Origin of the sequence: Leptolyngbya sp. AN02str, assembly GCF_050565595.1 — a bacterium.
Classification (GTDB): Bacteria; Cyanobacteriota; Cyanobacteriia; order Elainellales; family Elainellaceae; genus Kaiparowitsia.
Genome location: NZ_JBNXVR010000002.1, coordinates 57,672 through 115,342 on the forward strand (window position 1 = coordinate 57,672; position 57,671 = coordinate 115,342).

General features: G+C 52.5%; 46 protein-coding genes (2 of these 46 cut by a window edge). 20 read left to right on the forward strand and 26 right to left on the reverse strand.

Annotated features, from left to right (window positions below; translation table 11 throughout):
* The 6 genes from fusA to ACQ4M4_RS02070 form a co-directional block, all read right to left on the reverse strand.
* Positions 1-44 carry the 5' end (the start) of an elongation factor G gene (fusA, locus tag ACQ4M4_RS02045; protein ID WP_430682781.1) on the reverse strand. Its footprint begins 2,077 nt before the window's first position, so only the first 44 of its 2,121 coding nucleotides appear in the window; its start codon is at positions 42-44; its stop codon lies beyond the left edge, outside the window.
* A 120-nt stretch (positions 45-164) separates the two neighbouring features.
* A complete protein-coding gene (gene rpsG / locus ACQ4M4_RS02050) occupies positions 165-635 on the reverse strand; it encodes a 30S ribosomal protein S7 (protein WP_430682782.1) in 471 nt (156 codons plus the stop codon).
* A 209-nt stretch (positions 636-844) separates the two neighbouring features.
* A complete protein-coding gene (rpsL, locus tag ACQ4M4_RS02055; protein ID WP_430682783.1) occupies positions 845-1,225 on the reverse strand; it encodes a 30S ribosomal protein S12 in 381 nt (126 codons plus the stop codon).
* A gap of 355 nt (positions 1,226-1,580) precedes the next feature.
* Entirely contained in the window at positions 1,581-1,946 is a 366-nt protein-coding gene (locus tag ACQ4M4_RS02060) for a HesB/IscA family protein (RefSeq protein ID WP_430682784.1), read from the reverse strand.
* A 625-nt stretch (positions 1,947-2,571) separates the two neighbouring features.
* On the reverse strand, positions 2,572-2,991 hold the full coding sequence (locus tag ACQ4M4_RS02065) for a cupin domain-containing protein (protein ID WP_430682785.1): 420 nt from the start codon (positions 2,989-2,991) through the stop codon (positions 2,572-2,574).
* Between the two features lie 377 nt (positions 2,992-3,368).
* Positions 3,369-5,204 (reverse strand): phosphodiester glycosidase family protein, encoded by a 1,836-nt coding sequence (locus ACQ4M4_RS02070; protein ID WP_430682786.1) that lies wholly within the window; start codon positions 5,202-5,204, stop codon positions 3,369-3,371.
* Between the two features lie 1,012 nt (positions 5,205-6,216).
* Here ACQ4M4_RS02070 and gltB point away from each other — a divergent pair.
* Both gltB and ACQ4M4_RS02080 read left to right on the forward strand, forming a co-directional pair.
* Positions 6,217-10,881 (forward strand): glutamate synthase large subunit, encoded by a 4,665-nt coding sequence (gltB, locus tag ACQ4M4_RS02075; protein ID WP_430682787.1) that lies wholly within the window; start codon positions 6,217-6,219, stop codon positions 10,879-10,881.
* 406 nt (positions 10,882-11,287) lie between these two features.
* Complete coding sequence (locus ACQ4M4_RS02080; RefSeq protein WP_430682788.1) at positions 11,288-11,866, forward strand: hypothetical protein; 579 nt, start codon at positions 11,288-11,290, stop codon at positions 11,864-11,866.
* A gap of 165 nt (positions 11,867-12,031) precedes the next feature.
* Here ACQ4M4_RS02080 and apcB read toward each other — a convergent pair whose 3' ends face one another.
* Positions 12,032-12,541, reverse strand: coding sequence for an allophycocyanin subunit beta (apcB, locus tag ACQ4M4_RS02085; RefSeq protein WP_430682789.1), 510 nt, complete (start codon positions 12,539-12,541; stop codon positions 12,032-12,034).
* A 658-nt stretch (positions 12,542-13,199) separates the two neighbouring features.
* Between apcB and glnA the strand changes: the two genes are divergently transcribed.
* Positions 13,200-14,621: a type I glutamate--ammonia ligase gene (gene glnA, locus ACQ4M4_RS02090; protein WP_430682790.1), complete on the forward strand. Its 1,422-nt coding sequence runs from the start codon at positions 13,200-13,202 to the stop codon at positions 14,619-14,621.
* A gap of 101 nt (positions 14,622-14,722) precedes the next feature.
* Here glnA and ACQ4M4_RS02095 read toward each other — a convergent pair whose 3' ends face one another.
* The 8 genes from ACQ4M4_RS02095 to ACQ4M4_RS02130 all read right to left on the reverse strand — a co-directional run bounded on the left by ACQ4M4_RS02095 (position 14,723) and on the right by ACQ4M4_RS02130 (position 26,999).
* Positions 14,723-17,356 (reverse strand): GAF domain-containing protein, encoded by a 2,634-nt coding sequence (locus tag ACQ4M4_RS02095; protein WP_430682791.1) that lies wholly within the window; start codon positions 17,354-17,356, stop codon positions 14,723-14,725.
* 80 nt (positions 17,357-17,436) lie between these two features.
* Positions 17,437-19,857: a glycosyltransferase gene (locus tag ACQ4M4_RS02100; RefSeq protein ID WP_430682792.1), complete on the reverse strand. Its 2,421-nt coding sequence runs from the start codon at positions 19,855-19,857 to the stop codon at positions 17,437-17,439.
* Between the two features lie 140 nt (positions 19,858-19,997).
* On the reverse strand, positions 19,998-21,167 hold the full coding sequence (locus ACQ4M4_RS02105; protein WP_430682793.1) for a glycosyltransferase family protein: 1,170 nt from the start codon (positions 21,165-21,167) through the stop codon (positions 19,998-20,000).
* Positions 21,168-21,206: 39 nt separating this feature from the next.
* Positions 21,207-22,106, reverse strand: a complete 900-nt coding sequence (locus ACQ4M4_RS02110) for a glycosyltransferase family 2 protein (protein WP_430682794.1) — start codon at positions 22,104-22,106, stop codon at positions 21,207-21,209.
* A 13-nt stretch (positions 22,107-22,119) separates the two neighbouring features.
* Positions 22,120-23,706: a glycosyltransferase gene (locus ACQ4M4_RS02115; RefSeq protein WP_430682795.1), complete on the reverse strand. Its 1,587-nt coding sequence runs from the start codon at positions 23,704-23,706 to the stop codon at positions 22,120-22,122.
* 224 nt (positions 23,707-23,930) lie between these two features.
* Positions 23,931-25,499: an alpha-amylase gene (locus ACQ4M4_RS02120; RefSeq protein ID WP_430682796.1), complete on the reverse strand. Its 1,569-nt coding sequence runs from the start codon at positions 25,497-25,499 to the stop codon at positions 23,931-23,933.
* Positions 25,500-25,523: 24 nt separating this feature from the next.
* Positions 25,524-26,540: an aldo/keto reductase gene (locus ACQ4M4_RS02125; RefSeq protein WP_430682797.1), complete on the reverse strand. Its 1,017-nt coding sequence runs from the start codon at positions 26,538-26,540 to the stop codon at positions 25,524-25,526.
* A gap of 258 nt (positions 26,541-26,798) precedes the next feature.
* Positions 26,799-26,999, reverse strand: coding sequence for a hypothetical protein (locus tag ACQ4M4_RS02130; RefSeq protein ID WP_430682798.1), 201 nt, complete (start codon positions 26,997-26,999; stop codon positions 26,799-26,801).
* Positions 27,000-27,396: 397 nt separating this feature from the next.
* Between ACQ4M4_RS02130 and ACQ4M4_RS02135 the strand changes: the two genes are divergently transcribed.
* Positions 27,397-28,266, forward strand: a complete 870-nt coding sequence (locus tag ACQ4M4_RS02135) for a M23 family metallopeptidase (protein WP_430682799.1) — start codon at positions 27,397-27,399, stop codon at positions 28,264-28,266.
* A 193-nt stretch (positions 28,267-28,459) separates the two neighbouring features.
* Here the strand turns inward: ACQ4M4_RS02135 and ACQ4M4_RS02140 are convergent, their stop codons facing one another.
* Positions 28,460-29,287, reverse strand: coding sequence for a PHP domain-containing protein (locus tag ACQ4M4_RS02140; protein ID WP_430682800.1), 828 nt, complete (start codon positions 29,285-29,287; stop codon positions 28,460-28,462).
* A gap of 104 nt (positions 29,288-29,391) precedes the next feature.
* Complete coding sequence (locus tag ACQ4M4_RS02145; protein WP_430682801.1) at positions 29,392-30,867, reverse strand: leucyl aminopeptidase; 1,476 nt, start codon at positions 30,865-30,867, stop codon at positions 29,392-29,394.
* 400 nt (positions 30,868-31,267) lie between these two features.
* On the opposite strand from ACQ4M4_RS02145, the gene ACQ4M4_RS02150 reads away from it, so the two are divergent.
* The 4 genes from ACQ4M4_RS02150 to ACQ4M4_RS02165 all read left to right on the forward strand — a co-directional run bounded on the left by ACQ4M4_RS02150 (position 31,268) and on the right by ACQ4M4_RS02165 (position 35,634).
* A complete protein-coding gene (locus tag ACQ4M4_RS02150) occupies positions 31,268-33,481 on the forward strand; it encodes a transglycosylase SLT domain-containing protein (RefSeq protein WP_430682802.1) in 2,214 nt (737 codons plus the stop codon).
* A 352-nt stretch (positions 33,482-33,833) separates the two neighbouring features.
* Positions 33,834-34,208, forward strand: coding sequence for a hypothetical protein (locus ACQ4M4_RS02155; protein WP_430682803.1), 375 nt, complete (start codon positions 33,834-33,836; stop codon positions 34,206-34,208).
* Positions 34,209-34,430: 222 nt separating this feature from the next.
* Positions 34,431-34,970 carry an urease accessory protein UreE gene (gene ureE, locus ACQ4M4_RS02160; RefSeq protein WP_430682804.1) on the forward strand — a complete coding sequence of 180 codons (540 nt, stop codon included), beginning with the start codon at positions 34,431-34,433 and terminating at the stop codon, positions 34,968-34,970.
* Positions 34,960-35,634 carry an urease accessory protein UreF gene (locus ACQ4M4_RS02165; protein ID WP_430682805.1) on the forward strand — a complete coding sequence of 225 codons (675 nt, stop codon included), beginning with the start codon at positions 34,960-34,962 and terminating at the stop codon, positions 35,632-35,634. The genes ureE and ACQ4M4_RS02165 overlap by 11 nt, the downstream gene beginning before the upstream one ends.
* 20 nt (positions 35,635-35,654) lie before the next feature.
* Here ACQ4M4_RS02165 and ACQ4M4_RS02170 read toward each other — a convergent pair whose 3' ends face one another.
* On the reverse strand, positions 35,655-35,876 hold the full coding sequence (locus ACQ4M4_RS02170; protein WP_430682806.1) for a hypothetical protein: 222 nt from the start codon (positions 35,874-35,876) through the stop codon (positions 35,655-35,657).
* A gap of 270 nt (positions 35,877-36,146) precedes the next feature.
* Between ACQ4M4_RS02170 and ureG the strand changes: the two genes are divergently transcribed.
* From ureG to urtE, 6 genes are all read left to right on the forward strand, one after another.
* A complete protein-coding gene (gene ureG, locus ACQ4M4_RS02175; RefSeq protein ID WP_430682807.1) occupies positions 36,147-36,797 on the forward strand; it encodes an urease accessory protein UreG in 651 nt (216 codons plus the stop codon).
* A 139-nt stretch (positions 36,798-36,936) separates the two neighbouring features.
* Entirely contained in the window at positions 36,937-38,265 is a 1,329-nt protein-coding gene (gene urtA, locus ACQ4M4_RS02180; RefSeq protein ID WP_430682808.1) for an urea ABC transporter substrate-binding protein, read from the forward strand.
* Positions 38,266-38,401: 136 nt separating this feature from the next.
* Positions 38,402-39,565, forward strand: coding sequence for an ABC transporter permease subunit (locus tag ACQ4M4_RS02185; protein WP_430682809.1), 1,164 nt, complete (start codon positions 38,402-38,404; stop codon positions 39,563-39,565).
* Between the two features lie 117 nt (positions 39,566-39,682).
* Positions 39,683-40,849 carry an urea ABC transporter permease subunit UrtC gene (urtC, locus tag ACQ4M4_RS02190; RefSeq protein WP_430682810.1) on the forward strand — a complete coding sequence of 389 codons (1,167 nt, stop codon included), beginning with the start codon at positions 39,683-39,685 and terminating at the stop codon, positions 40,847-40,849.
* Positions 40,824-41,639 carry an urea ABC transporter ATP-binding protein UrtD gene (urtD, locus tag ACQ4M4_RS02195; protein ID WP_430682811.1) on the forward strand — a complete coding sequence of 272 codons (816 nt, stop codon included), beginning with the start codon at positions 40,824-40,826 and terminating at the stop codon, positions 41,637-41,639. The genes urtC and urtD overlap by 26 nt, the downstream gene beginning before the upstream one ends.
* A 67-nt stretch (positions 41,640-41,706) precedes the next feature.
* Entirely contained in the window at positions 41,707-42,459 is a 753-nt protein-coding gene (gene urtE / locus ACQ4M4_RS02200) for an urea ABC transporter ATP-binding subunit UrtE (RefSeq protein WP_430682812.1), read from the forward strand.
* A 187-nt stretch (positions 42,460-42,646) separates the two neighbouring features.
* Here the strand turns inward: urtE and ACQ4M4_RS02205 are convergent, their stop codons facing one another.
* From ACQ4M4_RS02205 to ACQ4M4_RS02215, 3 genes are all read right to left on the reverse strand, one after another.
* The gene (locus tag ACQ4M4_RS02205; protein WP_430682813.1) at positions 42,647-46,027 is read right to left on the reverse strand and encodes a diguanylate cyclase domain-containing protein; all 3,381 of its coding nucleotides are present in this window, start codon (positions 46,025-46,027) and stop codon (positions 42,647-42,649) included.
* Between the two features lie 73 nt (positions 46,028-46,100).
* Positions 46,101-46,241, reverse strand: coding sequence for a hypothetical protein (locus ACQ4M4_RS02210; protein WP_430682814.1), 141 nt, complete (start codon positions 46,239-46,241; stop codon positions 46,101-46,103).
* 139 nt (positions 46,242-46,380) lie between these two features.
* Entirely contained in the window at positions 46,381-48,420 is a 2,040-nt protein-coding gene (locus ACQ4M4_RS02215; RefSeq protein ID WP_430682815.1) for an ABC1 kinase family protein, read from the reverse strand.
* 454 nt (positions 48,421-48,874) lie between these two features.
* Between ACQ4M4_RS02215 and ACQ4M4_RS02220 the strand changes: the two genes are divergently transcribed.
* The 3 genes from ACQ4M4_RS02220 to ACQ4M4_RS02230 are packed head-to-tail and all read left to right on the forward strand — an operon-like array spanning position 48,875 to position 52,719.
* Entirely contained in the window at positions 48,875-50,833 is a 1,959-nt protein-coding gene (locus ACQ4M4_RS02220; RefSeq protein WP_430682816.1) for a prolyl oligopeptidase family serine peptidase, read from the forward strand.
* Positions 50,834-50,854: 21 nt separating this feature from the next.
* Positions 50,855-52,105 (forward strand): URC4/urg3 family protein, encoded by a 1,251-nt coding sequence (locus ACQ4M4_RS02225; RefSeq protein ID WP_430682818.1) that lies wholly within the window; start codon positions 50,855-50,857, stop codon positions 52,103-52,105.
* A gap of 26 nt (positions 52,106-52,131) precedes the next feature.
* Positions 52,132-52,719, forward strand: a complete 588-nt coding sequence (locus ACQ4M4_RS02230) for a YdeI/OmpD-associated family protein (protein WP_430682819.1) — start codon at positions 52,132-52,134, stop codon at positions 52,717-52,719.
* Between the two features lie 78 nt (positions 52,720-52,797).
* Here the strand turns inward: ACQ4M4_RS02230 and ACQ4M4_RS02235 are convergent, their stop codons facing one another.
* The gene (locus ACQ4M4_RS02235) at positions 52,798-54,057 is read right to left on the reverse strand and encodes a GTP cyclohydrolase II (RefSeq protein ID WP_430682821.1); all 1,260 of its coding nucleotides are present in this window, start codon (positions 54,055-54,057) and stop codon (positions 52,798-52,800) included.
* A gap of 460 nt (positions 54,058-54,517) precedes the next feature.
* On the opposite strand from ACQ4M4_RS02235, the gene upp reads away from it, so the two are divergent.
* The 3 genes from upp to ACQ4M4_RS02250 all read left to right on the forward strand — a co-directional run bounded on the left by upp (position 54,518) and on the right by ACQ4M4_RS02250 (position 56,015).
* Positions 54,518-55,153 (forward strand): uracil phosphoribosyltransferase, encoded by a 636-nt coding sequence (upp, locus tag ACQ4M4_RS02240; RefSeq protein ID WP_430682822.1) that lies wholly within the window; start codon positions 54,518-54,520, stop codon positions 55,151-55,153.
* Positions 55,154-55,273: 120 nt separating this feature from the next.
* A complete protein-coding gene (locus ACQ4M4_RS02245) occupies positions 55,274-55,489 on the forward strand; it encodes a hypothetical protein (RefSeq protein WP_430682823.1) in 216 nt (71 codons plus the stop codon).
* A complete protein-coding gene (locus tag ACQ4M4_RS02250; protein ID WP_430682824.1) occupies positions 55,473-56,015 on the forward strand; it encodes a GNAT family N-acetyltransferase in 543 nt (180 codons plus the stop codon). The genes ACQ4M4_RS02245 and ACQ4M4_RS02250 overlap by 17 nt, the downstream gene beginning before the upstream one ends.
* 76 nt (positions 56,016-56,091) lie before the next feature.
* Here the strand turns inward: ACQ4M4_RS02250 and ACQ4M4_RS02255 are convergent, their stop codons facing one another.
* The 4 genes from ACQ4M4_RS02255 to aroC all read right to left on the reverse strand — a co-directional run.
* Positions 56,092-56,265, reverse strand: coding sequence for a hypothetical protein (locus ACQ4M4_RS02255; RefSeq protein ID WP_430682825.1), 174 nt, complete (start codon positions 56,263-56,265; stop codon positions 56,092-56,094).
* A gap of 46 nt (positions 56,266-56,311) precedes the next feature.
* Positions 56,312-56,875, reverse strand: a complete 564-nt coding sequence (locus tag ACQ4M4_RS02260; RefSeq protein WP_430682826.1) for an orange carotenoid protein N-terminal domain-containing protein — start codon at positions 56,873-56,875, stop codon at positions 56,312-56,314.
* A gap of 106 nt (positions 56,876-56,981) precedes the next feature.
* Positions 56,982-57,596, reverse strand: coding sequence for a hypothetical protein (locus tag ACQ4M4_RS02265; protein WP_430682827.1), 615 nt, complete (start codon positions 57,594-57,596; stop codon positions 56,982-56,984).
* A gap of 73 nt (positions 57,597-57,669) precedes the next feature.
* Positions 57,670-57,671: a 2-nt sliver of a chorismate synthase gene (aroC, locus tag ACQ4M4_RS02270; protein WP_430682828.1), read on the reverse strand. The gene runs 1,087 nt beyond the window's last position; just 2 of its 1,089 coding nucleotides fall inside the window; its start codon lies off the right edge, out of view; only part of the stop codon is in view: it crosses the right edge, with 2 bases visible at positions 57,670-57,671.

Sequence of the window (57,671 nt, forward strand, 5' to 3'; positions counted from 1 at the left end):
ATTCCAATATTTCTAACTAGCTCTAATGGAATACTACGCACCACGGCTACCTCCTTCAAGCACTGCCGCAATAACTTAACGCAACTGCGTCTGTTAAGATTCTATACTTTTGCTCTATGGCTCAGCAGAATCTAAAAATTCAACCCGCGATCGCCAGAAAAATTTTAGTAGCGATAGTGAGCAAAGGCCTTGTTAGCCTCAGCCATTTTGTGGGTTTCTTCGCGCTTACGGATAGAGCTACCAGTCTCATTTGCGGCATCCATCAGCTCGTTTGCCAACTTGCCAGCCATCGTGCGGCCCGACCGGCTACGAGAAAACTGAATCAACCAGCGGAGAGCCAAAGCAGTACCCCGATCGGCCCGAACTTCCATAGGAACCTGATACGTTGCACCGCCGACTCGGCGAGCCTTAACCTCAACCAAAGGCGTAGCATTGCGAACGGCTCTTTCGAATGTTTCCAACGGGTCGGAACCAGTACGCTCTTCAATCAATTTAAAGGCATCGTAAACAATTCGATAGGCCAGAGACTGCTTGCCGGAGTACATCAAGCGGCGCACCAACATACTCACCAAACGGCTCCCATAGGTGGGATCTGGAGGAACCGGACGCTTTTGAACAACTGTACGACGAGACATAGCTTGAATAAATGTAAACGGTTTGACGATAGTGGGCCGGGAGTGGCAGGAAGAGGTGGAAGACATAGGAAGAACCCAGCCGAACATTGCCACCGCTATTGCCACCAAGCTGACAAGCAGTCATCACGCTTAAAAGAATCAAGCTCTTAATCTAGAGCTCGATTCACCAAGCGCTTGACTCTGACGTGATACCAAAACTTGGATGCGCCTTAGGATGCTGCCTTAGGACGCTTTGCCCCATACTTGGAGCGACCTTGCTTACGGTCTTTCACTCCAGCAGTATCGAGGGTGCCACGAACAATATGGTAACGCACACCGGGCAGGTCTTTAACCCGGCCACCTCGAATCATCACCACAGAGTGTTCCTGCAAGTTATGACCGATACCTGGAATATATGCTGTAACCTCGAAGCCAGAGGTTAAGCGAACCCGCGCGACCTTACGTAGTGCGGAGTTGGGCTTTTTGGGCGTAGTGGTGTACACCCGGGTACACACACCGCGCCGCTGAGGACAACTTTTCAACGCAGGCGACTTGGTTTTCTTGCTGGCTTTCTGACGCTCGGTTCTAATTAGCTGTTGAATAGTAGGCATGGGCTCTGGTGTACTACGCCTCTCGACATTTGTCTAAAGTTTTCACAGTCTCCTACTATACTGATTTTTGTGGATTTGTGTCAATTCGCTGTCAAGAAAGTTGCCGGTATCATGGAGTTAGGGATGCGATCGCATTTCGGCTATTTTCGCTGAATCGGCAGGAGCAGAGTTTCTGACTGAAACTCATCGCCATCGCCATTGAAATTGAGGCAATCGCTCATCACCGATTCCCCCTACAGACACTGATCCCACCAGACGGCCTTCCACCGCTATCAACATTATCCGTTTCAAATTCAACCTAGTTTAACCGCATTCAGATGCATGAAGCCTGGAACGATCCAGCACTCGTGTGTATCTAGGGCAAGCATTGCTCATCAGACTCGATCGTTGCCGACGGGTTTGTTGTGAAAGAATTGCCACAACCGCAACTTGATGCCGCTTTGGGATTATGAAAGCGAAACCCCCCACCCATCAGATCTTGCGAGTAGTCAACAAACAGGCCCTCAATTAAGTCCAAACTCGCCGGGTCAACATAGATGGGTAAGCCTTCCTGCTCATACATATGGCTAGGATTTGCGATCGCATGATCAAAGCTTAGGGCATAGTAATAGTCGGCACACCCACCGGGCTGCACGCTCACTCGAAGCGCTGCATTGGGTTGAGCATAGCGACTCATTAAACGATTCACCTCTGCAAGAGCAGCTGGACTCAGTTGAATCATGGCAGGTGGATAGGTGTTTCTTTTACGTGAATGGGAATCAAAATGGCGATCGCTATTTTACCCTGCTTTGTTTGCAAACCATAAGCTTGCCTTGGCTCAGTTCCAACCATTGATTCCAAGCATTAGTCTGATTTCACTTAGTTTTCAACGCATTTGAATTGATCCCTAATTTGATTTCCCAATTAATACCAGCTTCGGATCACGCCAAGCATTTATTTTTGCCTGCGCAACGCACATACAAAAATAGGCTTTTGTGAGGTGTAGACAGCGCTCAACCCTCACAAAAGCCTTGAACCAAAACTAGCTTTCAATCAGCTGATTAAATCTAGTGTGTTGATGTTGTGGACAGCATACTTCACATCCTATCCACAATACCGATGCGTCAATCCTGAGTGTTCAATTCATTCAACCTGTAGCTCAACCTATAAAAAAGGCTTCAACTTGAAGCCTTTTGAAAAGCAGTAGTTAGGTATATCACTCAAGCAAAACCTGAAAGAATTGCAGCATCAGCCTTAATAAGCGACGCCTATGTGCAAGCCTTAAACACTTGAAACAAATTGAAGCCAGCTATTAGAGAGATGATCCGGATAGCAGCACAACTCTCACACAAGGATTGAGACCTGTGCTACTTATCGGTTCGTGCGTAGTCGTCTTGATAACGCACAATGTCATCTTCTCCCAAATATTCGCCATTCTGCACTTCAATCAGAATCAAAGGAATCACTCCAGGATTCTCGAGACGGTGAGATGTACAGGGAGGAACATAGGTTGACTGATTACTAAAGAGCAACATCTCGTTTTCGCCGCACACGACCTTCGCAGTACCAGATACCACAATCCAGTGTTCACTGCGGTGGTGGTGCATTTGCAGGCTCAACCGATGACCTGGCTTGACCTCAATCCTCTTAATTTTGTAGCCTTTGCCCTCTTCCAGGACGGTGAAAGCGCCCCACGGCCTTAGCTCAGTTGCAGCAATGCCTTTCAACGTTGGGGAAGAAGGTAAAGCAGATACGGAGGGTTGAGTTACTTCTTTCGCTTGAGCCACGATCTCTCTCCTTGTGAATGAGGGCAAAGCCTGTGCCGAAAAGCTTGCACAGCAACGGCGCGATTCAGGAATTCATGATGAATCACCCTAACCATAGCAAGAGGTACAGGATGGCTGTCATCCGCAAATTCCTATATCTCGACATTTAAACCAAAGCTTTATTGAGGGCAAAGACGGGTTCACTCCAACTTCAAAAACGCTAGTCACTTGGGCTAAAAGTTTTTTGCCCTTCGCAGATGCGTCTTCGATGAGCAAATTCAATGAGCAAAATGCATTCCCTGCGTCACCTTTGCAGCCTAGTGAGCCTTACAGCCTTGTTTGTAAATCTTGGTTTAAACCCCAAAAACAAGGCCTAACAGCGATCTACAGAACGGTTTTTAAGGAGAAGGCTGAAGAAAAACACCAATGCCGTTGTGAACTCGAGCTGCGGTTCTGGGAGAACGGTTAATGATCTGCCCGCCTAAAAGTAGCGCAGTTGAGCTGCCCCCGTCCAAATTCAAGGCATCAACAGCGCCCAACTGCTGCATAATTTGCGCCATTTCCTGCAAGGTGGGGCCACGACTATCGATTCGATTTTGCACGGTGACCAACATGACCTCGCCATTGGGGCGTTTACCAATCGCACTGCGCACAGCTGCTTGCTGAATGAATGCTTGAGAAAAACCCTCACTTTGAGCATTGAGAACGATTTGTCCGTTCTGCATCAGCAGCGGTCCTGCTCCCATAATTTGCGGAAAGGCATCGAAATCATTGGGCGATGTTGGCAACCGAAGTTGTACCGTGGCGCCAACCGGAAGGGCTGCCAAGAAGTTTTCTTCGGCTCGAACAACAAGCAGATAGCCGCTAGCAGGAATTGGGATGGTTGACTGGCCGACTGCGCCTCCAGTCCGCCGATCGGTAATGCGATCGCCCTCCACCACCAGCACAGTCTCTGCATCCAAAATTGGCGTGTAGACATTCCCCCAGGCTGGCGTATAGACCGACAGTCCAGCCCCAACATAGCCACTATTCAGGGAAAAAATTGGCAGTGTTGCATTTGTAGAAGTCACGACAGACCCTGGCAAGTTGAGGCGGCCAAATCGCGTATCACCTCTCTCGTTCCAGGCGATCGCCCCCCGATTCAGAATCGGCCCCGATAGCCACTGTCCGTCACGCCGAACCGCTCCCAACGGTAGTTGATTGTTGCGATTGAAGAACCCTGCATTGATGGCACCCGCAGCCTGCCACTGAGCCGCCATGGACACCAGGGGAGCTGTGCCAGGCATGCCATTCGGGTTCGCCCAAATCGGCTTGAGGCTTAGGCCCGGCTGGCGCAGATTGAGGTGAAACGCCACCACGGGAAATCGGCTACTGCCAAGCGTGACATAGCGCTGCTGCCACCGCATTCCCGGAGCCCAAGCGATATCGCGCTCCACCATAGCATCAGGTCGGATATCGATGACCAAACGATTGGGGTTGGGTAGCGTCGATACACGAAACGGGGCGTTGGCGGGAATGCCAACCTGGAGCACCGCTCGATTTTCTTGGGGGGCAATTCTTAAGCCGGTGATGCGGTTCCCGGCAATTGGTACAAAGCCTGATGCGATCGCCGGATTAATAGCAGCATCGATTGTCACGACCAACTGATCAGCTTGTTCCGTCACACGCCAACTGGCTCGTTGGTTCAGATCCACCACAATGCGATCGCCCCATACCTGTCGTCCTTGGCGAACTCCCACCACCTGCGCAGGCTGAGTCGCAATCCTCAAAGCATTACCCGCAAAATCAACCTGCCAACCCAACTGTCGAGCCAGATCGGTAATATCCAAAAAACGATACTGCTGAGTCAGCCAGGTGGAGACAACAAACGGTTCTGCTTGGGGATCAGAAAACCACTGAATCGTCTGACGGCTTGGGTCAGCACTATTCAACATCTCCACACCAAATGCCTGCATCAGGCTAGTATCCGCCAACCCAATTCGCTGCTGCCTGAGGCTCCACACCGCAGGCACGGTTACTCCATTCAAAATGATTTGAGTGCCTTGGCGAGCAGGGGCAATATCATCCAACGCTTGAGCCAGCGACGGCAACCAGGATTGTGTCATGGTTGTTTGTTGTTGCATGGCAGCCAGCTCTCGACCCGCCTTGACAGGATTACTCAAAACAAACCAGTGCCCTGCCAACACAATTGAAGACGCAACCGCCAATCGCTTATACCGCTGAAATTGAGACATAAGAGCAGTGAACTGTCGAGGCTGCAAAGAAGGAGGAATATTCACAAAGCCAAACAATTTCTTACAATTAAAAGAGGAAGCTCAAAACGAACGAACAGAAATAGCACGCTGAGCAATCAGCCCTCAAACGCTTCGACTATCAGCGAGCTAGAACTCAGTTAAGGCAGTAGAGTCAGCATTGGATTGATTAGTTCCGAATTCAACCCAGTTTCAAATTCCAATCATGCACCCCAATCTTAAGCCCCCTGTTCTGCAAGGTTGGTTTGCTGCATTTAGCCATGAGTCCTAAGTCAATGATCTTCAATCAATGATTTAGGGACGTTTGGTTATGTGCAGGCGATCGCCCGTTGTTTGCTTGCAGTGAGCACAATCATAGACTCGGCATTCCATAAATGGGAACAAAGCGATACGAAGCATTACAACTCTCTGAAACGGTTTCCGCTGCCTCCATTTATCCCGAAACCATGAGGGATTGCATAAGCTCTCCTCTTTCTATATGATCTTGACTCTGACTCTTCTTTGGAAGAAAGCTTCTTAACCTAAGCAGGATCCGGTTCAGCTCCTTTATTTGAGTGCAGTAAAGGTTTTGCTGATTGGTGCTAGCGCCAGCGATTCACCCCATTTCTGCTGAAGCGTGGAAGACACAGCATCGCCGTTGCGAACCACTGTACCACCATAAAAAGTCATGCATTTATTAATCTGGATCGTAAGCCCAATCCTAAAGTGAATGAGCATTCCAGGCGAATGTCCTTAGGTGGGTAGCGTCAGGCTTAGGCAATGCAGCAATTACCAGCAACCGCCAGCGTTCGTCGTCTCTAAGTTGTACAAGTTGTACGGTTCTTAGTCGGTATTCAACAAAGAAACCACAGCTGCTACCGGGCAATTTGCCATTGCTCAAACCGTCTTGTCAGGCCAGTCAGGGAAATCAAAGGAATCGGGAAACACAGTAGAGCGGTACAGCAGAGCGGTACAGCACACCATTAATCAGTAGACCAAAGTATAAAGTTGTCGTATGGGTGATACACGCGTGAATCAAAGCAAGCCAATGGAGCAAGCAGTGGATGCAGGATACGCTGGGCAGCGCTGGTTAGTCGAAGAGCGGGATGCCTGTGGAGTCGGATTTATTGCTGACCAGCAAGGACGGGCCAGCCACGACTTGGTGGCTAAGGCGCTTTCTGCGCTCGCGTGTTTGGAGCATCGAGGCGCGTGTAGTGCAGACCAAGATTCGGGCGATGGCGCTGGAATCATGACTGCCATTCCTTGGGGGCTTCTCACCGCTTGGTTGAACACCCAAAGTATTTCCCTCAGCGATACCAGCACGATTGGGGTTGGGATGCTGTTTTTGCCACAAACTGAGGCGGCGGCTGCGATCGCCCGTGAGACCGTCAACCGAGTGCTGGCCGAGTGCAACTTAAACGTGTTGGCTTGGCGAGATGTCCCTGTGAAGCCCGAACTGCTGGGAGTACTTGCCCGCGACAACCAGCCCACAATTGCCCAGGTTATTGTGCAGGCTACCGTCTCTGGCGATGAGCTAGAGCGGCAACTCTTCTTGGCTCGTAAGCGCATGTTGCGGGCTCTGGCCGCCGACGCATCGTTGTCGGCCAACCATGAGCTAGCTTCAAATGATTTCTACGTGTGCTCATTCTCGAACCGCACCATCGTCTACAAGGGCATGGTTCGCTCTGCCGTGTTGGGAGAGTTCTACCTGGATCTGCAACAGCCTACCTACGAAAGCGTCTTTGCGGTATACCATCGACGGTTCAGCACCAACACCATGCCTCGCTGGCCTTTGGCTCAGCCCATGCGCTTGCTAGGGCACAACGGTGAGATCAATACCCTTTTGGGCAACATTAACTGGATGCGGGCTCGGGAAGCCGATCTCTCTCATCCCTATTGGGGAGACAGTTTAGCCGACCTCAAGCCAACGGTTCGTTCCGAGAACAGCGACTCTGCCAACTTAGACAACGTGTTTGAACTGTTGGTTCGTTCTGGACGAGAGCCGTTGGAAGCGCTGATGCTGATGGTGCCAGAAGCGTATCGCAATCAGCCTGATCTGAAAGACCATCCTGAAATCGTGGATTTTTACGAATATTACAGCGGCATCCAGGAGCCGTGGGATGGCCCTGCTCTGCTCGTCTTTAGTGATGGCAATGTGGTTGGAGCTTCCCTGGATCGCAACGGTTTGCGCCCTGCCCGCTACGCGATTACCCGCGATGGGTACATCGTTGTAGCATCCGAGGCTGGAGTTATTGACATTGCAGAAAGTGAGGTTGTTGAAAAGGGACGCTTGGGTCCTGGTCAAGCGATCGCTTTTGATCTTAGAACTCGCACCGTTCTCAAAAATTGGGACATCAAGCAAAAAATTGCCAGCCGCAAGCCCTATGGCGTTTGGCTACAAGAGAATCGGCTTGAACTAGCCCAACAGCCCCTACAGCAAGAGGCTCAGCTCGACAGCGGCACACTTCTGAAGCATCAAGTGGCCTTTGGCTACACCTCTGAAGATGTGGAAATGATCATTGAGGATATGGCCTCGAAGGGAGCCGAACCCACCTTCTGTATGGGTGACGATATTCCCCTGGCTATCCTCTCCGAAAAGCCACATATCCTATACGACTACTTCAAGCAGCGCTTTGCCCAGGTGACCAACCCGGCGATTGACCCTCTGCGCGAAAAGCTGGTGATGTCGCTAACGATGCAGTTAGGTCGTCGGGGCAACCTGCTCGACGAAAAGCCGGAGTATGCTCGTCTGCTCAGCCTGAAGTCGCCTGTTCTCAGCGACACTGACTTGGAAGCAGTTCGTCAGTCGGACATTGCCACCGCTTCGTTATCGACGCTGTACGACATTTCCGCAGGGCCGGACGGTTTGCAAGCTGCTGTCAACCGTTTGTGCGATCGCGCTGTGGAAGCGGTTCGGAACGGGGCGGATATTCTAATCCTGAGCGATCGCCTCACCTCTGAAGGCGGCACCACACAGCTCACCCCCACTCAAAGCTACGTACCACCGCTGTTGGCCGTTGGAGCAGTGCACCACCACCTAATCCGCCAAGGGCTGCGGATGAACGCATCGCTGGTGATAGACACCGCCCAATGTTGGAGCACTCACCATTTTGCTTGCCTAATTGGCTATGGTGCCAGTGCCGTGTGTCCTTATCTGGCGCTAGAAACGGTCCGCCATTGGTACAACAGCCCCAAAACTCAAAAGCAAATTGAAACGGGCAAAATCGAAGCCATCGACATGGCTCAAGCGCAGCAAAACTATCGCAGCGCTCTAGAAAAAGGACTGCTCAAGATCCTGTCCAAGATGGGAATTTCGCTGTTGTCTAGCTACCACGGTGCCCAAATTTTTGAGGCGATTGGCATTGGCTCAGATCTACTGCAACTCGGCTTTTGGGGAACGGCATCTCGCTTGGGCGGGTTAACGGTCTCCGACCTGGCTCATGAAGTCATGTCTTTCCACAGCCGCGCCTTCCCAGAGCTATCGCTGAAGAAGTTGGAAAACTTTGGCTTTGTACAGTATCGGCCCGGTGGGGAATACCACATGAACAGCCCCGAAATGGCGAAGTATTTGCACAAAGCGGTAGATACCAAGAGCTATGACCACTACGAGTTGTACAAGAAGTATCTGTCGGAGCGACCGATTACCGCTCTGCGGGATTTGTTAGATATGGAGAGCGATCGCCCCTCCGTTCCCTTGGAAGAGGTGGAGTCGGTTGCCGATATTGTGCAGCGGTTCTGTACGGGCGGCATGTCGTTGGGGGCTCTATCCCGTGAGGCCCACGAAACCTTGGCGATCGCCATGAACCGGATCGGCGGCAAGTCCAACTCAGGTGAAGGTGGCGAAGATCCCATTCGTTTCAAGGTGTTAGATGATGTGGATGGTCAGGGATCATCTTCCCTGTTACCGCACCTTAAGGGCTTGAAGAATGGCGATACTGCTAGCTCCGCCATTAAGCAAATTGCCTCGGGTCGCTTTGGCGTCACCCCTGAGTATCTGATGAGCGCCAAGCAACTGGAAATTAAGATTGCTCAGGGAGCTAAGCCCGGTGAAGGCGGACAACTTCCCGGCAAGAAGGTCAGTCCCTACATTGCCATGCTGCGCCGCTCCAAGCCGGGAGTCACGCTCATTTCGCCGCCGCCTCACCACGACATTTACTCCATTGAAGATTTGTCGCAGCTGATCTTTGACCTGCACCAAATTAACCCCACGGCGCAGGTATCGGTGAAGCTCGTGGCGGAAGTGGGCATTGGCACCATCGCCGCTGGTGTGGCCAAGGCCAACGCCGACATCATTCAGATCTCAGGCCATGACGGCGGTACGGGCGCATCGCCCCTCAGCTCGATTAAGCATGCGGGTAGCCCCTGGGAGCTGGGCCTATCTGAGGTGCATCGCGTGCTGATGGAAAACCAACTGCGCGATCGCGTCCTGCTGCGAGTGGATGGCGGTATCAAAACCGGGTGGGATGTTCTGATGGGTGCCCTCATGGGTGCCGAGGAATTTGGCTTTGGCTCCATTGCCATGATTGCCGAAGGCTGCATCATGGCTCGGATCTGCCATACCAACAATTGCCCTGTCGGTGTCGCCAGCCAGCGCGAAGATTTGCGCAAGCGCTTTACGGGCATTCCCGAGCATGTGGTCAATTTCTTCTACTTTGTGGCGGAAGAAGTGCGATCGCTCTTGGCTCGTTTGGGCTACCGCTCTCTGCAAGAGGTTGTGGGACGCTCGGATCTCCTAAAAATGCGAGAAGGGGTCAGCTTAACCAAGACTCAGGCGTTGAATTTGGACTGCTTGACCAAACTGCCCAATACCCGCACCGATCGCTCTTGGCTAAGCCATGAAACCGTTCACAGCAACGGCCCAGTATTGGATGATGAACTGCTGGCCGATCCGGCCATTCAGGCTGCGATCGCCCAACAAAGCACTGTCACCAAACAGGTGAGCGTTTGCAATACCGACCGCACCGTTGGGGCACGTCTTGCTGGGGCGATCGCCAAGCAATACGGCGACAACGGATTTGCTGGGCACATCAACCTTCAGTTCGAAGGCAGCGTTGGCCAAAGCTTTGGTGCATTCAACCTCGCTGGCATCACCCTAGAGTTAACTGGCGAAGCCAACGACTACGTAGGTAAGGGCATGAATGGTGGCGAAATCATCATCAAGCCGTCCAAGGCGGTGACTTACGATCCGGCGCAAAATGTCATTATTGGCAACACCTGTTTGTACGGAGCAACAGGTGGTAGCCTCTTCGCCAATGGCCAAGCAGGCGAACGGTTTGCCGTTCGGAATTCCCTTGGTCGTGCAGTTGTAGAAGGCGTTGGCGATCACTGCTGCGAGTACATGACCGGCGGTGTCGTCGTTGTATTAGGCCGCACCGGGCGCAACGTAGGAGCGGGCATGACTGGCGGTTTGGGCTATTTCTTGGATGAAGAGGGGAACTTCTCAGACAAAGTGAATCCCGAAATCGTCAAGATTCAGCGCATTGTCAGTCCTGTGGGCGAGCGGCAGCTCAAAGATTTGCTGGCTGCCCATGCTGAAAAAACCGGCAGCCAGAAGGCTCAGCACATCTTGGCAAACTGGGCCGAATACCTGCCCAAGTTTTGGCAAGTTGTACCACCTTCCGAAGTTAGCAGCCCAGAAGTCACCATCGAAGAAGAAAAGGTGCTCACTCCCACTCCTTAACGCCGAATCCGTATCGAAAAGCAGTCAATCTTAGACTGCTTTTCTTAAGATGTGACGAATACAAAAGGGTCTGCCGCACTGTAGCAGACCTTTTTCTTGTGGTAGCGATCGCCATTTCGACGAAAACAGGTTTGAGGGCAGGCTTACCGTCCTCAAGCCCACCTTCACGCTTCACTCCGCTGGCAACAGCGAACAGGTGTTTTCCTGCTTTTTGTGAACCCAAATTCGTTACTTCTGAACCACTCGCATTCGCTGAAGCCAAGAGTAGAACAGAACTAGAAGACAGTCCGGCCTGTTATATCGTTTCTATAGTTAGGGAACTATGAAGTTAAGGCTTATTGGACTCATCCATTCTCAGCATTCCTGTTCCCAGTCGATATTTAACTTGTGATCAACCTTGCAGATTATGCCGTCTTCTCTTGTGAATTCGAACCATAACAATCCCGCTCTCAAGATTTTGGAATCTCGGCAAGTCTATACCCCTTGCCACATCTATATGCCCGAAACAGGGGAGCGATCGCCTGCGATCGCCTATCAGGGTGAATACTACAGCTTCTTTCGAGTCGAAGCAACGCGGCAACGGGCCATTGAAGTCGCCACCAAACTTCAGCGCAACTATCATCCCATCATTACTCAAATCCCAAAAGGCTACGCGATTTGGACATTGGAGGCTCAAGCCCAAGCAGCCCAAATGGCGTCGGGCACCATTGCCACCGAATTGGCCCAATTTGGCGAGCCTGCGTATCACTTGCTGATATCGCCGGGGCAATATACTCCCTGCTTAATTCGAGTGCCCGACTTAGACCAATCGCTTCAGGCGATCGCCTACAACAATCTCTTCTACAGCCTCTTCAAAAGCGTCTCGACGATTGAGGAAGCGATCGACATTACCAAGCGACTTCCGCCGGGTGATCGGGCCGTCATCACCAAACAAACGGGTCGCTACAGTTTGTGGATTCATGAACCCGAAGCTTACCGAGCTTAAATGGCCCAATCCCCATCCAACAGCAACACCTCAGTAGCTCAGCCCGTTTGCCATTTCCTGAGAGACATTCAATAAAAAAAGAGGCCCTTTTGGAGCCTCTTTTTTTAAGTTTTATCGATGAGCATTGTCACTCAACCATTTTGAAGTACTAGATGCGGATTAGTACTAGATGCTGATTTCAGCCAAATCGCGGCACATGTGGTCAAACGGAGCATCCACAAAGCTGGCATCAGGAATTCCAGCAGCCGTGATTCGTTCTTTCACAATGTCTTTCATGATTTGAATACCGCGCACCGTTGGGCCAACGGGCACTCCCAACGAATTGTAGGTTTCGCGCAGCCCTTGCAACACGCGCTCATCCAGCACATTCATATTTCCGGCCACAAGCGCATAGCTAGCGTAGCGCAGATAGTAATCCATATCGCGCAGGCAAGCTGCATATCGACGAGTGGTGTAAGCGTTGCCACCCGGACGAATTAACTCAGGTACCTCTTCAAACAGCGCCAAGCCTGCTTGCTTCACGATGGCGGCAGCATCGCTATTAATCACACCTGCGGCTTGCACTCTTGCCATGCCGGTATCGAAATAGGACTTCAGGGTGTCGATCGCATCCCGATCCAAATATTTGCCCTTTGTGTCGTAGCTACCAATCAAGCTGGTTACTGCGTCCCGCATGCATGAATCTCCCAAATCTCTACCAAAATTCAAATTCGCTAAGCAAGTAGACCGTTTTATAACGTCACCTGAATTCGCCCATCATGTGCTAGCTCAGCCAGGCGAGAATCTTGCCAAACCGACCAGGTTCATCGCTAACGTGTTACATCGGGAAGATCCCAACATGACTCGCTGATTCCACATTCAATTGGGCTTTTCTTAAAATCATTAAGGTCAAGTTTATCACGCAGGAATCGCTGGTTTTGGAACGGAAACCCCTGATATCACCTGTCTTCAGATTAAGTTTTATGTCGACCGCTGCACGAATTCAGCAACATCCAAAACCCAAATCCGCATTCTTGACCCACCCCAACCGTTGAGCGATCGAGTAGGGCACTACATTTCAGCGCCAGGGCAATCGCCCATTTACCCTTCCTGCCAGAGCAAACACCCTTGAAAGATCCAAATGGTTTGACGGAAGAAGTCATTTTGTGATTTCGTATACAAAATCTACCCATCTCACTCCATAGGATGATTCAGGTACAGCAGCTCCTAATTCGATTCAATTAGGACTCTTCTGCAGCTATCCATCTTGCTTGAGAGAGGATTTGTTCGATTTCCTCAGGGCAATGTAGGGCAGCACTTAGTATTGATTTTGCTCAGGACGAAGGAGTAATTCATGGCCATGACCCCCGATGACGTCTTGCGTCAGATTAAAGACCAAGACATTAAGATGATCGACCTTAAGTTCATCGATATGCCAGGTATTTGGCAGCACCTCACGGTGTATCAAGATCAGATTGATGAAAGCAGCTTTACAGACGGCGTACCCTTCGATGGGTCTAGCATTCGGGGTTGGAAGGCTATCAACGAGTCTGACATGTCCATGGTTCTCGATGCCAGCACCGCCTGGATCGACCCTTTCATGAAAGAGCCCACTCTGAGCGTCATCTGCCAGATTAAAGAGCCCCGCACCGGAGAGTGGTATTCTCGCTGCCCTCGCGTGATTGCAACCAAAGCCGTTGAGTATTTGAAGTCTACCGGCCTTGGTGACACCGCATTCTTTGGCCCTGAAGCCGAATTCTTCATCTTCGAAGACGTTCGTTTTGATCAAAACGAGCACGAAGGCTATTACCACGTTGATAGCATTGAAGGTCGCTGGAATACTGGTAAAGTAGAGCCCGGTGGAAACAAAGCCTACAAGCCTCGCTACAAAGAAGGCTATTTCCCCGTAGCCCCCACCGACACCTCGCAAGACATGCGCACCGAAATGCTGCTGACCATGGCTAAGTGCGGTGTGCCCATTGAAAAGCACCACCATGAAGTGGCTTCGGGCGGTCAGTGCGAACTCGGCTTCCGCTTTGGCACCTTGATTGAAGCAGCCGACTGGCTGATGACCTACAAGTACTGCATTAAGAACGTAGGGATGAAGTATGGCAAGACCATTACCTTCATGCCTAAGCCCGTCTTCAACGACAACGGTTCCGGCATGCACACCCACCAGTCTATTTGGAAGGATGGGCAGCCGTTGTTTGCCGGCGATCAGTACGCCGGCTTGAGCCAAATGGCGCTGTGGTACATCGGTGGTATTTTGAAGCATGCCCCTGCGCTGCTGGCTTTCACCAACCCCACTACCAACTCCTACAAGCGCTTGGTGCCTGGTTTCGAGGCTCCTGTAAACTTGGCTTACTCGCAGGGTAACCGCTCAGCTTCCGTGCGGATTCCCTTGTCGGGTAGCAACCCCAAGGCCAAGCGTCTTGAGTTCCGTTGTCCCGATGCAACCTCCAACCCTTACTTGGCGTTTGCAGCGATGCTGTGCGCAGGTATCGACGGGATCAAGAACCAAATTGATCCGGGTTCCCCGTTGGATGTGGACATCTACGACCTCAGCCCTGAAGAGTTGGCGAAGATTCCTTCGACCCCCGGCTCGCTGGAAGATGCGTTGAGCAGCCTGGAGAAGGATCATGAGTTCTTGACAACCACTGGCGTCTTCACTGAAGACTTTATTGCCAACTGGATCAATTACAAGCTCGACAACGAAGTAAACCCCATGCGTCTACGTCCGCATCCCTACGAGTTTGCGCTGTACTACGACTGCTAAGGGCATGACGTTGAGCCTAACTTTGGTAAACGATGCTTTAGGTCAGTAAAGGAAGGGGAGCTACCTGTTAGTTCCCTTTTTTTTAACAATTCGATCGCTCGTTATTTGGTCTGCATAATGTGGACACCATCCCAATTTGGCGGCGGTGGTGTAAGGAGGTAGGCATGCGCCCGTTCTAGATGCACCAACACGGCACGATCGCCCTCTTTGATTCGCCTTGCCTGCTCAAAGCAACGAATGGCATCCTGAAATCGTTGGTGTTTGTAGGCGTGGCGGCCTTGTTGGTACAGGTGCAAAAATTCTTGCATTGGGTCAGGTAGGGGATGGGTGCGATCGCCCAATAGTTCATAAATATCCACTGGCTGCGTTTTTCCTTTAACCTGAATGCGATCGAGTTCTCGTACCCATACCTGTTCGCGGCAAAGCCCGTAGGTAAACTCACTCAAAATAATGTCGCACCCGTATTCCTTCGTCACCCCCTCCAAACGAGAGCTAATATCGACCCCGTTGCCGATCACGGTGTAATCCATGCGCTTTTGAGAGCCAATATTGCCAGATACCACCTCGCCTGAGCTAATGCCAATACCAATCCGAATTGTCGGCTGATTTGAAATGCGACGATGCTCGTTAAATTCTGCCAATCGCCGCCGCATATCCAACGCCGACTGAACCGCCATGGCCGCATGGTTGTGCAAAGGTAAGGGAGCGCCAAATACCGCCATCAGCGCATCGCCAATAAACTTATCCAGCGTGCCTTCATAATTGAACACCGCCTCCACCATCGTCTCGAAGTAATTATTCAGCAGCGCCACCACATCTGCCGCTTCCATATGCTCTGTCAGGCTGGTGTAACCACGAATATCGGAAAACAGGATAGTCACGTCTTTACGCTCGCCCACCATGAGGGCATCTTCCCCTAGGGCCATCACTCGCTCCGCAACTCCCGGAGTCATGTAGCGGTACATGGTGGCTTTCATCCGCTTCTCTTGGCTAATGTCTTCCAGCACCACTAAGCCACCCTTGACCTTGCCTTCGGGATTGGTTAGAGGATTAATTGTGAGATTGATACTGCGCTCGATTTCGTGGATATCCGAGGCAGGAAGGGGACTGGGAAGCCCTATCTCGAATGGTGGGGCTGAGGCAGCAGGCAACAGAGGTTGGGATGAATCGGAGACGTGGGCAAGCACAGAAGAAGCGGGGTCTTGGTTCCAGGCCAAGTATTCGTTGGGATGAGTGGGCGATCGCACCGCTAATACATGGCTCAATCCAGCCTGACACTGTTCGTTTTCGACTAACGATTTCATTTCGTAAGTGCCGACAACCAGGCTTTGCTCCGGTACATAATGGCGTGCGCCCGTTTTTAAGCTATCCTCCAGCCGAAACTTGAGGTTTTCGATGGGAGCAATTTCCCAGACAAACCGCCCAATCAAATGCTTGAGCCACAGCTCCTGCTGAAAACCCTCTTCGCGCTTGGTTGGGCAGCCCAGCAGTGCGAGCGCCGCTTCGTTAATCGTGACGATGCGACCTTCCATATCTGTCGAAATGACCGCATCCGATAAGCTTTGCAAAATGTCCTTTTGATACTGGCGCTCCAGCAGCACCCGTTCAAAGAGCTGGGCATTTTCCAGCGCAATGCCCGCCTGAATATTGAACGCCTGCATGAATTCTTCGTCGGAAGTGTTGAAGGTACCCTGAAGCTTATTGATGAGCTGCGTCACGCCAATCAGTTTTCCCTCAGAATTGAACACGGGCATGCACAGAATGGTGTGAGTTTGATAGCCCGTCAGCTGATCAGCAGAGGGATCGAAGCGTGGATCTTCGTACGCATTGGCAATGTTGAGGCTTTGACCGGTGGACGCCACAAATCCAGCCACGCCGCGATTGGCAGGAATCCGGATCTCTACCAGCTTGGAGCCATCGGCAGTGGCAACCTTGGACCACAATTCATTGCGATCGCGATCGAGTAAAAAAATTGTGCTGCGATCGGCCTGCATCAGTTGTCGGGCCTCATCCATCACCGCTCGAAGGGTACGCTCCAGATCCAAACTTTTGGCCAATACGGTTGTGGCATTGAGCAAGGCCACTGCACCGCGCTGATGCCGCGCCGCCACGTAAAACGCATTACAGCTTTCGAGAATGACCCCCAGCGATGCGGCAAATTCCTCAAATTGGCATTCGTCGTGGTTGCTAAAAGGCACATTGCCCGACTTGTTGAGCAACTGCGCCACAGCCACCACGCGCCGCTGCGTATCGAAAATGGGCATACACAAAATCGTGTGGGTTTGGTAGCCCGTTTGCTGATCCACCTCAGGGTTGAACATGGGGTGATGGTAGGCATCGGCAATATTGAGGCCGGTGCCTGTGGTCGCCACATATCCAGCAATACCCGCACTCAGCGGAATTCGCAGATCCATGCGATGGTCGCTGTCGCCCTGAGCCACCTTAGACCACAGCTGTTCTTTGTCTTCATCTACTAAAAAAATTGTGGTGCGATCAGCCTGGAGCACTTGCCCAATTTTGAGGGTAAAGGCTTCTAAAATTTGCTCCAGCACAATTTCCAGCGACTGGTTATTGAGCAAATCGATCGCGCGACGGCTTTGCTCAAACTCGTGGGTAATTTGCACCAGCAAATCGCCAAATTGGCCAGAGGTTAGGGATTTGACCTGCTGAGTAAGATCGCCTTTGCGGTCTACCTGCGCCAGCATGGCCAACATAGAGCCAGGAGAGGAAGGCATGAAGTTACAGGCTAGTGACGACGGATAAGGAATGGAGCGATGCGACCCTTTGTGCTTATACTGTAGCCTGTTTGCCTGGATCAGCGAGAGAGCGCCTGGGTGTAGGCAGAGTATAGCCGCGCCTGGTATTGGGCCATCTGGTAACGTTGTGCTTGCTGCGTGCCCCGGTCGATGAGCTGCTGCCGTCGGGTGCGATCGCCCATCAGTTGCTCCATCTTGTTGCGAATATCATTAGCATCATAGGGATTCACATAGAGAGCTGCATCACCACAAATTTCTGGCAGGCACGATACCGCCGAGGTAATGACCGGACACCCCAAGGTCATGGCTTCCACAGGCGGCAGGCCAAATCCTTCGTACAGCGAGGGAAACACCAGCGCAAAAGCTCCCTGGTACAGTGCCTTCAAATCGTGACTGGGAATGTAATCCAACCATTTGGCCGAATGGTGGGGTGGCATGTCGTTTATGCGGCTGAGTTCCCGCTCCCAGTCCCAGGCTTTTTTACCGACCAGAACCAGAGGCATGTCGGTATCTAGGGCGGCATAGGCTTCTAGCAACCGACCCACATTTTTCTTGGGCTCGATCGCCCCGACAAATAGCCAATACTGCTGTTCTATCAGGCGATATCGGGCAAGCGTGTGGCGAAGGGCGATCGCATCGGTTTCCGCCGGCCCAAAAGCAATTGGTTGGTAGGTCACGTGAATGCGATCGGGATCGGCATCAAAGAAAGTGAGCAAGTCGCGCTTGGTATGCTCCGACACGGTGATGATGGCGTGAGAGTCACGCAGGGCATGGCGAACATTGCCGTAAAACACCTTTTTGTTATCTCGGGTGGTGTAAGGCAAGCGCAGCGGAATGAGATCGTGGATGGTCGTGATTTTGGGAACGTTGCGAATTCGCATTGGTAGCGGATGCGTGACATGCCACACATCCATGGGTTCCGACAAAGACACATCGGTAATGCGGTTAAACCAGCTAAAGGAAAGGTTCGCAATTTCGTAGCAGCGGGGCAGGTTAAAGGATTGAGCATAGCGGATGAAATCTGCCCCAAACACACCTTCTTTCAGCACCAACGCACCCAGGCGATCGCGCCGCCACGGTCGATTCAGCGGCCCTAAATAAGATTTCAGCAATCCCTTCAGCACGCCGATCGCCATTCCAGGACTCAATTCTTTGGAAAACTGCTTGTCGAAGAACATCACTTCATCGAGGAGGCGATCGCGCCGATTGCCATTGCGCCCCAACAGCACCTCCACCTGTGCCCCCATCAGCTGCAACGCGTGCACCAATGTCGCACTGTAGGTTTTGATGCCCGTTCCCTCGGGAAGTTGGAGGTTGTAGCCATCCACCAATACCCGCAGCCCCTGGAGCTTGGCCGCAAAGCTGGGAGGCGATGCCGCGATTTTTTCTAACGGGGTATGGGCGGACGGAGATGAGGAGAGAATCGTCAGGGGGCGATCGCCATTACCAGCCCCGACATTCTGCCAAGTCGAGGCCGCACCCGCCGCATCAAACGTCCGCACCAAATCGGGCACACACACCAAAAATTTGCCTTGCTTGGTAATGGACTGAGGCGACCAAGCCGTAATCCACCAGTCCTCATCGGCTCCTTGGCCATGCTTGCGACCAACCGCTTTGGGCGCACCCAGATACGGCGTAGGAATGGGCAACACCCCACGCCAATAGTCCCGATGCGCATGGAGATGCACCCCCGGCATGGAGCGCTTCAGCAACACAGAATACTCACCAATCGTCGCCCGCCTGTAGGTGCGATGCTCAGCCGCGTCGCGCCCGGTCAGAATGGGCCGCGCGATGGGATCTTGCACCTGAGCCAGCACCCGCAGCAACTCGGGATGCACATCCACATCATCTTGAAAGTAGGAAATCCACTCAATGCTGGGGTCGGCGAGCCAATAGCCAATGCCAGTATTGATGGCAGTTGGGAGACCTCGATTTTGAGGCAGTGCCAGCAACACGGCTTGATGCGCCTCGGCAATCTCGCGATTGTGCCGCCGATGGTCTGGTGAGGAGCCGTCGTCAATCACCACGACGGGTGCGCCCAAGGCAGCAATTTGCGGGAGCGATCGCGCCAAACTGTGGGGTCGGTTGTAGGTGGTGATGACGCAGGCTACGGTTGAAGCGAGCGGTTGGCACAAGGGGGCGATCGCCGCCACATGATCCAACACCGCTTGAAACAGATCTGGTTCTGGAGTGGGAATGACAGGCTCCTGCCACTGGGCATAGATGGCAAACACCGAGTTCGCAAATATCGGCTGAAACCGTTGCACAATCTGCCAAATGACTGTGGGCTCCACATCGTGCAGCATCCGCTTGTGCAGGATCGCGATCGCAAAATGCTGAGCGGGCAACACCGTTGTTACGTTGTAAGAATAAACCTGAGGAAACACCTCCAAAAATTCGTTGGGCGCAAGCATGGCATCCGATGGGCGAGCATAGCGCTGCACAACATCACGGGTCTCGATCCAAAATTCGTCATCCATTGGGAATGCCATAGGCCAATAGCAATTGATTAACGCAACGCAACTCATTCAAAACTGACGCATTTGTGTTGAGAATTGGGCACGAAGCATCCAATCTCCAACACAAATTCACTTGATTTAGTGAATTTGTGTTCGTCCTATCATCGTTTCGATTCAGGCTTGATCATTGCCCAATTCAAGCGTTGTTTAAAGCGTTGTTTAATTCGAATCCAGTGCGATCGCACTTTCCAAAACTTGCTGGATTCCATCGCCTGAATTTGTGTCAATCCCTCATCTCGTTGATGCGTGACTTGAGCAAGCTTCTGTTGACACAGCACGAGCTGTTCGACCAAGTATTGCACCTGTTGCCTATCATATTGATGCATGAAAGCTAATGGTTCTTTCAATCTTTGAAGCAACCCATGTTGGTGAGCATAACCAATAGTTTGCAACAAGTTTTCCAAACTATACTGCTCAACAAAAATTTGATGAGCCCGTTGTGAGAGCTGATGTGCTGCTTCGGGATGAGCTGCAATCCAGTTCATGTGATGCTGAATGTGTTGCACTTGTTCTGCCGGATGACTATCTGGATCGAGATAGAGAACCGTATCGCCAAACGTCCTGCGGATAAAAGGATGGTCTCCACAAATGGCGATCGCCCCCGCTGCAACAATCTCAAAAAGCCGCATGGATGGGACTTCGGCTTGTCGATGTTCGGGCCGATGCAAACATAACCCAACACCCGCCTGGTTCAGAACTTTCAAAACACTTACCCCATCAAATGGCAAACTGCCGCGATAATTTTTTTGCAGAAAATGCCAGCCAAGTTCACGTCCATAAATATCCACAAAATCGAGTCGATCTAGTAACTGAAATAGCGACAAAAAGCGATCGCCATCCCAATTGGAACCTAGATACACCAAGCGCGGATTTTCCAGACTGGGAGACTGATATGGAGTCCGAAAGCAACTGGGATAAAACGGAGCTTTCAAGGTTGGCAAATGAGACTGCAATTGATGATCTAACCAGGCTTCAATTGGCCGAGAAGCAATCAAATATCCGTCATAGTTCAATATTGTTTGAATCGCCACATCTACCCCATCAAAAAAGGCTGGTGGATTCCACATACACCCATAGGTGGGAAAGGGCCACAGCTTTTGGCTGTTGTGGTGTAGCGCCAGCACAAAGTCGGGGGCAAAGTGAAGGATTTCTACGGGCGAGCGCAACGCTAGCGCCTGCCATCCCAACCGCTGAGCCGCGATTTCGATGCGCTGAGCCAGCTCCGACTCAGCCCAATGTTCCACAAACGGGTAATGCAACGCAATTTTCATAGCACACGGGAGTGCATGCCAAACGCATGACTGGAACCATCATTTTATGAACAATTTCATCCATGGTTGGATGAATCGTTTGATCCATGGTTTGACAGGGGCAGGAATGTAATGAGCGATCGCCATCCATACAGGATTCTTCGCTGTTGGCGGTGGCATACCAACCTGTGCCTGAACCGCCGCTTGCCACTGCTCGTTCAGGGCGATGATGTAAGCCTGGAGACACTCAATCCGCTGTTGCTTCCAGAGTTCCTGTTGGTAAAACGGGGCCTGATTTTGCGCCGCAAACACCTCCTGAAGCGATCGCCTCTGGTCTTGGCTCGACACACCGCCTAATGAAAATGAAGCGATCGTTCGGGGAATATAATGAACCGCCAGGTCTTGATGCTCCAACAGCTTCAAAAACCAGGCATAGTCGGCAGCAATACGATAGTGTTCCTCAAAGCCGCCCAGTTGATGAAATAGATCGCGCTTAAAGAAACTGGCCGGATGTTGCGGCCCGTCCAAAAACAGCATTAACGCTTCTGCCAAAGCTTCGGGTGGCTTGGGTTTGCGGATTCTCAAACTGTTGCCCGACCGACAGATATGTAAATCGCCATAGACAAAATCGCAGCGGGTTTGCTGAGCAATAAACGCCATCACATCGGCAATCACCGTTGGGTCAAACAACGCATCATCTGCATTCAAAAAGTACACAAACTCACCAGTCGCATGGCGAATGCCTTTGTTCATGGCGGCGTAAATGCCATCGTCGGGTTCGTGAATGAGCGTGGTGATGCGATCGCGGTAGGGAGCCAAAATTTCGAGGGTGCGATCGCTCGATTGCCCATCCACCACGACATATTCAATATCGGGGTAGGTTTGAGACACCACACTTCGCACAGCTGTTGCAATCGATGGCGCGGCATTTTTGCACACTGTAATGATGGAAAGTTTCATCGCGCTGCCTCCGTTACTCTCGCCCCGCCCATCCCACGCTCCGGCGCATTGCAAACCACACACTGCGGAGCCTCCAAAATTTACTCGTTTCCATGGCGGCAAGGCGTTGTTGATACTCATCCCGCGCGGCTTCGGCTTGCTGCACCCGCTCAGCGATCGTGCGGTAATAGTCCACGGCTCTCGTCAGGGCGTGAACCACGATAGGGGTATGAATAGGCTCTACCGATGGCCCCAATGTGACATCTAGTGGAGCGGCGATCGCTCCCAATTGGGCCCAATCGTCTGCATTTGGAGCAGATCGAACCCACGGCTGTGCCAACAGCTCATGATACAAATCCACATAGCGCTGTGCTTCATCGGGCATTGCATAGCGCTGCTCAGCCATGAGGCGTGCTGGCCACTGCATCGCTCGGCACCGATCCGGATTGAGCACACACTCCACAATAGCCTGTCCAAATAGCTCAAAGTTGCCTAACGGAACCAGCCACCCTGTTTTTCCAGGAAGCACCGCATCGCGCATGCCACCCCCATCAAACGCAATGACGGGGGTCGCGCAACTCATCGCCTCCAGCATGACATTGGGCAAATTATCTTCAAACGAGGACAGCAGCAAAACATCTGCCGCCGCATAGGCCGACACCAAATCAACCGGCGCAGACTTCATCCCCAGGTGCAGGTAGGGCATCATCGGTTCCGCCGCATTCTCCCACCCTTGGGGCCAGTGGGTCAGCTCGCTACCAAATATCAGAAGCTGCACTCGCCCCGCTCGCACCAATGCCCGAAATTCTGAATGCTCCAGGCATTGCTGCAAAGTATTCATGAGTTGGACAAAGCCTTTGCGGGGTTCAGGCGTGCTCTGGGCAATTAGGGTAAACACCTGCGGATCGATACCTAATCGGGCTTTGGCCGTGGCTTTTTCCATCGGCCAAAACTGGTCAAGGTTCAGTGCATAGGGAATCGTTTCCACACGGCATTGGCGAAATAGCTGGCTGGCTTGGGCGCAGGCGGTCATCCAGGTACTCGGTGTGACAAGTGTGAGGCGATCGCGCACTGGGCTGAGCAGGGTTCGCTTGTCTTGTAGGCTGGCCGCCGGAAGATGGTAGGGATCATCCCGCAGTTGAGGGCAGTCCTCGCAGGTGTGCTGGTAGCCAACGCATCCCGCAGAGTAGTGGCACCCACCCGTAAACGGAGCCATGTCATGCAGAGTCCACACCACAGGCTTGTTCAACGACAGCAGCTTGTGCAGCGTTGCAGGCGACTGAAATGCCGAAACCCAATGCAAATGAATCACATCAGCCTGTTGGCACAGGTTCAGTGTGGCCAGATCAAACCCTGGATACCCGTAGGAAAAATAGCTTTGAGCCGCTTCAGTTTTGTTTTGGTTGCAATAAAGTTGCTGAATTGTGAGCCATTCTGAGGTTCGTAGCGTGACTTCGGTTTCCTGAGTGGAGACACACAGCACCGTTGGGTCATCCGTCACTTTGGAGCGCACGAGCAGGTACGACTGATGGCCCAGCTGTTGCAGGCTTTGATGCAGGCGATAGGTGGCGATCGCCGCCCCACCCGAAACATCGTAGGTGCTTATGTGAACCACTTTCATGAATGAGAGCCCAGCGTCGGTATGAAACCCGCCACAATTTACCGTGGATTCCGCTTTGAAGGCTAACCCGTTTTTCCCACAACCAGCCAATAATCAGTCCCACATCGGTTGAAAGAGCCTTGCGGGCAACGGTTTCCCCAAAATTCCTAGTAAACCCAAAAATATCTGCCCGAATCGGCAAAAGCCTCAACGAGTGAGCATTTGAGTTTGAAAATGATGCAGTTCTATTCGAATTCGCGAGCGACCTGGCTACCAAGATGAATCGCGATCGCATCCATGGCAGCAACCGTCATTTGGGCCTGTCGCCGTGAATTGACCACAATGGTGGCGCTTGGATCGGCACATTGGCCATTTGGCATCAAACTGGTATGGGCAATGTCGCAGTAGGTGCCGGGCGGCAACTCTGTTTGAAAGGTGTGAGTGAGCGGCTGATCTTCAAGATTAATTGCCACAAAGCCTTGGTCGCCCCGCCCAAAGGCAATTTGCTCGCGGCCATTGCTCCACCACTGAGTTAACGGGGCATCTTGCACGACTTTGCGAAACCCAACCATGTTGGCGATCGCGGCCCAGCGGTGTTCACACTGCCACTCCTCAAAACAGCGCGCCTCCTGATTCAAAAAGACCGGATGCGTCGCACCGTTGGTATCGGCAGGTGGGCCTTGATCGGGATGGTCAAATCGGTAGCTCGACATCACCTGAGGATAGCCGTAAGGATAGGCCAGCATAAATACATTGGCTAGCTCATACAGCTTGCCCGCCTTGTAGGTTAGGTACGTTCCTCCACCGCCATGGCCACGCTGCTTGTCGTGGTTGTCGATAAACACAACGGCTTTGTCAGATGGCATCAGGCCCCAACTTTCGCCTAACGTTTCTAGTTGAGCCAAGTGGCGATCGCCTTCGCCCAAAAAGGTTTCACTCACCAACCGACCGTACTCAAACTCGTGGACATCGCCATTGTCGTAGTATTCCGACTTTTTAATGGCTTCGTTGCCCGGGTCAATCACCTCTTGGTAAATGTAAGGATCGGTGTTCACCTGCTGGCGGAGTTGCCGCACAATTTCTCCCAACTCTGAAGCAGCAATATGTTTGGCGGCATCAATCCGAAAGCCATCCACACCAATGTCCACAAGTGACTTGAGATACTTCACCAGCTCGCGCTGGACGCGGGGTGACGAGGTTTTGAGGTCGGCCAATCCAACCAGCTCACAGGAAATAACTTGGTAGCGGTCTTGATAGCTTTCAATACCGCGACGGCAGGTGTGAAAATCTTCTGGGCTGTAGAGTTCGGGATGGTTGTACTTGGTATAGGGGGTGCCCGCGCTGCCTACGCCCCGGTCAATGGCGGCCATGTGGTTAATCACCGCATCGGCATAGACCTTCACTCCGGCTCGATGGCAACGGCGGATCATGTTTACGAGCTGGATGCGATCGCCACTGCGGCTTTGCAGCTTATAGCTTACGGGCTGGTAGCGCTGCCACCAGGGATAATTATCCTGAGGTAGCACCGCATGCTCATTGGGTGGAGAAATTTGCACCGCATCGTAGCCCATCGGCCCCAAAAAGGCTTCGCACTCTTGGGCTACATCATTCCACGTCCATTCAAATAAGTGCACAAATGCCGAGGGTGAGCTGTCGGTAGGGGGCTCTCCTACCGACACTGCGGCCGCCCCAACCGCCTGCGAAGGAACCATCACTTTGGCAGACATGCGAAACGTCGCGATCGCCAGAAACGCGAGGATCAGCCCACCCCAAACGAGTCGCCGCCGTATCCGTCGCTGTTGTATCCGCCTCATCTGATTTCACCTTTGCTATAGATGCTACCGTCGGTATTCATCGCCGCAGTCCCCAATCAGCTCAAACAAGTTGCGCGAACGATTGAGAATTGTTTCAATTTGTTCATAATTTTCCCGGCTCAGGGAGAAATTAAACACTCTGGCGTTGTCTTCCCGATGCTGAGCAATGCCTAACCGTGCCCCCACAATGACGCCAGCCACCGCTGGTTGTTCCAGCAGATAGCGCACCGCAACATTGGCAATACTGACCTGATGCTGCTGTGCGATCGCCTGTAGCGTCGTCAACAGCTCTTGAAATAGCGACCAACCGCCCCAGCCATCCACCATGTTCTTGTACTTGCGCAGGGAAACAGTATCGAGTTCCGTGCCGCGTGGCTCTGGCTGATTGACGTATCGCTCAGACAACAGGCCGCCGCACAGCGTGCCGTAGGTCAGCAGCTTAACCCCACGCTCCTCGCATAGTTTGGCCATCTGCACCTGAGGCCGTCGATCTACAAGAGAATATTGCACCTGGTTAGACACAACTTGAATTCCCGCATCCAAAATGATGGCCAAATGCTCGGTATCAAAGTTCGTTAAGGCCAAATGCTTGATTTTGCCCTCGGACTGCAAATCGGCCATGTGCTGGAGCGCAGTCAAATAATTGCGATCGCGATACTCCCACCAGTGAAACTGCAGTAAGTCCAGGCAGGGTGTATTCATGCGACGAAGCGATCGCTCAATATTTTCCTCCACAACTCGGCGGGTCATCGTTCCTGGGCGAGGCACCCATTTAGTCAGCGCTTGAAGCTGAGTCAGCGCCTCTGGCCCCTGTTGCGCGGCCAGCTGTTGCCGAAACTCGCCAATAAAATCTTCGGCAGGCCCGTAGTGATCGGCCAAGTCCCATGTTGTAAATCCTGCATTCAGGTAATCAAACATGCTGGGAATTGCCTTGCTGGGGTCGATGCGACCATGCGCCCCCGAAACCTGCCACATGCCGTTTAGGATGCGGCAAATCTCTAAATCTGGGGCAAGTTGATAGCGGCTAGAATCCGGCAGCATGGTGTAACGTTTTGTAAATCGAAGGTGTACACAGTGTATCGCAGCCCCGTTAGCAACGTGAGTTCTTTTCAGTTTTCAACATGGCTCAGGGGTCAGTTCATGGTCATGGAAAGCAAGGCTCGTTGAGGGCGTGTTGATGGAGGCCCCTGCGCTGTCACAGTTGAGTTTTCACAAAAGCACGGTGGTTTCCCAGTCCCTCGATTGATTGGCAATCGATTAGCATCCAATCTTGTTTATGCCAGTTACGACCAATGCCAATTACAACCGATGCCAGTTACGACCGTTATAGCGAGCGCCACTCCGTTCGGCAATCCGCCAATCGCCTGAGTTCACCGACAGACCACGAAGCCTGGGGCGCAACGCTGCCCCAAGCAACAGCCGCCTGCATGGTTGAGCAGCAGAATTGCTCAACCATGCAGGCTTCAACAAGCCATAGGTGCAGGAGGGCCAATCTTTCACTCACTGGACTTACGCATTGGTGTTGTGGGTAGGGTGCTTCGCACCCTACCCACAACACCAACACACCAGATTTAGTGGGCTTGCGTAAGCCCTGACTCAGTCTCCCAGTTCCGCAGTTGAGCAGTCGGCAAACGGGCAGGGAAACCGCAGCAAACGATGCTGGATTTCGCGATACAATAGAACACATGAACTATATTCAATCAACCTGTCGGAGTTTGGCGCGGCGATCGCTTCATCAAATCTTCATTGGGTTTAATCAAGCCGAAGAGGGCCAAGATCCAGCGTTCCGGTTTTAAAACTTAGTGTTACGCTTTGAGATCGGAAGTTTTGTTCTGATCCTCGATTTGGCTGAATGAAGGGTAAGAACGTTTACACCCCCCGTCTCAAAACTCAACACATGAAGAAGAGAGCTATTCGCTTAGGCAGACTATTGTTGGCGGCGGGCGCTAGCCTGTCCTGTTTGGTGGTCATTGAAGCCCATCAAATGATGGTAAATGCGCGATCGCTCAACAGTCAGGCGGCGGCTATTGTGCAACAGCGGTTAACTCGCCCCGCTCAACTCCCCGATATGACGCCATTGGTGGCTCCGGCGATCGCCCCGGCCGACGCTACAGATCAGCCCAATTTTGCACCCAAAGGTTCTACCCCTAGCTCGACGAAACCTGCACCCACCGAGGAGGCGAGCAGCTTAGCCAAAAACACTGGCGCTCCGGGCGATCGCGCAGAGGATGTATCGAACCTGAATGTGAATCAAATTGCCGCCACCCAAGACCAGTGGGTTTCGGCATCATTTCCGCTGGAGCAGTTTGAAGCCTACACGTCGCCCTTTGGCTATCGCCGCTCTGTTGATGGCTACAACTTCAACGAGTTTCATTACGGATTGGATATGGCAGCTCCTCGGGGCAGCTATATTCGCAACTGGTGGACGGGCACGGTTGTCGAGGTAACCGATAACTCGAATTGCGGCACTTCTGTGGTGGTGGAAGCTGGCGGATGGCTGTCAATTTATTGCCATATGGAAGGCTATGTGGAGTCTTCGGGAGGTCGCCGTTACATGATCGATCGCGCTGGTGGCATTCAAATCTTTGAAGGGCAGGAAATTGCAGCGGGTGCACGCGTAGGCCGAGTTGGCATGACGGGCCGCACCACAGGCCCACACTTGCACTGGGGCCTCAAGTACAACAACAACTGGGTTGACCCAGCCATGGTTCTGCGCGCCATGTACGACAGCCAGCAGCGTTACTCGGCTCAGCAGAGCATCAACTAGCTTCAGCCAGCAAAAAATTCACTGAAAAGCTCAATTGGGTTAGACCGAGATCAGGGCATTCTGCGAGGCAGGGTGTCCTATTTTTTTGCTTGATCCGCGGATGGCATTGTTTGATATCAAGTCTTGCATCTTGAGCGACCTCAACCCAGCGTCGCAAACGCTCCTGCTTTGCATGAACCTGGCGATCGCCGCATTAGCGCACCGTTGCAACCGCAGCTTTCAACCCATCTAGCAGCGATAGAGGAATCCGAAAACCATTGAGCTGGTTGGCGTGGTTGCCTTTCCCTGCGGGGCCGGGGCCGTGGTAGTCGCTACCACCTGTCATCACGAGCTGATGCTGTTCACACCAGGCTTTGAGCTGTTTTGTTTGGGTGGGGCTATGGGATGGATGGTACACCTCCAAGCCCATCAGCCCTGCATCAAGTAGTGCGTGAAAGGTGGTTTCCACCTTGCCGCCTTGAAACAGGTAGGGATGCGCCCATACGGGCACCGCACCACACTCCCGCAAGAGCTGAATTCCCTCGATGGCCGAAAATTTTTCGTACCCAACGTAGGCCGGTTTCCCTTCGCCCAAGAATCGATCAAAGGCCTCTTGCGAAGTTTTGACATAGCCTGCGGCAACCATGGCGCTGGCGATATGGGGGCGTCCCGGGGCCATGCCTTCTCCACGGTCGGCCAATTGCAGCGGATAACCCAGCTCAGCAAGGGCTTCTAGCATGCGCTGAGCGCGGCGCTTTCGGCCCTCTAACCGTTCGGTCAAGGGAGACATCAATTGCTCTCGTTGGGGATAGAAGCCCAGGATATGCAGAGAGCGATCGCCCCAAACGGTACTCAACTCAACTCCTGGCACAATTTCCAGGCCATAGGTTTTTCCCGCTGCGATCGCTTCATCCCAGCCAGAAAGAGTGTCATGGTCTGTAATGGCGATCGCCCGTACACCTGCCGCCGCCGCCGTTTCCACCAGCTCGGTCGGCGTTAGCGTTCCATCCGAAAACGTTGTGTGGCAGTGCAGTTCCAGCATGTCTCACCCAATTCCCAACCCAACCGTTCAATCTGCCCCGGCATAGGCAAATGAGGGAAGCCACAAGCTCTAGGCTCACCTGCTTCCCTCATCTGCTACTTGACCTAATGCGTCGCCCAATTCACCAGCGTTCGCACCGCAAACCCGGTGCCACCTGCATTGTTGTAGCCGCTTTCCTTGTCGTTCCACACCGGGCCAGCCACATCCATGTGCGCCCAAGGGGTATCCTTCACAAACTGCTTCAGGAACAGAGTGGCGGTAATGGCTCCACCAGCCCGCGGCCCAGTGTTCTTCATATCGGCCACGACCGACTTCAGGCCGTCGAAGTATTTCTGCTCCATGGGCATGCGCCAGAATTTTTCACCTGCCAGCTTCGCTGCATCTTGCACTTGCTCCGCCAGTTCGTCGCTGGTACTCCACAGGCCTGCAATGTCATCTCCCAGGGCAACGATGCAGGCTCCGGTCAGCGTCGCCAGGTCAACAATGGCATCCACCTCTAGCTTTTCGGCGTAGACCAACGCATCGGCCAGGGTTAGGCGACCTTCAGCATCGGTATTGTTGATTTCGATGGTTTTGCCATTAGAGGCGGTCAGAATATCGCCTGGACGCATCGCATGGCCGCTGATCATGTTCTCGGTGACAGCGCTGATGAAGTGCACTTCCACATCGGGCTTGAGCAGGCCGATCGCCTTGGCCGCGCCAAAGGTTGCTGCGGCTCCGCCCATGTCGGTCTTCATCATTTCGATGCTGCTAGCGCCTACCTTCAGGTTGAGACCGCCACTGTCGAAGGTGAGGCCCTTGCCCACGATCGCCAGTTTTTTGCGGGGCGTGCCTGCGGGGCGATAGGTCATGTGAATGAATTTGGGCGGAAGATCAGACGCTTGGGCAACCCCCAAGTACGCTCCCATCCCTAGTTTTTCGCAGTCTTCTTTTTCCAAAATTTGGATATCTAGGCCACATTCGTTGGCGATCGCCTGGGCAGCCTCGGCCATGGTAATGGGATTCACCACGTTGGCAGGAGCCGATACTAGCTCCCGCGCCAAAACGACTCCTAGGGCAATCTTGCGAGCAGTATCAAATGCGGCTTCTTGCCCTGCAAACCCAAGCACATCAATTTGTTCTAGAGCCGGAGCCTTTTTATCTTCTTCGCCCGACTTGAAGCGGCTATCTTGATGTAGGGTTAGCTCAACTCCTTCGGCGATCGCTTGAGCCGACAGCGCCGCATCTCCATTACACATGGGCAAGCTCAGCGCCAGGGTTTTGCACTTTTGCCGTTTGGCCGTGCGAACCGCCGTTGCCGCCGCCCGACGCAGTCCATCTAGGGTCAAGTTATCGGCCTTGCCTAACCCAACCAAGGCAACTTTGCGAATGGCGCTATTGCCACCTACCCGGGTTACGGCAGAGCTATCGGCCTTGCCCTTAAATTCAAACTCATCAATCAGTTCTTGCAAAGTGCCAGATAGCGTTTCATTCAATGTTGTCAGATCACCACTCAGGCTGACTTCATCTTCAAATAAGCCAAGCACTAGGCAATCGCCCGCCCATTCGTGGCGGGGCGTATCAATCCCTCGTAACTCCATGGGTTATGTCCTAACAAATCACGTTCTAAACTGTATCGCTCTCTTCTTACTAGTATTCATCAAGAATTTCATCTCGGTGGGCCGAAACCTCATCTCGACAGAGCAGATGGCCGCGAAGTTGTGGCGAAATTCGGATGATCTTGCATCATAGATGAAGGATAAAGATGCGGATGGCGATCGCACAATTTTAGGGGGCTTTAGGTAGTGTTCAATAGTTTTCAAGACTTGGCATCCCCCGTTCAGTACCTGTTTCGTAAGAATGCTGCGCGGCTCTATCCAACTTACAAATTCAAGTTTGCATAACGGCTCGATCGACTCCGCCGACTTGGTTTGATCGTGAATCTCGACTGCTCCCATCGACTCTCGTTGCCCACTCTTAGTTCTTTCTCTTGGTTCTTCCATGCTAAAGCGCCGTAAACGCGAAGTTGTGCTGGCTGTTGGGGCTGGCGTTACTGCACTCACGCTAGGGGCTGCGGCCTCCACCTTGGCCTCGCTAGGGATGCTGCCCCTGCCCTGGCTCATGAATGCTGTTGAACCCGCACTAGAACTGCAAGCCGATGAGTCGTCGCAAGTGCTGTCGCTGGCGACCCTTCCTGCTGCCGAACGTGCCGCCACCCTGCAAATGCTGGCCCAATCTGGTCAAGGGCGCGATCGCCACCAAGCCCGATTTTTGTTAGCCCATGACTTGATTCAGCAAGGCCAGGGTGGGTCGGCCCTGCCGCTCTTAGAAGGGCTAGAGCAAGATTATCCACTCCTGGCTGCCCAAATTTTGGCTCTGCGCGCCCAAGCGCAAACCGCCGCTAGCCAAACCGAGCAAGCCCAAGCAACCTGGCAAACGTTGCTCCAGCAGCATCCCGAAGATCCAGCGGCGGCAGAAGGCTTGTACGCTCTGGGACGCAGCGATCGCACCTATTGGCAACAGGCAATCGAGCAATTTCCAGCCCATCCCCGCACGCTAGAAATTGCCCAAACCCTGCTCACCGAAAATCCCAACCAGCCACAGCTTTTGCTAATTCTGGCCCGCTACGGCATCGACCTTCCCGGCATTGGGGGCGTGCTGGGCCGCCTCACCACCGAGTACGCGGCACAGCTCACCCCTCAAGATTGGGAAGCGATCGCCTTTGCTCATTGGGAAACCCTGGGCTATAACGACGCTGGCCGAGCCTATGCCAGGGCTCCCCGTACCGCTGTAAACGTGTATCGTGCCGGGCGTGGAGCCCATTTAGGCAATCGCCGTGCCGATGCCGTCCAGTTTTATCGACAGGTCGTGCAAGAGTTCCCCGATGCACCCGAAGCCGCCATTGCCTTGCTGCGCCTTGCCGACCTAGCTCGCCAACCCGAAGAAGCGCTGCCCTACCTGGAGACAGTCGTAAGCCGCTTTCCCCATAAGGCAGGCGATGCCATGCTCAAAAAATCCAAATGGCTAGATGACAGCAACAGCCCCCAAAGTGCCTCGCAAGCACGGCAAATGTTGCTGAGGGACTACAGCAAGTCCGAGGCGGCTGCCGAATTGCGCTGGTCTCTGACCGAAAAGTACATTGAAGCAGGCGATATCCAAGCCGCGTGGGGCTTAGCACGCCAAATTGCGACCGAAAATCCCGACAGCGAATATGCACCCCAAGCCTCGTTTTGGATTGGCAAATGGGCACAGCAAATGGGGCGTGAGGCCGAAGCCAAAACCGCGTACGAGTTTGTGTTGAGCCGCTACCCTGAGTCCTACTATGCATGGCGCTCGGCGGTCATGTTGGGGTGGGATGTGGGCGACTTTACCACCGTGCGCAACAAGTTACCCGAGATTCAAAAACCGAGCGATCGCCCTGTTCCCCCTGCTGGATCGGATGCACTCAAAGAACTCTACCAACTGGGACTCAATCGCGAAGCCTATGCCCGCTGGCAAGTCGAGTTCACCAACCTCATGCAGCCTACCGTGGCCGAGCAATTTACCGATGGACTCATGCGCCTGAGCATTGGTGACAATTTGGATGGCATTTTCATGGTGTCGAGCTTGCGCAACCGCGAACTGCCAGAGGAAATCGAGGCATACAACGAACTGAAGCGCCAACCCGCGTATTGGGAAGCGCTCTACCCCTTCCCCTATGAGCGCTTGATCGAGCAATGGTCAGCGCAGCGCCAGCTCAATCCCATGCTAGTCACCGCCCTGATTCGGCAAGAATCTCGCTTTGAGCCGCAGATTAAATCCGTAGTGGGGGCAACCGGGCTGATGCAGGTGATGCCCGAAACAGGGGCCTGGATTGCTAGCCAAACCGGAGACGTGGATTACGATCTGAGCGATCCCAACGACAACATCAGTTTTGGCACGTGGTACCTCAACTACACCCACGAAACCTACAGTAACCACTCGTTGCTCGCAGTCGCCAGCTACAATGCTGGCCCTGGAGCCGTGGCAGGCTGGGTTGAGCGCTTTAGCCTGAGCGATCCCGATCGGTTTGTTGATCAAATTCCCTACCCGGAAACACGGGGCTATGTGGAATCGGTGTTTGAAAACTACTGGAACTACCTACGCCTGTACAATCCCACCGTATCGAATCAGCTAGCGAAGTACGCTCCCGATCACATCCCCTCGCGCCGACTACCCAACACAGCCAAAGAATGATCAACTGCCACAAGATCTTACCCCTTGGCGATCGCTCAATCTCTCATGTCTGAGCCAACCCCGGTTTATTTTGGCCACCAAAAATTTCGAAATCTCTAGAACTCACCCAACGCGATGAGTTCGTAGAGCTTATGTCCAAAAATGGCCTAAAAACTTTATTAAAGCTCTAACAAGCGCAGTCTAACGGGCTCAGCCTTAAGAATAGAGCGTTAAAGGCCGCACATTTTTTGTATTTTTCCATCTGTCTTAGGTAATTTTACTGGACAGAAGCTTTTAAGTTTTGTGTACTTCTGGACAGAAGCGATGAAGTTGGGTCGCTATCGGGCATCTTTATTCTTAACCTTCTCTATCTATGGGTATAGCCTCGGTACGCAACCTTAGTGAGATGGATGACTCTAATTCACACGTTGTCTTAACCTACGTTATGGAACTCACGAACTACTCCTACCCGATGCGGGCTGCAATTCGCTACAAGGCCAAAACACAAATTCTTGCAGAACAAGCAAAGCTAACCGATTCCCCCACTATTGACGATGCTTTGCTGCGAGAGCTGGCATCGACGGTATTTCGCTCTGAGCGTGGCAAGGCTGTGTTTTGTGCTTACCCCACCCATGCCGAGGCCGAGGATATTGAAAACCGATTTGCCGCAGAGCTGGTAGTTGCCTATCAAATGATTCAGCGCAACCAAGCAGAGCCTTTGGTACAGCGTTTGAACCAGCTCCTGTAGCAGTGCTTTCGCTTTTCACAACTCACCATTTCACCGGGATATGGGCTGAACCTTGGCGCGATAACCAAGTTCAGCCCATTTTTTTAATGTCAGTTTTAGTTCAGGTGTAATTTAGAAGGTCTTAACGACATTGGCGGCAGGCTTTTTGCAGTTTCGGCAATGTGTGGTTTAGTAAGTGTGGGGTTTTGTGACGTGTTATGTGGCAGGTCAACCCATCCCAGCATGATGTTGAAGGTAACGCAGCGACTGGTAAACCCGACCGATATAGCCGATAGCGCAATTGATGCAATATTGGCACTCACCGCAGACGAACGCACCCGATCGCGCCATTGTTTTGAAACGAGCGATGGTCAGGCGATTTATGTGCAGTTGCCACGCGGCACAGTACTTCAGGATGGCGATGTGTTGCAAACGGAAATGGGCGATCGCGCCGTGCGCATTGTCGCCAAGCCCGAACCCGTGATGACCGTCACCGCAGACCATCCGCTGAATCTGCTCCGTGCAGCCTATCATTTGGGAAATCGCCACGTTGCGCTGGAAGTGACCGAAACGTATTTGCGGCTGCAACCCGATCCCGTCCTGCGGTCAATGCTGGAGCACTTAACCGTACAGGTTATCGATGAGGTGCAACCGTTTAATCCTGAACATGGGGCATATCGCCACGCCCATCCGCCTTCATCACCTTCATCTGCGCGGCATTCTCACCCGCATCCCCATTCCCACGCTCACACTCATTCTTCTTCCCATTCCCATGGGCATTAACACCCTTCCCTACTTGTTGCAGTTGGCCAGTCCAGCGCTGCCCATTGGAGCTTACACTTACTCCGAAGGGCTAGAAACGCTGGTGCAGCAAGGGCACATGCCTTCGGCGGCAGCGTTACAGGCATGGATAACGCAAGAGTTGACGGTGGGCGCCATGCGGCTTGAAGCCGTGGCGATGTGCCGAGCCTACACAGCGGCGATCGCCCATGATACCGCCCAAATTATCCATTGGAACCATTGGCTTTCGGCCCTGCGAGAGACAGAAGAGCTGCGAAACCAAAGCTGGCAAATGGGGCGATCGCTCGCCCGCCTGCTCACCGAACTAGAACCCGACATGAAGCCATTGCTGGAGGCGTGTAGCCCTCAGTGGAATGTGGCAATTGTGATGGCGATCGCCGCTGCCCACTGGCAGATTGATCTTGAGGCAACCGTTACAGCCTATTTACACAGCTGGATCAGCAACCTGATCAATTCAGGTGTCAAGCTCATTCCGCTTGGGCAAACCGCAGGTCAGCGCCTCCTAGTGCAGCTTTATCAGCCGCTAAAACATTTGGTGCAAACGATCCTTACCTTATCTGATGAGGAGCTATACGCCTGCAATTGGGGCTGGGCGATCGCCAGCATGAACCACGAAACCCTGTATACCCGACTGTTTCGCAGCTAAGGTTTTAAGCGTCTCGAACGTTACGGCATCATCCAAAACCGAGGCTGAGGCAACTCGTCCGCATCCACATCTTGCCAATCCGAAGCAGTGATATTTGCTGGCGCAACCGCGGCTTGCAGAATGGCTGGTTCAACATCAGGCAGCCAGGTCTCGTGGTAGATTGGGCAATCCTCAGGCTGGCTGGGGTTGGGAGCCGATTGAACATTGCGAGACAACACCTGTAAAAACGCAAAGCTTTCCATAATTCAACAACACCGTGGGGGGACTTTTGGGGGACTCTATAAAAATTCGCTTAAGAGCGGACTCTTCTTCTCAGTTAACTGCGACAGTTAGGAGAACTGACGGGTCAGGAACCACTTTTCTGCCTGTCCCACTCAAAATATCGCAATCAGAGAAAAGTAAACCAAAGATGTAGCCTTTTCAAGCTGCTCTCTCAAGGCGATCGCCTTTATTCCCGCCCAGTTCTCAAACTGTCCTCCACACCGCACACCCTTCGCGTTTGAATTACGGTTATGCAAACATTTCGAGTTGGCATTGCAGGCCCCGTTGGTTCTGGCAAAACAGCACTGGTTGATCGTCTGTGCAAAGCACTTCGCCACGAATTCAACATTGCCGTAGTCACCAACGACATTTACACCCAAGAAGACGCTCAGTTTCTTACCCGGAGTCAAGCTCTCACCGGCGATCGCATCATTGGGGTTGAAACAGGAGGCTGCCCCCATACCGCCATTCGAGAAGACGCCTCAATTAACCTGGTGGCGATCGAAGAATTAGAACAACGCTTCCATCCCCTTGACTTAATTTTTGTCGAAAGCGGCGGCGACAATCTAGCCTCTACCTTTAGCCCCGAGCTGGCCGATCTCACCCTTTATGTCATCGACGTTGCCGCTGGTGATAAAATTCCCCGCAAAGGTGGCCCCGGCATTACTAAATCCGACCTGCTCATCATCAACAAAATTGACCTAGCCCCGTTTGTCGGAGCCGATCTCAGCGTGATGGAGCGCGACGCGAAGCACATGCGTGGTACCCAGCCCTTTGTCTTTACCAATCTCAAAACTGAAGAGGGCCTCAGCGCCATTATCGAATTTGTGCGGCTCCACATGGGTCAGCCAGCCTCCTCATCTGCAGAACTCAACTCAACCGTAAGTGTTTCGAAACCTTAAGACGAGCCGATTTTGTATCCAGGAATACAAATCTCAAGTAAGCCCAGCCATAACATCTCAGCGTATGTATATTTCGTGTGGTTTCTGGTCAACCCTCGTTGGTCAGAGTTTTCCCTCGCGTTGAGGAGCTTAAAGCTAAATGACAAGCCAATTTGGTCGCCGTAAATTTTTGGTCTATGGTTCTGCAGCATTAGGAACCAGCATTTTATTGAAAGCCTGTGCCCCAGCACCCGACACTGCTGCTACTGACACAGGCAGTACAGATGGTGCTTCTCCTGCCGCTGCCAGTGGCGACACCATCAAAGTGGGAATTCTGCACTCTCTCAGTGGCACCATGGCCATTTCTGAAAAGAGTGTGGTTGACTCTACCATGCTAGCCATCAAGCAAATCAACGAAGCCGGTGGTGTGCTGGGCAAGCAAATTGAGCCCATCCTAGAAGATGGTGCCTCTGACTGGCCAACTTTTGCTGAAAAGGCTCGCAAGCTGATTGATCAAGATCAGGTTGTGACGATCTTTGGCTGTTGGACTTCGGCCAGCCGCAAAGCAGTATTGCCGGTGTTTGAGGAAAAAAATCACATGCTGTTCTACCCGGTGCAGTATGAAGGGCAAGAGTGTTCCAAGAACATCTTCTACACGGGTGCCGCCCCCAACCAGCAAATTGAGCCTTCGGTAGACTGGTTGCTAGAAAATAAGGGCAAAGAATTCTTCTTGGTCGGTTCGGACTATGTGTTCCCTCGTACTGCCAACACCATCATCAAGGCACAGGTAGAAGCTAAGGGTGGTAGCGTTGTGGGTGAAGACTACCTGCCACTGGGCAACACAGAAGTTGCACCCATCATTGCGAAGATTCGCTCTGCACTCCCCAATGGTGGCGTCATTTACAACACGCTCAATGGAGACAGCAATGTTGCCTTCTTTAAGGAAATGCAGGGCGCTGGTCTCACGCCTGAGCGCTATCCCACCATGTCGGTGAGCATCGCCGAAGAAGAAGTCCAGGCGATCGGTAAAGAGTATTTGCTCGGTCAGTATGCCGCATGGAACTACTTCATGACGGTGGAAACACCTGAGAACACTGCTTTCGTAGAAGCATTTAAAGCCGAATATGGCGATAGTCGTGTAACCAACGACCCCATGGAAGCAGGCTATATTTCGGTCAACCTGTGGAAGCAAGCTGTTGAGAAGGCTGGGGATGCCGGTACATCGACGAGCCTGGATGCCATTCGCACGGCTGTGATTGGCACGGAAATGGCCGCTCCCGAAGGCCCTGTGAAGATGTTCCCCAACCACCACATTTCCAAGACGGTGCGGATTGGTGAGGTGAGAGATGACGGTCTGTTTGAGGTGATCTACGCAACTGACGCACCCGTCGATCCCGTGCCCTGGAACCAGTATGTGGCCGAGACCAAGGGCTTCAGCTGCGACTGGACCCGGACCGATGTAGATAATCCTGGCAAGTTCCAGATTTAAGCGATCGCACACGGTCGGTTTGGTTAGGAGGCACAAGTTTGGGCTTCCTAACCGCTTTCATTTGAAGCGTGGCTCAAGTGTGTGAGCATCGTTGTGCATTGAAGGGTAATCTTGCTGCTGTTGCGAGGAAAAGTGCGTGTTTGCCAGCATATTAGACGGAGTGTTTAACGGGCTCAGCATTGGTTCTATCCTGCTGTTAGCTGCCCTAGGTCTGGCCATTGTGTTTGGCTTGATGGGAGTCATCAATATGGCTCACGGTGAGCTGATGATGCTGGGTGCTTACACGACCTGTGTGGTGCAGCGTGGGTTTCGCCAAATTGGGGGCGATAGTCCACTATTTGAGTTTTACATCTTTGCAGCGCTGATAGCGTCCTTTGCAGTGGCGGCGCTGGTAGGGCTGGCGCTTGAACGAGGAGTGATTCGCTTTTTGTATGGGCGCCCCCTCGAAACGCTGCTGGCAACGTGGGGTGTGAGCCTGATGTTGCAGCAGTTTGTGCGCAGTGTGAGCTGGAATATGGCGATCGCCATTGCGCTATTCAGTCTGCTGTTTTTTGGCGGCATGTGGTTGCTCAAACAGAAAACCGATTTTGAGCGCATTCGCGGCTGGGCGATCGCCGTGTTATTAGTGCTGTCGGGCCTCATTACTCGGGTGATTACTCAGCTGACGGCAGGTACCTATCAGCTTGCCGTTACCCAACCCTGGTTTGGAGCCCAAAACCAAGATGTCACAGCTCCAGGGTGGCTACGCGGTGGGATTCCTATTGGCAACTATCAGCTTTCCAATACCCGCATCTTCATCATGGTGCTCACCGTACTATGCGTCGTCGGCGTATATCTCTTCCTCAACAAAACGGTCTGGGGCATGCGTATTCGCTCCGTTACACAAAACCGCAATATGAGCGCCTGTTTGGGAATTCCAACCCGAACGGTAGATGCATTGACCTTTGCGCTGGGTTCAGGCTTGGCTGGCATTGCCGGATGTGCCGTTAGCCTTCTTGGTTCTGTTGGCCCAAATACCGGGCAAAACTACATCGTCAACACCTTCATGGTGGTGGTGGTCGGTGGTGTCGGCAAACTGGTTGGCACCGTGGTGGGTGCCTTGGCCATTGGCGTGACCGATTACATCATCGGCACAGGCATTCTTGGCAACCTGACCAATGTGCAGTTCCTCAAAGACTTTTTCGCTTTCTTTGCCACAACCAGCATGGCCAAGGTGATGGTGTTCTTCTTGATTGTGGTGTTCTTGCAGTTCCGGCCAGCAGGGTTGTTTCCGCAAAAAGGTCGCACTGTGGATGCTTAAGTCTGGCCTTGAAGGATCTTTGAACCTTCGCCTATTCCCCCTCATCGGCTGAACTTGAATTGAGCGATCGCCACTCAACACGCACAACTGACATCATCTCTACGGAGCATTAGACAAGTGACGGTTCAAGCAACATCGAACAGAGGCGCGATTGACTGGGAACGGTATCGACCGCTGTTGATTGAAGCAGCCATCGTGCTCGCAGTCGCCCTAGTATTCATTTTCCTGGTTCCCGCCGTGCTGTCGGGCTTTCGGCTCAACCTCATGGGTCGCTTTTTGGCATTGGCCATCGTGGCGCTTGGCATCGACTTAATTTGGGGCTTTACCGGATTGCTCAGTTTAGGGCATGGCATCTTTTTTACGCTGGGCGGCTACGCCTTGGGCATGCACCTCAAACTGCCCCAACCTGCGGGGAGCGGCCTGCCAGAATTTATGTCCCTTTATGGCGGCACCGAGCTCCCCTGGTTTTGGCAGCCTTTTTACTCGCTGCCATTCTCGCTCTTAGCGGTCATGCTGATTCCCGGCATCATGGCAGCCATTTTGGGCTATGTCATCTTCCGAAATCGCATTCGCGGCGTCTATTTCTCTATCCTGACGCAAGCGGCAACCATCATCTTTTTCAATTTCTTCAACGGGCAGCAAAAGCTGTTTAACGGAACCAACGGTCTCACCGACTTTGGCCCTCTTTTGGGCATGCCTGTTCGCAGCAATGTCACCCAATACTGGCTGTATGTGACCACCATTGCCATGCTGGCGATCGCCTATGCCCTATGCCGATGGCTCACCAGCGGTCGCTTTGGTCGATTGCTGGTTGCCATCCGCGACGACGAACCTCGCGTTCGCTTCTCGGGCTACAATCCTACCGGATTCAAGGTGCTAGTATTTGCCATTTCGGGGGTGCTGGCGGGCATTGCTGGTGCCCTGTTTACGCTGCAGTCGGGCATTGTGTCTCCCAACTCCATGAACATCGCCTTTTCGATTGAAATGGTGATTTGGGTTGCCGTTGGCGGTCGAGCCACCTTGGTTGGAGCTATTTTGGGTGCACTCATCGTCAATTTTGCCAAAAGCTTACTGAGCGAACGGTTCCCAGATATCTGGCTCTTTTTTCAGGGCGGTTTGTTCTTGCTGGTGGTGCTGCTATTGCCAGCTGGGATTGTGGGTTGGTTGCGCACCCGTGGAGTTGAGATATTTAAGCAGTTAAGCGGCAGCCGTCGTGTAGCCACATACCCCAGCTTGGAAGAAGATCCTGAGGTTGACTATGAACGAAAAAATCTTAGAGATTGAGAACTTAACCGTTAGTTTTGACGGGTTCAAAGCACTCAACAATCTCAATTTCAGCTTAGATACAGGTGAACTTCGGGTTATCATCGGGCCTAATGGTGCGGGAAAAACTACATTTCTCGACATTATTACTGGAAAAACCAAGCCCACCGAAGGCCAAGTCCGGTTCAAAGGACGCAACCTACGGCCCTATGCCGAGCATGAGATCGCCCAAATGGGCGTTGGCCGAAAATTCCAAACCCCACGGGTTTACCTCAATCTCAGCCCTCGTGAAAACCTGGAGCTGGCCTGTAATGGCACCAAGGACGTGTTCAAAACTTTGTTTCGAAAGTCACCTGCGCGTGAAAGACGCACCGTCCAGGAACTGCTAGAAACCATTGGCTTGTCCCACAAAGCGGATATGAAAGCCAACTTGCTGTCCCATGGGGAAAAGCAATGGTTGGAAATTGGCATGCTGGTAGCTCAAGCCCCTGATCTGTTATTGGTGGATGAACCCGTTGCCGGATTGACAGACGAAGAAACAGAACTGACAGGTAGCTTGTTGCTCTCTCTCGCTGAAAGCCATTCCATTGTTGTGATTGAGCATGATATGGAATTTGTGCGTCAGATTGCCCAGGGCCAAGTTACCGTGCTGCACCAAGGGTCTGTCTTGTGTGAAGGGAACTTTGACGAAGTACAGCGCGATCCGCGTGTGATCGAAGTGTATTTGGGGCAAGAAGTTCATACCGATCATGACATGAGCTTGGATAACACAGCCGACTTGTTAGAAATTGCTGGAAATGCTGAGGGTTAATGGCTCTAGCGATCGAATGCATGAGTGACAAGTAACCGACTTCAGTGAATGGAATGCGTGAATTGCTATGACCCAAACTGCGATCGCCTTAAACGACAAAATAGCAGATGCCTCAATGATGTTGCAGGTATCCGGGCTCAACGTTTACTACGGAGAGAGTCACATTTTGCGAGATGTGGACTTGAGCGTGCCGAAGGGTGAAATGGTATGCCTGATTGGCCGCAATGGAGTTGGTAAAACAACACTGCTTAAAACAGTGATGGGCTTGCTCAAACCTCGCAGTGGCAGCATCAACTTTGCGGGACAGCCGATTCTGTCCAAAACGACCGATCAGCGAGCAAGAGCTGGCATTGGCTACGTACCTCAAGGCCGAGAAATTATTCCCCGTTTAACCGTGCGGGAAAACCTGCTTTTGGGCTATGAAGCACGACAGCATCCACCGCGCAATCGTCAGGAGATTCCAGAGGAAATTTTTGAGTTGTTTCCCATCTTGAAAGACTTTTTGCCGCGCATGGGGGGCGACTTATCTGGAGGACAACAGCAGCAGCTGGCGATCGCCCGAGCCATCATGGGTCAGCCTCAGCTCCTCGTGCTGGACGAACCAACAGAAGGCATTCAGCCCTCTATCATTCTCGACATTGAGCGAGCCGTGCGCAGCATTATTGCGAAAACTGGCATTTCGGTTTTGTTGGTAGAGCAACATTTACACTTTGTGCGCCAGGCCGATCGCTACTATGCGATGCAAAAGGGTGGCATTGTGGCATCCGGGCCAACTAGCGAACTCAGTAATGATGTGATTCAACGGTTCTTGGCGGTTTAAGCTGCATGATTTGGAGCGCGATCCTGTTATCCCGCTAAAAGGTTGGACATTAAACCAATGCCAGTTTCGGTTAAGGGCTTTTCTGAGATTTGCGCGACGCGCAAACCTCAGAAAAGCCCTTAATTGCGTGCGCGTGCACACGCAAAAATGGACACTTCAGCTTATCCAAAACTCAGGTTAAACCAGATTATTCGAGCGTCAGCAGGTGAGTGCATATCGTATTTCGGCCTCGTTCTTTGGCCTCATAGAGTGCCTGATCTGCCGCGTTCACCAACGTTTGCGCTGGATAAGATAGCAGAGGCGTTACCGTGGCAATACCCATACTCGCGGTGACATAGGGCGCAATTGCCGAGGCGCGATGTGGCATCGACTGCTCGGCAATTGCCTGCTGTAACGATCGCGCCACATGTTCGGCCCCCTTGGAACTAGTATTGGGAAGGATGAGCGCAAATTCTTCGCCTCCATATCGAGCTGCCAAATCGGTAGTGCGTGTTGCGGCCTGGTTGATGAGCCTGGCGATCGCAACCAAGCATTGGTCACCCGCCTGATGTCCATAGGTATCGTTAAACGCCTTAAAGTAATCCACATCGCACAAAATCAGCGAGAGCGCCTTTTGCTCATGGGCTAAGCGCTGCCACTCATGCAACAGGTGAGCATCAAAGCGGCGACGATTGGCAATTTGGGTTAAGTCATCTGTAATAGCCAGTTGCTCTAGTTTTTGGTTGGCTTGCTGCAGTTGGTTGTACAGTTCCGATTGTTGAATCGCGATCGCCATTTGATCAGCAATTTTTTTGAGCAGATCAACCTCCCAATCTTGCCATTCCCGAGTCGCCTGACATTGGTGACAAATCAACAAGCCCCACAACTGAGAATTGCTCACAATGCCAACGACCAAGTTCGCTTTGACCTGCAAGTGCGCCAAGGTTTTACGATGACACGCTTGCAGATCAGACTTTTGAATATTGGCAATTGCGCGCGATCGCCCTAGCTGATAGCGAATTAAGTACTCACTGTTGGCCCCAAAACAGGGATCAATCAGCCGCATTCCTAGAATTGCAAGAGTGGGGTCACTCACCGACTCCACAGCCACAAACCCATCACAATTTGGCTTAAATTGATAGACCAAGGCGCGATCGCATTTCAGCAGCTCATGCACATCGGTTACCGCAGCAGTCAGCACTTCGTTGAGATCAAGCGATCGCCGCATCCGATTGGTAATGTTCGACAAAATGCGATCGCGATCGGCTTGTAGCCGCAGCATCTCTTCAATATGCTTCCGTTTGGAGATTTCTCGATACAGTTGATCAACTGCGTCATCCAAGTCTCTTGCTTGCGTTTCCACTTGCATTCCCAACTCAGCATTGGTTCGTTTCAACGCATCTTTCAAATCACATCTCTCTGAAATATCGATTGAAATACTAACAATCCCAATCAATTTTCCCTGTTCATCATAAATAGGAGAGTTCGTGGCCAAAATGGGGAATTCAATACCATTTCGATGTTGCACCCTCAACTCTCCAGACCAGCTTTCCCCTCGCCTCAGGTGCTCAAGAATTTCAACCTTTTGTGGATGAGATAAGTCGGAAGGGAGGATATCAAAAATATGTTTTCCCACGACTTCAAACGACGTCCACCCATACATTGTTTCCGAATAGCGATTCCAGTACAGAATGATGCCTGCCAGGTCGGTTGCGATCACGGCATGTTCAACAACATTCAATAGACGATTCTGAAACTGCATCGCTTGCTCAACCAAACGGCGTTCAACAATTTCTGTCTGAAGTCGTTGGTTGGTTTGCTCCAATTCTTTCGTGCGGGCATCCACCAATGCTTCTAGCTGAGTGTGATACTGTTCAATTTGGTGTTCTGCCATTTTACGATTACTAATATCAATCACATATCCGACATATTCTGCAGCGGTGTGATCTTGATCATTAGCCAACTGATACACTTCTCGCACCCAACGATATTTCTGATCAGCGTGCAAGATCCGATATTCATTCGTTTGCTGAGTGGAGTTGGGCTGGTTGAGGCGACTGTCCAACAGCTCCGGCAAGTCATCTGGGTGAACGAGGCTAAACCACAGGCTGGCGTTCTGCAGAAATGCCTTGGGCTTGTATCCTAAAATCGTTGTGATGGTATCGCTGACAAATGTGATGGCCTGATCTTTATCACACTGAAAGCTCATCAGAATTGCCGGACTATGGTGCAGCAAATATTGCAATCGCTGGGTTACAGCAGTCAGTTGCTGCTGGGCAAGGTTGCAATCGCGCAGGGCTACTTTTTCGACCGTCATATCCTGGATCTGACATACAAAGTAGAGCGAATTGGCCCAGCGATCGCGTCCCAACGACACAGTCAGCAAAACCCACACCCAGCTGCCATTTTTGTGAATGTAGCGCTTTTCAACCTGGTAAGATTGCATCTCGCCAGCCGTCGCCAACCACACCAGAGAGATATCCTCATGGGGATCTTCAGGATAAGTCAGCCCTTGCAGGGTCATGGCCGTCAATTCAGCTTTGGAATATCCAACCATGGTGCATAATGCTTGATTCACGGCTAGAAGGTGACCATCAAGGCTCACCAGCGCCATCCCAATGACAGCCATATCAAACGCATCTTGAATTTGCTCAGCATCCATGTGGGACAGGGGATGCACGTGCTTGGCGAAATGGGGTTCGCTGAGAGGCTCCATGGCAGCAGGAAGGAGGGGAACCGACTCAAAGGAGTGAAGGGCTTTCAGCACAGAACCGTACGTGGCGATGCCCAGCAGTTCTTCCTCGGCGGAGAATACACCCACTTGGCGAAGCTGCTTAGCCTGCAACAATTGATGCGTTGCCCAGAGATCGGTTCGCGGTAGAACCGATAGGAGCGGAGCGCTGCAAAACTCACGAGCAGAAGCCTGTGCAAGCCGAATGCCCGATGCGTAGCACTGCACCAGATCGCTAGCCGTCAGAATGCCGAAGGGTGCTGCAATTGTGCGATCGCCCCAAGGTTCTACCCAACTCTTGGCCTTCGGCTGCCCCCCCAAACAAGATGAGTCTTTTGCCATCAGAATGACATAGGGCACGCCGCGCTCCACCATGCAGTGTGCAATGTGCTGGAGCGTGGCATTGGATTCATCACAAACGGTGGTGGGAGCCATCCATCGATGAACTGGCTGCTGTTCTAGCATCGGGGTTGGCTGTAGACTCTCTCGAATGCTGGAGGGCGTCATAACCCCAACAAGCTGCTGCTGAGCATTGAGAACAGGCAAATGGCTCGTACAATGCTGATGAAATAGCTGGATCACCTGGCTGATGTGGGTTAGCTCATGAGCCAGAACGGTGAATACAGGTTGCACCATCCAATCAACGATAGACGCTTGACACAACGGTTGCTGAGCCGCGATCGCCCGCACAGCGTCGTTTTCGGTAAACAAACCCACCATCTGGGTGCGATCCATGACGAGCGCATAGCTAGTTTTTTGCCGACTCATCGCTTGAATGGCCACCTCAACTGTCGCCGATGGTTCAAGCACTAGGGAGCAAGATTGAATGAACTGTTTTGCAGCCAATTCCTGCGACATACAATCTACCTTCCCGATAAAACCAAGCCTGACGTCGCTGTAGTTTTATCTTTCCTCACTTCTAAACTGGAGGTCAGTTTAGAACACAAGTTTTAATGCGATCGCAGGTTTCTCCCAATGATGACTGCTGCATCAGGGTGACTGCTGTATCACGTTGAGCGATCGCAGCAGATTTACCTGCCCCAACAATTAAAAAACCGATGCCATAGGACATCGGTTCACAAAAAGCACAGATTAGAACGCTACAGCAGTCACCAGCTTCGTTGAGAAGAAAGTTTTGAGGAAGGAAAGGCTGTTCTCATCACTTTCCTAATCGAAATGGCGATCGCGCTCACTCACGTTGAACACAGCTGTTAGCCACGACGAGCAGAAGGCAACACAAGAGCCTTATCACTTGGAGCATTCAACACTGGCTGCGAACCATTGCTGGCAGCACGGCCATTAGCCCAAGTCGGATCTTCTGGCAGCAAAAACTCCCGAATAAATCGGGCTGCGGCCCGCTGAGCCAAGCCTCCAGCAATTTGCTGACCCATGCGCTGCGTTTCGGGTCGCAACAGCAAATTGGGAATAGCCGGAATTAACTGAGTTGGACCAAAGCCCGGTGTTTCTCGCAGCAGCGACAAGATTCTGAGCAGATGCTCGGCGTTGGCTTGCCCTTGAGGCGGCTTTGCCGGAGCAGCGGATCGCGAACCTTTACCGTTGTGCAGTCCAAGGCGTTCTTGAACCTTTGTTCGAAACTGGTTGAAGGTGTTCTGACCAAAATTGTCCACACTCTTCACAATTTCATCAACCAAGTATTCACGAATGAATGCACCACGCTCAGACATGAGGAAATTAATCGCTTGATCCACCGCACCCGTCAAATCGTAATCGGTACTATCTTTTGCATTGCGCAATAGGTTTTCCAATCGATTCCAGCGGAAGTTGCCATCCTTAAACAACAAGTCCTTCAACGAAGTGCGCAGTTGAGGAGAGGGATCGGTCAACAATCGCTTGGCAATGTAGGGATAGGCTTTGCTCAACACTTTGAAGTTGGGATCTACATTGATGGCAATCCCTTCCAACGTGACAAGCGAGCGAATAATCAGCGCATAGTAAGCAGGCACCCGAAAGGGGTACTCGTACATGAGAGCCGATAGCTGATCGGTAATGCTCTTGAAGTTCATTTCAGCAACGCTGGCGCTGAGCGCGTTGCTAAACACGTTGCTAAGCGCAGGAATAATTGGCGTCAGGTCGGTTTCGGGGCTCAAAAATTCTAAGCTGACGTAGTCGTTTGCCAGTCCTTCAAAGTCGCGGTTAACCATGTGAACCACCGCCTCAATCAGCCCATAGCGCTGATGCGGCTTGACTTCACTCATCATGCCAAAGTCGAGGTAGGCCAAATTGCCGTCGGGGGTAGCTAGCAGGTTGCCAGGATGAGGATCGGCATGGAAAAAGCCATGCTCTAGCAATTGACGCAGCGAGCATTGCACACCAATTTCGATCAGATAGGCGGCATCAATTCCTTGGGCATAAATTTCTTGAGGATTGGTGAGCTTGGTGCCGTTGATCCACTCCATGGTCAGCACACGGCGGGCGGTGTACTCCCAATAAATCCGTGGCACATAGATATTCGGCAGCTTGCCATAGAGTTCGGCAAAACGCTCGGCGTTTTGGCCCTCTTGGGTGTAATCCATCTCTTCAAAGATGCGTGCGCCAAACTCGTCCATAATGCCGACGAGGTCGCTTCGAATGCGCTTGAAACGGCGGGTTACAAAGGAGGCCAACTGCCGCAGGATATACAGATCGAGGGTGATGCGCTGAGCTAAACCGGGACGTTGCACCTTGACGGCAACCTCTTCACCAGACTTGAGCTTGCCTCGGTAAACTTGCCCCAGCGATGCAGCGGCGATAGGCATGGGAGAAAGCTCGGCATAAATATGCTCAGGGCGATCGCCCAATTCTTCTTCAATGAACTGATAGGCAATCTCGTTGGGAAAGGGGGGCAACTGATCCTGAAGCTTCGTCAGTTCTTCCAGGTACACCGGCGGCACAAGGTCAGGCCGGGTAGACAAAGCTTGCCCAATTTTGATGTACGCAGGCCCCAAATTGGTCAGCATGGTGCGCATGCGCTCAGCCCGTCGCAACTGGTTTTTGGCAATTTTGCCTGTGCGCTTATCCCACCATAGAGCCAGCGCAAACGTCAGAAAGGGAAAAACGATCGCCACCATCCGGCTTAAAACTTGGGGCAGCCGATAGCGGTACTGCTGAGCGATCGCCGCCGGATCGTAGCGCAGCGCTTCTTCCAAGGATGCATCATGAGCAGACTTGAGGTGCCCATCGACTGGCAGTTCTGGCGTTACCAGCTCAGTAGAGCGAACTTCAGCCTTAGTGGGAGTCTCAACAAGTGACATGGCAGTGGTTTCTTTATGAAGGGCAACGACAAAACAAGCGGTGCAAAGGCTTCAGCAGGAACAACAGTTTGGAGACAGAATCATCCAAAGCTATGGCAGCAAAGCAATGGCAGGAATTGCATAACACACCAATTGAGCAAGGCGTGAACCAGGACTCAACTAGAGTTCCCAAATCGGCTATGTAACGTATTGTAACGCAGCTGAAAATTCAGGGTTCACTTCCTCATCCCATTCAGCATGACACGCCAACCCCGGCAATACACTCGCCCATCGGCCAGTTTTTAGGTCAGGTTTCCGTACTTCGATGGGCTGGAATGCCGATACGACCCATGCTGAGATGGGCTCAACCGATCGATCTAGTCAGGTCCAATTCAGGATATAGAACCAGCTCACCGAGAATTCCGTTCGGTGAGGGTTGTAGAATCTCAGTAACTTGCACGCACACATGATTTTTATGACGGCACCTCACATTGCTTCCTATGGCTCCTGGCGATCGCCCATCACATCTGACCTGATTGTGCAGGGATCTGTGCGGTTGGGGGATGCCTGCATTGATGGCACCGATGTGTACTGGAGCGAGGGTCGGCCCACAGAGTCGGGGCGGTCTGTGGTGGTGCAGCTGTCGAGCAACGGGCAGCGCACAGATGTGACACCCGCTCCTCTAAATGCTAGAACCCGGGTGCATGAGTACGGGGGCGGCGCTTACACCGTGGTAGATGGTGTGGTGTATTTCTCCAATTTTGCCGACCAGCGATTGTATCGACAGCCGATCGATCAAGAACCACAGCCCATTACACCAGAGGGCATGGATTTACGGTTTGCCGATGCGGTACTGGATCACCCGCGACAACAGCTAATTTGTGTGCGAGAAGACCACCGTGCCGATGGGCACGAACCCGCGAATACCATTGTGGCGATCGCCACTCAACCGCAAGATGTGGCCAATAACGACGGGCAGGTGCTCGTTTCTGGAGCTGATTTTTACGCTTTTCCTCGTCTGAGTCCCGATGGGTCGCAGCTGTGCTGGCTAAGTTGGAATCATCCCAATATGCCGTGGGACAGCACCGAACTGTGGGTTGCACCAATTCAGCCGGACGGCACCTTGGGTGCAGCCACCAAGGTTGCGGGTGGGCCAGAGGAATCGGTGTTTCAGCCGGAGTGGTCGCCCGATGGCCGACTGTACTTTGTGAGCGATCGCACGGGTTGGTGGAACCTGTACCGCTGGGATACCGCATCGGGCAATGCAGAACCACTCTGCCCCAAAGAGGCAGAGTTTGGCTTACCGCTGTGGGTGTTTGGCATGGCGACCTATGGCTTTGCCGATGCGGATACCCTGATTTGCAGCTACAGCGAAAACGGACTATCTCATTTGGCCAAGCTGGATACGCGCAGTCTGGAGCTGACAAACATTCCCACTCCATTTAGCAGTGTCGGCGGCGTGCGGGTGGGCAATGGCTGGGTGGTCTTCGGCGGTGGCTCGCCCGATCGCCCCGGTGCGATCGCCCGACTGAATTTGGCCACAGGCACCGTGGAGGAACTGCGTCGTTCAAGCAGCTTGGATATCGATTCTGGCTACATCTCCATTCCCCAGCCCATTGAGTTTCCTACGGAAAATGGGCTAACGGCTTACGGATTCTTCTATCCACCCAAAAACCAGGACTTTGCCGCCCCCGAGGGTGAGCGTCCGCCGCTGTTGGTGAAAAGCCACGGGGGGCCAACTGCAGCCACCTCTGCCAGCTTTAGCCCGAGCATTCAGTATTGGACGAGCCGAGGGATTGCCGTGCTGGATGTGAACTACGGCGGCAGCACGGGCTACGGACGCGCCTATCGCGATCGCCTCAAGGGCAACTGGGGCATTGTGGATGTGGATGACTGCGCCAACGGGGCGAAGTATCTGGCGGAGCAAGGGCTGGTAGATGGCGATCGCCTCTGCATTGATGGCGGCAGCGCGGGTGGCTACACCACGTTGGCGGCGTTGGCTTTCCGCAATGTATTTAAGGCAGGAGCCAGCCATTACGGGGTTAGCGATCTGGAAGCGCTGGCGCGAGACACCCACAAGTTTGAGTCACGCTATCTGGACGGTTTGATTGGTCCTTATCCCGAACGGCTGGACTTGTATAAGGCGCGATCGCCCATTTACGCCATCGATAAACTCTCCTGCCCGCTGATCTTCTTCCAGGGTGACGAAGACAAGATTGTACCGCCCAACCAGGCCGAAATGATGGTAAACGCGTTGAAGGAAAAGGGCTTGCCTGTGGCCTACGTTTTGTTTGAAGGTGAGCAGCACGGCTTCCGCAAATCGGAGAACATTAAGCGGGCGCTGGATGGTGAGCTCTATTTCTATTCCCAAGTGTTTGGGTTTGAACTAGCGGAAACTCCAACCACCGTAGCGATCGCCAATCTCACTCGCTGATAACCATCTTTTAGGATGACCATGAATCCCCAACCCACCGCGCTGACCCATGCTGAGGCGATCGCCTACCTACGTACCCCGCAGGCCATTCGCGATCGCTGTCATCAATTGTTCGACCTGGCCTGTGCGGATCAGCTCCAGCACTTTCGCTGCAATCTGGAAAAATTAGAGCCGACTGCAGACTATGTGCTGCAGGTAATGCGGGCCAGCTATCCCGATTTGGACGTGCCGTTCCATAGCCGCTGGCGACATTTCAACGCCGGAGGAAGCGATCGCCTCCATCAGCTCGATCAGCAGTTGGCCAAGCTCAATCCGCTGGAGCGCGCGCGCGCCAAGTACGATTTGGTGATTCCTAGTGTGCTGCTGGATGCGGGAGCCGGAGCCACCTGGAAGTACCGCGAAGCGACCACTGGGCAAACGTTAGGGCGATCGGAAGGGTTGGCGATCGCCAGCTATCATATGTTCTTGCAGGGCGCGTTTTCCAGCCAGTCGCATCAGCCTTACCAAACCGATGCCGCCGCCTTGGAAGCCTTGACGGAAGCAGCATTAAGCGAGGGATTTCAAGTTAGTGACGAAAACCCGCTCGTGGGCGTAACTGGACGAGTGGACTTAATGCGACGGTTGGGCCAGGCGTTGCGGCAACATCTGCCCCTGTTTGGTCAAGACTTGCCCAGACCCGGCCATCTGGTGGATTACTTGATGGCCCAAGCCGTTGACCACCAGCTTCCAGCCCGAACCGTGCTACAAGCTGTCCTGGAAGGGTTGAGCGACATTTGGCCCGGTCGCGTCACGTTGGATAAGGTGAATTTGGGCGATGTGTGGCTCCATTCAGCCTTGGGTGGCGATGCGCCAGGGTCAAACCTCGTTCCCTTTCACAAGCTGTCGCAGTGGCTCACCTACTCGCTATTGGAACCGTTGCAGGAGTTGGGGCTAGAGATTACCGGATTGGACGAGCTAACCGGACTAGCAGAGTACCGCAATGGTGGACTGTTTGTGGATATGGGCGTGCTGGAACCCAAGCATGATGCGGTCTTGGAAGACAAACACTTGCCCAGTTCCGACGTGATTGTAGAGTGGCGTGCCCTGACGGTGGTGCTGCTGGATCAGGTGGGCGATCGCATCCGTCAGCAATTGAACCTGAGCGCAACCGAACTCCCCTTAGTAAAGGTGCTAGAAGGAGGCACTTGGGCCGCTGGCCGCAAAATTGCCGCAGAACTGCGCCCCCACGCGACGCCGCCCATTCAAATCGACAGCGACGGCACCGTGTTCTAACTCCCCCCTTGTTCTCGCCTGAACCGATGAAAGAGCCACCTGCCAATTCTGTTCATCCCCAAAGTCGCGCCGAGTGGCGGGCTTGGCTGGCCGAAAACCACACGCGCACCGAGGGCGTGTGGCTGATTAGCTACAAAAAAGCAACGGGAAAGCCCCGCTTTGAGTACGACGAAGCGGTGGAAGAGGCCCTATGTTTTGGATGGATCGACAGTAAGCCCAACTCGCTGGATGAGGAGCGATCGCTTCTGTGGTTTGCCCCTCGCAAGCGCGGCACGGGTTGGTCCAAGCCCAACAAAGAGCGAGTCGAACGTCTGCTTGCGGCTGGCTTGATGGCGGAGGCTGGAATGGCCAAAGTGGAAGCGGCCAAACAAGATGGCTCCTGGACTGCATTGGATGCGATCGAGGCGCTGGAAATTCCGCCAGATTTGGCGGAAGCGCTAGCCGCCTATCCTCCTGCACAGCAGAATTTTGAGGCGTTTCCTCGCTCTGTGAAGCGCGGCATTTTGGAATGGATCGCTACGGCCAAAAAGCCCGAAACCCGAGCCAAGCGTATCGACGAAACGGCCCGGCTGGCTGCTGAAAATCAGCGGGCCAATCAGTGGAATCGATCGTAGAGGGGGAGTGAGGAGTGGAGAGTGGGGAATTGGGAGTCGGGAGTCGGGACGGAGAGTAATCTACCAAAAGGTTTGGGGTTATAGGCTGTAGTCGCGACCTTTGATGTCGGCGAGTTGGTCTTCGGTGAGAACGCCGCTGTCAGAGTAGTAACCTGCTGACTTTTTCGCTTCAATCTCCACCTGAGCATCAGCGGGAATCATATCCGGGGGAATGGGAACCCGTTCCACCACCTCGATTCCAGAGTTGGTGATGGCGTTATACTTCATATTGCTCATGGAAACGAGTTGATCGATTTTGGTGACGCCCAGCCAATGCAATACATCAGGCATCAGTTCCTGGAATCGCATGTCCTGCACGCCTGCCACACATTCGGTTCGCAGGAAGTAGGCATCGGCGCGATCGCCCCCTTCTTGCCGTTTACGTGCGTTGTACACCAAAAACTTCGTTACTTCGCCCAATGCGCGGCCTTCTTTGCGGCAGTAGACAATAATGCCCACGCCGCCTGCTTGCGCCGTTTGAATGCACACCTCAATGCCGTGAACCAGATAGGGTCGGCAGGTGCAAATGTCGGAACCAAACACATCTGAACCGTTGCACTCATCGTGAACGCGCACAGCCAACGGCTTCGACGGATCGGCGATCGCCTCTGGGTCACCCACAATGTACACCGTCGTGCCACCAATTGGCGGCAAAAACACATGCAAATCCTGCCGGGTTACTAGTTCGGGATACATGCCGCCCGTTTGCTGGAACAGGATGCGGCGCAGTTCCCACTCATCCACATTTAGGCGCTTGGCAATTCCGGGTAGGTACCACACCGGGTCGAGTGCCGCTTTGGTCACCATTAGGCTACCGTCCGCTCTTAGGATGGAATCATCCACCTTCAGGCGACCGTTGGCAATTTCATCCTTCAGCTCGGGAATTTGAATGTGGGCTTTGGTAATGGCGATCGTGGGGCGAATATCGTAGTCGGGATAGTGAGGCGCAAAAATATCGCTGGCGATCGCCCCGAACGGATCGAGCGACACAATTTTATCGGGGTCTCCCCAACTGGGATGCGGCCCCAACGGCACCACCGGAGCAGTGTTGGTGAGATCGGCTTTGTGGTTGGGGTCGAGCACGCCACTAGCCACCGCCAGTGCCCGATACACGCTGTAGGCCCCACCCAAGGTACCAATCACGTTGCGATTGCTAATGCGCACCGAGCCAACAATTGGGCCACGCTGCAATGGGTCACTCGCTCCCCATTGAATTGGAAGCACCTTTGCGCCTGTTGCGTTGGGGTGGGAGGTTAGGATGATGTGCTGACGCTTTGGTTTTGGTTGAGCTTCGGTCATATAGTTTCCCTGCACCCGCCGGATTGGAACCTGTGATGAAAATGGTACAGTATTTTCATACTCTAAAGTTACCCACTCAACTGTTCGCCATAATCATCTATTGTTGATTCTTTACGAAAAGATTTCTATTCGTTTCCTGGGTTAAGAAGACTGATTTTTAGCGTCTTTTTTTAGAAGAACAGCTTAGGTTTTTCATCCAAAATTTATTTTTTTAAGTAACATTTATTCTAAAGAGATCTTGAGATGGAGTTTGAAGACTCTATGCGATCGCACAAGAGTAAAAACCTTGGCGATCGGGCCTTAAAAATAGCCATCTCTGAATATTTCCCGCTTTAAAGTCAAAAGCTTACTGGCTAAACTTAGCTTGAAACGGGGATAGCGCGATCGCATTTTCAACTTCAGTTTTCTTCTCCCATTCTTATTAAAAATTCGAGCTGTCTTTCTACCATTCAGGTACCGTATGGCTGCAAACGTTTCTGTTATTCAACATCCGCTGGTTCAGCACAAATTAACTCTCATGCGTCGGGCGGATACCCATACTCAAGATTTTCGTCGATTGCTCCGAGAAATCTCTTTGTTATTGGCTTATGAAGTAACTCGCGATTTGCCACTGCGCACCGAAACAATTCAAACCCCTCTGGCCGAAATGGCAGCCCCCGTGCTTGCCGCCGAAAAAAATATGGTGCTGGTTTCCATCATGCGGGCGGGGCAGGGATTGCTAGACGGCATGATTGAGCTGATTCCAACCGCAAAGGTAGGGCACATTGGTCTGTATCGAGAGCCCTCTACTCTTACCGTGGTGGAGTATTACCTCAAGCTGCCCGCCGATACCAACCAGCGCGACATGCTAGTGGTTGATCCGATGCTGGCAACGGGTAACTCGGCTGTTGCAGCAGTTGAGCGACTCAAGGAAGCCAACCCGCTCTCTATCAAGTTTGTCTGTTTACTCGCAGCCCCAGAGGGAATTGCCCACTTCCATGAGCAGCACCCAGATGTGCCTATCTACACCGCCGCTATCGATCACAAGCTAGACGAGCATGGCTACATTATTCCGGGACTGGGTGACGCGGGCGATCGCCTCTATGGCACCAAGTAGGTCTAGTCACGTTTGTGTTCTAGGCTGCTCAGCCACTGCCAGGCGGTGGGGAACCGGGCTCAGCGGTTGAGTTGCTATAGGATGAGAATGGAACGTTTTGCAAAATTCTGCTCAACCGCTATGGCTATTTTTCGTCAGTACATTGCGCCGTTTTTAGTGCTGCTCATTTTCGGGTTGGCGTTGTTTGTTGTGAGCGCACGCATCTTTTTGCCAGAAGACATGGCCGCTCCTGCCCCAACAGAACCCGCAGCATCGGTGAGTATGCAACAGCCAAATCCTCCCCATGGGGCGATCGCCACTCCTATTGTCTGGAGCATCCATGACCTTTGGGCATGAGGCAACCCCTCAACCACCGCCAGAAACGTCGCTAACCGAGCCATTTCCAGCGGGCTATCGGCTCAAGCAAGGCACCTGGAAGGACAAAGCACTCCTGGTCAAATTTCTGCATCACACGTATCTGGAGACCGATCCCTCTGCCTCGCTTGATCACTTGACGGGAACCGTTGAGCGCTATTTCTCTTCGGAGGCTCCACTCTGGTTTGCGGAATCCGAGGCGAACCCATCTCTTCGGGCAGAGGCCGTTGCCTGTTTGTGGATGGGCAATGCCGTTGATCAAATTCATGGCGATCGCCATCTCCACGTCTTTTTGCTGTACGTGGTCCCCAACCATCGCCGCCAAGGAATCGCCACAGCGCTGATGCGGCAGGCTATTGCTTGGGCACAAAATCGAGGCGATCGCCAAATTGCACTTCAGGTTTACCAAGACAACGAATCTGCACAAAAGTTGTATCAAAAGCTAGGGTTCGAAACGCGATCGCTGTGGATGGCAAGACCGTTAAATCGGGACAACAAGGGATCGTAATCACAAAACTGTTGATTTTTGACAGTTGAGTGGCCCGACAAAAGACTCACTTCACAACGTCATATTCTGTCAGGACTTACGCAATTGAATGATTTTTCGGATGAAGTGCGTAAGTTTCAAGTACCTCGACACCATTAAAAACCAGACCCAAAAACCCTGTGCGGCCCAGCAGACGGCACAGGGTTTTATCCATTAACTGGCGTTGCTCAAAACCTGTGGACATTGCAATGACAGTCATCGCAACGCCCATAGCTTTATCAGCGATAACCCAAACAATGCCAGGGCAGAGTTATATCCTATAGTCCGGTGTTGGCATCATGCTCAACGGCATTGGGATCCACACCCATGGGTGCAACATAGTCGCGGAAAAGCGTAATTTGCTCACCGAAATCCAGCTTCTTAATTTCTTGGAACAGTGATTGAGCCTCATTAGAAAGCTCATATCCCTGCGGAACTTGAACAACCGATCCCTTCGACATTCCTTGTGCTAAGAAATACCAGAACAACAGTTTTGTGGTATCGCTCAAAGCGCCATACTCGCGGCCAATCAAAGTATTTTTGCGAGTAATTAAGTCACGCTGTAGTTGCAACTGCTCTTCTTGAGACATTTGCTCAACCTGGTTGAACAAACCTTGTGCAACTTCGGGAGAGACGGTGCTAGCACTAGGAGCAGCAGGCGTGATTGAGTCGCCCATTTCAGTATAAATAAACCAAAATAGAGCCAGCTGTTGGTCAACATCTAAACCACGAAATTGGTTAACCAAGTTGGTAAATGTGTTAGTAGTTGTGTAACTCATGACGAATTTATCTCGGCGTTCGTTGCTTATAGCAAAGTAACAAGAATTCGCATCACACATCATGTATCTAAAGTGACGAATAGAACCATTCCTTGCGATAGAGGAGAACCCAAACTATCGCGTTAGAAGGAGGTTAATTGCTAGCTTTTCCAAGCAAACGATTTGCGTTTTATTCTTTGATCCACAGGGCTAAACCGCCACCACGGCCCCGTGCTGCAATGTAGCGATCGCTTACTTCAAAGAAAGCAAAAAAGGGTAATTTCCCAATCGGCGTTTGAGCAAACATATCTGTTTTTTGGGCACCACCCCGAATTCCACCTTGATAGAGCGTTTGACCCAACAACGTAATGTGTATGTCGGTAAAATCGAAAGCCAGCAAGTTTTTCTTATCGAGGTACCGACAAGGCCCTGTAAGCGTGAGCTTTAAGCCACCAAGCTGAATTTGATTACGAATTGAACCCTCCGCTGCCGCATCCGACAAGGCCGGATGAAAGCCAATGTAAGCAGGGCTAAATTTAGGCATGTAAAATCCGTTTCCCAGGCGGATGCCACCCTGCTTTCGCTTGCGTACACCTGTGGTGAAACAAAGTCGCCATTGCCCTTGCAATGCCGAGGAGGGATACCGGCGGCGTTCTTGCTTGGCTTGGGTTTCGGTCGCAAGCAGCGCCTGAACCATCGCTTCGGCAGAGGGGCGATCGCGCTTGGGTTGATGAAACGTCGTCGCAGCTTGCATCAGCGTGCTGGCAAACTCGTGTGCATCACGCGCATTCGTCTCCCTAGTCATAGCGATCGCCCTTTACGAGAACCTTCCACCCACGACCAATTGGCCATTCACAGCCAGTGCGGCCTACAGCCAACT

What these genes read in the sequence shown, in the direction of transcription:
- ACQ4M4_RS02225 (WP_430682818.1), top strand. Translation starts at nt 50,855, where the DNA reads ATGAATCCCCAACCCACCGCGCTGACCCATGCTGAGGCGATCGCCTAC.
- ACQ4M4_RS02230 (WP_430682819.1), top strand. Translation starts at nt 52,132, where the DNA reads ATGAAAGAGCCACCTGCCAATTCTGTTCATCCCCAAAGTCGCGCCGAG.
- ACQ4M4_RS02105 (WP_430682793.1), bottom strand. Translation starts at nt 21,167, where the DNA reads ATGAAAATTGCGTTGCATTACCCGTTTGTGGAACATTGGGCTGAGTCG.
- ACQ4M4_RS02120 (WP_430682796.1), bottom strand. Translation starts at nt 25,499, where the DNA reads ATGAGGCGGATACAACAGCGACGGATACGGCGGCGACTCGTTTGGGGT.
- rpsL (WP_430682783.1), bottom strand. Translation starts at nt 1,225, where the DNA reads ATGCCTACTATTCAACAGCTAATTAGAACCGAGCGTCAGAAAGCCAGC.
- ACQ4M4_RS02140 (WP_430682800.1), bottom strand. Translation starts at nt 29,287, where the DNA reads ATGCTGGAACTGCACTGCCACACAACGTTTTCGGATGGAACGCTAACG.
- ACQ4M4_RS02210 (WP_430682814.1), bottom strand. Translation starts at nt 46,241, where the DNA reads ATGTCCTATGGCATCGGTTTTTTAATTGTTGGGGCAGGTAAATCTGCT.
- ACQ4M4_RS02155 (WP_430682803.1), top strand. Translation starts at nt 33,834, where the DNA reads ATGGGTATAGCCTCGGTACGCAACCTTAGTGAGATGGATGACTCTAAT.
- ACQ4M4_RS02145 (WP_430682801.1), bottom strand. Translation starts at nt 30,867, where the DNA reads ATGGAGTTACGAGGGATTGATACGCCCCGCCACGAATGGGCGGGCGAT.
- ACQ4M4_RS02150 (WP_430682802.1), top strand. Translation starts at nt 31,268, where the DNA reads ATGCTAAAGCGCCGTAAACGCGAAGTTGTGCTGGCTGTTGGGGCTGGC.
- ACQ4M4_RS02125 (WP_430682797.1), bottom strand. Translation starts at nt 26,540, where the DNA reads ATGCTGCCGGATTCTAGCCGCTATCAACTTGCCCCAGATTTAGAGATT.
- glnA (WP_430682790.1), top strand. Translation starts at nt 13,200, where the DNA reads ATGGCCATGACCCCCGATGACGTCTTGCGTCAGATTAAAGACCAAGAC.
- ACQ4M4_RS02100 (WP_430682792.1), bottom strand. Translation starts at nt 19,857, where the DNA reads ATGGATGACGAATTTTGGATCGAGACCCGTGATGTTGTGCAGCGCTAT.
- rpsG (WP_430682782.1), bottom strand. Translation starts at nt 635, where the DNA reads ATGTCTCGTCGTACAGTTGTTCAAAAGCGTCCGGTTCCTCCAGATCCC.
- ACQ4M4_RS02250 (WP_430682824.1), top strand. Translation starts at nt 55,473, where the DNA reads ATGACCTTTGGGCATGAGGCAACCCCTCAACCACCGCCAGAAACGTCG.
- ureE (WP_430682804.1), top strand. Translation starts at nt 34,431, where the DNA reads ATGATGTTGAAGGTAACGCAGCGACTGGTAAACCCGACCGATATAGCC.
- ACQ4M4_RS02205 (WP_430682813.1), bottom strand. Translation starts at nt 46,027, where the DNA reads ATGTCGCAGGAATTGGCTGCAAAACAGTTCATTCAATCTTGCTCCCTA.
- ACQ4M4_RS02095 (WP_430682791.1), bottom strand. Translation starts at nt 17,356, where the DNA reads ATGCCTTCCTCTCCTGGCTCTATGTTGGCCATGCTGGCGCAGGTAGAC.
- urtA (WP_430682808.1), top strand. Translation starts at nt 36,937, where the DNA reads ATGACAAGCCAATTTGGTCGCCGTAAATTTTTGGTCTATGGTTCTGCA.
- ACQ4M4_RS02170 (WP_430682806.1), bottom strand. Translation starts at nt 35,876, where the DNA reads ATGGAAAGCTTTGCGTTTTTACAGGTGTTGTCTCGCAATGTTCAATCG.
- ACQ4M4_RS02115 (WP_430682795.1), bottom strand. Translation starts at nt 23,706, where the DNA reads ATGAAAGTGGTTCACATAAGCACCTACGATGTTTCGGGTGGGGCGGCG.
- ACQ4M4_RS02215 (WP_430682815.1), bottom strand. Translation starts at nt 48,420, where the DNA reads ATGTCACTTGTTGAGACTCCCACTAAGGCTGAAGTTCGCTCTACTGAG.
- ACQ4M4_RS02255 (WP_430682825.1), bottom strand. Translation starts at nt 56,265, where the DNA reads ATGGGCGTTGCGATGACTGTCATTGCAATGTCCACAGGTTTTGAGCAA.
- ACQ4M4_RS02235 (WP_430682821.1), bottom strand. Translation starts at nt 54,057, where the DNA reads ATGACCGAAGCTCAACCAAAACCAAAGCGTCAGCACATCATCCTAACC.
- ACQ4M4_RS02260 (WP_430682826.1), bottom strand. Translation starts at nt 56,875, where the DNA reads ATGATGTGTGATGCGAATTCTTGTTACTTTGCTATAAGCAACGAACGC.
- urtD (WP_430682811.1), top strand. Translation starts at nt 40,824, where the DNA reads ATGAACGAAAAAATCTTAGAGATTGAGAACTTAACCGTTAGTTTTGAC.
- urtE (WP_430682812.1), top strand. Translation starts at nt 41,707, where the DNA reads ATGACCCAAACTGCGATCGCCTTAAACGACAAAATAGCAGATGCCTCA.
- ACQ4M4_RS02245 (WP_430682823.1), top strand. Translation starts at nt 55,274, where the DNA reads ATGGCTATTTTTCGTCAGTACATTGCGCCGTTTTTAGTGCTGCTCATT.
- ACQ4M4_RS02220 (WP_430682816.1), top strand. Translation starts at nt 48,875, where the DNA reads ATGACGGCACCTCACATTGCTTCCTATGGCTCCTGGCGATCGCCCATC.
- ACQ4M4_RS02060 (WP_430682784.1), bottom strand. Translation starts at nt 1,946, where the DNA reads ATGATTCAACTGAGTCCAGCTGCTCTTGCAGAGGTGAATCGTTTAATG.
- ACQ4M4_RS02110 (WP_430682794.1), bottom strand. Translation starts at nt 22,106, where the DNA reads ATGAAACTTTCCATCATTACAGTGTGCAAAAATGCCGCGCCATCGATT.
- apcB (WP_430682789.1), bottom strand. Translation starts at nt 12,541, where the DNA reads ATGCGGGACGCAGTAACCAGCTTGATTGGTAGCTACGACACAAAGGGC.
- ACQ4M4_RS02080 (WP_430682788.1), top strand. Translation starts at nt 11,288, where the DNA reads ATGCCGTCTTCTCTTGTGAATTCGAACCATAACAATCCCGCTCTCAAG.
- gltB (WP_430682787.1), top strand. Translation starts at nt 6,217, where the DNA reads ATGGGTGATACACGCGTGAATCAAAGCAAGCCAATGGAGCAAGCAGTG.
- ureG (WP_430682807.1), top strand. Translation starts at nt 36,147, where the DNA reads ATGCAAACATTTCGAGTTGGCATTGCAGGCCCCGTTGGTTCTGGCAAA.
- ACQ4M4_RS02070 (WP_430682786.1), bottom strand. Translation starts at nt 5,204, where the DNA reads ATGTCTCAATTTCAGCGGTATAAGCGATTGGCGGTTGCGTCTTCAATT.
- ACQ4M4_RS02165 (WP_430682805.1), top strand. Translation starts at nt 34,960, where the DNA reads ATGGGCATTAACACCCTTCCCTACTTGTTGCAGTTGGCCAGTCCAGCG.
- upp (WP_430682822.1), top strand. Translation starts at nt 54,518, where the DNA reads ATGGCTGCAAACGTTTCTGTTATTCAACATCCGCTGGTTCAGCACAAA.
- ACQ4M4_RS02265 (WP_430682827.1), bottom strand. Translation starts at nt 57,596, where the DNA reads ATGACTAGGGAGACGAATGCGCGTGATGCACACGAGTTTGCCAGCACG.
- ACQ4M4_RS02135 (WP_430682799.1), top strand. Translation starts at nt 27,397, where the DNA reads ATGAAGAAGAGAGCTATTCGCTTAGGCAGACTATTGTTGGCGGCGGGC.